Source organism: Clostridium algifaecis, from assembly GCF_017874415.1.
In the GTDB taxonomy this organism is placed as follows: Bacteria; Bacillota; Clostridia; order Clostridiales; family Clostridiaceae; genus Clostridium_B; species Clostridium_B algifaecis.
The window spans coordinates 57,672-114,975 of record NZ_JAGGLM010000008.1 but is presented as its reverse complement, the minus strand read 5'-3'; the positions used below and the strand labels follow the sequence as shown (position 1 = coordinate 114,975).

Below are 57,304 nucleotides of genomic sequence, written 5' to 3'. Positions count from 1 at the left end.
ATTTTAGTTTTTGTTTGAAATTCTGGGGGGAATAATCAAAAAGCACCCTTCGGGATTAAGATAAATGGAGGCCTAAGGGTTTCCGAATATACTTTTTTACCAAGAGGAGGGATCTTATGAAATCAAAAAGAATAAATCAAATAGAGGAATATATTTTAGACAACAATACTGTAACTCTTGATAAACTAACTGATGTCTTTAAAGTTTCTAAAAACACTATAAGAAGAGATATACAAGAATTAGTCGAAAGAGGCAATATAAAGAAAGTATATGGAGGAGTATCTACTAGTTCCAATTCGTTAGTACCTTTTAATGAAAGACAAATAAAAAATAGTTATCCTAAAAATTTAATAGCTAAAACTGCTTCCAGTTTTGTTAACGATGGGGATATAATATTTATAGATTCTGGTACAACTACAGTAAATATGGCAGATTTTTTAAAGGATAAAAATAATCTAACTATAATAACCAACAATTTAATTTTTATTACCAATTCCATCAAATATGATAATTTGAATATAATTTCTACTGGTGGTACTTTAGTTAGAAAAACTAATTCTTTTGCGGGGATAGATTCATTAAATTTACTTAAAAATTATAATATAAATAAGTCATTTATGGCCGCTACAGGTATATCACTGACTAATGGAATCACAAATTCCTCTCCACTTGAGGGAGAAATCAAAAAAACAGCTGTTAAAAAAAGTAATGAGGTATTTTTATTAGCTGATTATTCAAAATTTGATATCTGCTCTTTAATAACCTATTGTAATTTAAGCGATGTAGACTATTTAATAACAGATAAAACTCCACCTAATGAATATATTGAATCCATTGAAAAAAATAAAGTAAATTTAATCATATCAAGAAAAGAGGATTAAATGTCAGAACTTTAATTAAAACCTTGCACCAATTTAAATATATAAACTGGCACAAGGTTTTACCCCATTTAACATAAAAACTTATTATTTTCTCTTAATCTACAACAATTACAGGTTTAATTAAGTCTTTTGGCTTGTTTTTCATAAGTAATAAGGATTCTTCAATATGATCAAAGCCATGGTATACGTGCGTAACTAACTTGCTTGGATCTAGTTTATTATATATAACAAGATCTATAAGCCTTTCCATTCTAACTCTTCCGCCTGGACACAAACCACCTTTTATGGTTTTATGAGCCATTCCGCATCCCCATTCCACTCTTGGTATTTCAAGATTTCCACTGCCATGATAGTTTACATTTGAAACTATTCCACCTGGCTTAACCATTCTTATTGCCTGTCCTAATGTGTTTGTTCCTCCACCTGCCATTATTACACGGTCAACGCCTTTTCCTGAAGTAAGTTCCATTACCTGTTCAACTATATCGCCATTTTTATAATTAACAATGTCATTTGCTCCATAAAATTTAGCAGCTTCTACACATACCGGTCTACTTCCAACTCCTATTATTCTTCCTGCACCATGAAGCTTTGCACCAGCAATTGCCATAAGTCCTACAGCACCAATTCCTATAACAACTACGCTGCATCCAGTTTCAATCTCTGCAAGCTCTGCTCCGTGTATTCCTGTAGTTACCATATCAGTAATCATTACTGCTACTTCTGGTGAAATTTCATCCGGCAAAATTGCAAGATTTGCATCCGCTTCATTAACATGAAAATAATCTGCAAAAACTCCATCCTTGAAATTCGAAAATTTCCATCCTGCAAGCATTCCACCAGAATGCTGTGGAAATCCTCTCTGAACATCTAGAGATTCCCAATCAGGCGTTGTACATGGAACTACAACCCTATCTCCTACCTTAAAATCTTTAACTTCACTTCCTACAGCAGCTACTTCACCAACTGCCTCATGTCCTAAAATCATATTTTCTCTTTCACCAAGAGCACCTTCAAAAACTGTATGTATATCTGAAGTACATGGAGATACAGCTAATGGATGAATCAATGCATCATAAGGCCCAAAACTTGGTTTATCCTTTTCAATCCAACCCACTTTATTAATGCCAAGCATTGCAAAACCCTTCATAAATATCACTCCTAATAATTGTTATTTAATTAACATTCCTTACAGTGTTATTTAAATAGCAATATCTATGCCAAATTTAAAAATATTTATGAATGTCGACCAAATCAATACACTTATTTATTTAATACATATCAGCAATATCAATGCTTAATACGCTATAAATAATTACTGCATATTATAATAAATCTGTTAAAAATAAAACATATATAATTATACCATTTAAAATATTTGTTTAAAAAGTCAACACTTTTTCTATAATAGCTGTTGTATTTTTAAACATTGTATATTATTTAAACAATTAATCTTTTTTTAAATTTTTATACCGTATTTATTTATTTTATTATACAATGTAGTTCTATTTATATTTAATATTTTAGCCGCTTTAGATAAATTTTTATCACACTTCTTAATACAATCTAAAATAGCTATTTTCTCCCACTGACTTAAGGAACACATATTATACTCATGTCCAGTAATACTGTTTTTTTCGGAACTATTCAAAATATTTTTATCAAAATTAAAGGATATATCTCCATTCATATTAACTATATTTTCAATACAATTTTCTAATTCTCTTACATTTCCCGGCCAATCATAATTCAACATTTTATTATATAAATCTGATTTTATATCCGGAACAGACTTTTTGAGTTTAGAAGATTTTAATCTCAAAAAATAATCTATTAATAAACTTATATCTTCTTTTCTCTGTCTTAATGGTGGTACATATATTGGAATAACACACAATCTATAGTATAAATCCTCTCTAAAATTGCCTTTCTTAATCTCTTCTTTAAGATCTTTATTGGTAGCAGCAATAATCCTTGAATTTATTTTTATATATTTCCTTCCTCCAATTCTTGTTATGCAGCCCTCCTGAAGTACTCTAAGCAAATTTACCTGCATATAAAGTGGCATTTCACCTATTTCATCCAAAAATATAGTTCCGTTGTTTGCAAGTTCAAATTTTCCTATTTGTCCTCCTTTTTTCGCACCTGTAAAAGTTCCTTCTTCATATCCAAATAATTCGCTCTCAATTAAATTTTTAGGTATAGCACCACAATTTATTGCTACAAATCCATAATTTCTTCTTTCACTGCTATTATGAATAGCCTGTGCAATAAGTTCTTTTCCAGTCCCACTCTCTCCTTGAATTAATACTGTAGATGGACTATCTGCAATACTTTCAGCATATTCTTTAACTTTAACCATACAACTACTTTCACCAATTATATCTGAGAAATTGTATTTTGCCCTCATGCCAGTATACTTGTTTACCATATTAAATACCTTCTGTATGTCTTTGAGTGCTATTACCATTCCACTTATACATTGATGTCTATCTTTTATAGGATAAACATTTAAATTATATCTTTTATTTTTTATGTATATAGTAAAGTCATTTATTTCACTATCTATATCCTTCCATCCATCTATTAAATCTATTATATTTTCATTTATGGCACATTGTTGATCAATTTCAAGCATTTTACAAGCTAGATTATTTATTGATTTTATATTTCCTATAGAATTTATTGTAATAATTCCCATATCCATGGAGTTTATTATAGTATTAAGATATTGATATGCCTGAACAAGTTCATTTTGAGATTTTTGTACTTCTATGTGATTTTCTATAGATTTAACTGCAGCTACCACGAGCCCTAAAGTATGAGGATGTACAAGCTGATATTTTCCAGTCAGATTAAGACAACCAATTATATTCCCTTCTTTATCATGTATTGTATCAGCAGAGCAAGTCCAGATATGATACGCATTTATGTAGTGTTCCTTTCCTGCCATCTGTATTGCCATGTCTTCATAAATAGCTGTACCAATTGCATTAGTACCGGTGCTTTTTTCACTCATGTCAGCACCTTCTATCATTTTCATCTTTCTTGCTTCTTCTACTACATCTTTATCCCCTATAACAACGAGTATAATCCCATCTTTATCTGTAAGGTCCAGAAAAAATCCAGAACCTCTTAAAAAATCATAAAGTATCTTCATGAATGGTTTTGCCACTTCTATAAGCTCCACATTTTCAGAACTCAATTCTCTTAATTGATGTTCATTTAAATTTTTAGTTGGAAATATTCTCTCTTTAGGAATTGAATATTCTTTTCCGCATCTTTCCTGCGATTTTTTTATTATATCTTTGCTATCTAATAAATTTATCATTATATCACCCCTTGTTCAGTTGGAAATTGAGAATTGACAGTACATAATTTAAATTTAATTGCATCAATATAATATCAATTATAGCATTCAAATATATAAAAATAAGGCGTGAGATTAATCTTAACTAAATAACACGCCTTAACACAACTTCTATAATTATATCTTAGTCTAGTTTATTTTCCTTTTTTAATTCATCATCAGTTATAACACAAAAATTTGAAGTTTTTCCTTCATATTCTTCAGTTTCTGCTACAGTTGTTTCATTTTTGCGCCCAGATCCAGCAGCTCCTGGTACTCTAAATTTATTTTTATCAAGTTTTTCTATAGGTTTCTCTATAGGTTTATCAAGTTGAGGTATCCAGTCATATGGTACTCTATATGACCTATAGACCATATTCATTTTAACAGAATCATTGCCATCATATGGGCTTATATACTCCCATACTATTTCATGATCTTTAGTAACCTCTATAATACGTCCATCAGATCCTTCTGTTATAAGAGTATTTCCATTTGGCAGACGTTGGGCATTGCTTATAAATGGACTATAAAATCTTGCAGCATCCAGAGGAATTATAAAACCAGCTTCTTTAGGAGTATACTGCCATACTATTTTTAAAGTTATAGGATCAAATTCAATGACTCTTGAATAATCCCTCAAAGCATTTCTATTTCCACTTGTAGAACCAGGATTTGGAACACCATATCCTCCCCATCCTCCGTTATCAAATACAAGTATGTTTCCTTCTCCTGGAAGTCCCCTAGGTATCATATGTACATTATGTTGTCCTATTATCCAACCTAAATTAATAAGTTCTTCACTTGTATCATAATGTGGTCCTATTTTCCATACGATTTTTCCTGTCTTTTTGTCTATAATAGCCAGAATATTAGCTTCCCTACTGTCCAAAATAATATTATCCGGATTAAATCTTTCATCTCCATCATCAAACCACCTGTTAGGTCCTATCAATGATATAGAATTTATATGGAGCCAATCTCCTACACCACCGCCTGCTGTCCTAATATTTGGATTGCGATATAATATATTCTTGGCTGCCTCGTCAAAACCAAATTCATCAAAATGGTCACTGGCATTCCATTTCCATATAATCTCTCCATCCCAGTTAACTTCAATAATTTTGTCGTCCAATAACATTCTATCGGATATTCTATTGTTTTCCACATTTTCGTGACATAAAATGAGAGTATTTCCACTATCAACTTTTGGTTCCATGCCAGGAACATAATATCCTACTGGATTTCCTTCTCTTTGATAATCATGATGTTGTCTTGCCATCCACTTTGGTTTTTGTCCTGGATCTTCTATATATTCATGTCTATTAAACTTCCAAACTATATTTCCATCCCAATCTACCTGTACAAGATCAGTCATATCTTGAAATCCGTATCTTGAATCCCTTTCTCCTGTACTTCCTATAACATACCCACCTGGTAGTATTTTATTAGGAAATCCATGGAGATTCTTCCACAGCTGAACCTCCTGGCCATTCATATCAATTAATAATGCTCCTGTATCTTTTGCTTGAAAAATAGTATAACCACTCCAACATTTTTTAGGATTGTATATTGTAACCCCCGTTGGATAAACGCTTGGGTACCCCATAATTATCCTCTCCATTCATAATTTATAATTATTTTAAAGCCTTCTCATAATATGATTTATCTACCCAACTAGAAGTGCTAAACTTATTTGTTATCAAATTGTTATCTAACAAGAACTTTTGCGTTGCATCCAGTCTCTTTATTGTATCCTGATTTATTTCTGTTTTTAACACATCAAAATTAGGTGCTTCACCACTATACTCCTGTTTTACAGCCTCTAGACTTAATCCAGCTTTAGTTAACAATTTATAACTATCTTCTGGGTTTGATTTAAAATAATTTCTAGCTTCAATTAATGCCTTATCTATAGCAACAGGTACTTTCGGATTTTGCTTAGCATAACTATCTAAAGCAACTACAATACTTTGAGCACTCATTTCTGGATACTGTCTTGAACTTACAATATTTCTTGCTACTTTTTTAACAGAAGTCAATTGAAGTGCTTGATCATCTGTAAGTACAAGTGCATCTAAGTTACCTGAAACAAGTGAAGATTCTGCATCTGTAGTAACATTTACAAGTTGAACATCTTTATCTGAAAGGCCATTTTTACTTAATATTTCAAGCAAAAACTTCTGCATATACGTTCCCTTGGTAAATCCTATTTTTTTGCCCTTAAGATCTTTTACTGTCTTTATTTTAGAATTGTTTTGTACAACCACAGTAGAATAAATTTTATTTTGGCTTATTCCAATCAAGTCTGTTTGTACACCTTTTGACTTTAATACAACTCCAGGAAAATCTGCATATACTGCAATATCTATTTTATTACTAGTAAGTGCTTCATTTACTGCCGGACCTTGTCCTGAAAAAGGATCATATTCCACAGTATATCCTATCTTTTTTAATTGTTCTTCAAAAAACTTTTTTTGCTGAGCTATAGCAGCTGCTCCACTTAGGGAATACTGGCTTCCAGGATATCCTATCCTAACAACTTTCTTTCCACTATTAGTAGATGAATTACTCGAATTTCCACCGCTTTGAGAGCATGCTGTAAGTGAAAAGGTAAAAAAAACTGCAAAAATTACTGATAATAACTTTTTTTTCATTTGTTTATCCTCCATTTTTTATATAAATTTTAACTATGCTAAATTACATAATCTGGTTCAATATTATTTTCTACAAAGAATTCATTGAATATCTGTTTTCTAAGCACAGAAAAATTATGACTATTTCTATCTCTAGGTCTGTCAATTTCAACAGGTAAAATGTTCTTTATTTTTCCAGGTCTTGAAGACATTATTACAACTCTATCTCCTAAATATATGGCTTCATCAATATCATGGGTAACCAATATCATAGTGGTTTTCTCTTTTTCCCAAATTTTTAAGATTTCTCTTTGCATCTGTATTCTTGTAAGTGCATCTAATGCACCGAAGGGTTCATCTAAAAGCAAAACTTCCGGTTTATGAACCAATGCTCTTGCAATAGCAGCTCTCTGCGCCATTCCTCCAGATAATTGATGTGGATATGCATTTTCAAATCCCTTTAATCCAACTAGTTCAATATGATCTAATACAAGCTTTTCCTTTTCATCATTAGAAATATCATATAGTCCAAATGATATATTGTCTTTAATTGTAAGCCATGGCAAAAGTCTATGGTCTTGAAATACCATTCCAATTTTTGTACCAGGTTCACTTATCTCTTTGCCTCCTAAAGTTACAGATCCAGAATTATGTTTCTCAAGCCCTGCTATAATTTTAAGCAATGTACTCTTTCCACATCCACTATGTCCAACAATACTTATAAATTCTCCTTTTTTAATATGTATATTGATATTTCTAAGAATTTCTATTTCTTTATAGTTCACCATATAACTTTTATCTAAATTTTTTATAACTAAATCTTCGATATTCTTTTCCAAAATGTATACCTCCCATTATTAAAATCTTTCCCATCTGGATGCAAAATGTGCAATTCTTCTAAGAAGAGTATCCATCAAAATTCCAACTGTACCTATTACTATAATTCCAACTATTACAACATCAGGCTGCATTAAACTTCTTGCATCATTTATTCTATATCCTATACCTGAACTTGAAGCTATCATTTCAGCTGCTACTACTGACATCCATGAAGACCCTGCTCCAAGCCTAAGTCCAACAAATATAGATGGAACAGCAGAAGGAAGATACACCTTTTTAAATAAATCTATTTTCTTTATCTTATATAATTTTGCCACTTCAAGATATTGCTTTGGGGTATTCTTAATACCATTTATAGTATTAAGCAAAATAGAGAAAAAAGCACCTATTGCTATCATAATAACTTTTGAAGTTTCTCCTATTCCAAACCAAAGTATAAAAAGTGGTATCCATGCTAGTGGTGGTATTTGTCTTATTCCATTAAAAACTATAGTGAAAAATTTATTTGTTTTCTCTGAAATTCCCATAATTATTCCCATAGTTATGCCTAATATAACGGCAATAAAGTATCCTTTAAATACCCTTATCAAACTTGTAGTCAAATCGTTTATTAATTGCCCACTTTTTATCTGAGAAATAAATGATTTTATTACGTCTCCAATAGATGGAAGTAATATAGATGGAACTATTTTTAATTTACTAATTAATTCCCATGTAATTAAAATTAAAATAGGAAATAATACATAATTGACAATTTCTTTTGTTAATTTAAAATATCTATTTTTTTTGTATTTGATCACTTTATTATTGTCTATATTATTATCAGTTTCCATATTCAAATCCTCCTTATTTATTATTACAGTTTTGCACTTCTTACTACATTGGTAAAAAGTATAATTTATATTTTACATACACTCCTTTTTAGTTAGTTTTTTTATAAATAATATTTAATTATTGAAAATACATAAAAAATTAATACGGCCATTTTCTTATAACAAGAAAAACGGCCGTATCTAAAGTGACTTTATTCACATATAACCATTTTATCTTATCTTTCAGAAAACTTATTCCGTAGGAATTAACACCGATACATTCAAATGAGAATGCCGGTTGTCGGGTTTCACAGGGCCAGTCCCTCCACCGCTCTTGATAAGAATTAGATTTTTTAACCATAAAAAAAGCACATTCACCTCTCTACAGAGGCAGAAGTACTCTTCCACGGTTCCACTCTGTTTATTGCAATATAAATTAATTTACAATAACTCATCTATTTAACGTTTTAACGGACGCTACCGCATAAACCTACTTAATTTCAATTTAAGAACTCATAAGTGCATTTCTACTACTCTATCTTAAAATTTCTCACAGCAAACAAAATTTCTCTCTTAAAGACTCTGTAGTATACTTCTCTTACTCATAGTATTTATAATTTTTATGTTGAGCTTATTATACTTTCTTAATCAGATTTTGTCAATAAAAATTTCATCAATGTTTGTGTCATTATGAACGAAAGATGATAATGTCTTAGTCTTAGTATACCAAAGTTGATTATGTCCCAAAAAAAAAACAAAATTTATATTAATAAAAAAGAAAACCTAATTGAAATATGTCCAAATGTTAGATATAAAACTAACATTTGAATAGGATCAATTAGATTTCTGCTTTTACATAAAGTTAGCCTCTAGTTTATCTAGTTGGTTATCTCTAGTTTGTCTAGTTAATGGGTGTATTATATATTTTATATTTAATTTTTTGGCCTCTAGTTTATCCAGTCGGCCTTATATGTTATTTATTTTACACAATTTATAATACAAAAAAACTGCAACAACATTCATATAAAAACATAAACGTTACTGCAGTACATTCAATTCATCATCATACAACATAAATCATCACTTTCAATTTTATCCATACACATAGTTAAAGAAGGTATCATATCTTTATCCATAAATCCATTTACACTTAAACTGCACATGAATAATACCTCCCTCAATAAAATAATAATTTTCATTCCTTAATATGATTTTATTATATCAAAATAAATATTGATGTCAAGTGCACAATATCTCAATGAAAATTTCATTAAAGTTATTTTTCTTTATTGTATACTTGTATATAGCATCCCTCTTCTGATATTATTAATATATCTTGTAATCCACCACACATATCCCTGCTCCAACTTTTTATATTAGAAATCTTTATAGTAAACATATTTAACTTTTCTATATCTTCTTTAGAATATATTACAATTTCATCATTATTTATATAAATTATTGATTTGTTATAGAATAGTAGGTTATTATTTGTTCCTTCTATACTTATTCCTATATCCTTTTCTTTAAAATATGCAAAATATCTGCTTAATTTTTCAATATCTATATTTTTAGATGTTGACATTTTAACCCTCCCATTCAATTTTTAACTTCTATCGTGAAGCATTTACACTCCCTATTAATATAATACTGCATCTTTCTATTATAACAAATACGGTTAAAATGCCAAATTGTATTTTTATTTTAAATATGATTACACAACCAATGCTGTAAATCTTCTATCACTTCATATCTATTTACTTCTCTTAACATTTCATGTCTTCCACTTTCATATATTTTATACGTTGTATCTTTAATTCCGAGTTTTTTGTACATTTTAAATAGTGTCTTTATACTTTCTCCATAATTTCCAAAAGGATCATCACTCCCTGATATCGAAAATACAGGTAGTTCTTTAGGTATTTTTTTAATAAATCTTTCCCTATGTAAATTCTTCAAGGCATTAATAAAATCTTCATAATAGCCAACTTTATAATCTATTGCTGCATATGGAGAGCTTAATGTATCCTCAAGCATATTAGAATCACTAGTTAACCAATCACAATCTGTTTTTGCCGGTTGAAATTTGTCATTATAATGTTTAAAAAAATAATTTGCAGTTTCTATACTCGGAGCTTTTCTTCCAGATTCAATGACTTCTTTTTCCACTACTTTAACTAATTTTTTTATTATTTTTCTATCAATTGGTCCAGTAGTGCCAGAATATATAATTCCATTTATTTCACTACCATATTTATATGCATATATCTGAGCTAAAACAGAACCTAAACTATGTCCTAAAAGAAAATTTGGCACTCCTGGATTCTCAATTTTTATAATATCGGTTAATAATTTAATGTCTTCAACCATCCATGTTATACCATCATCGCCCATATATCCTGCATTTTCTGCATAAGATGAGTCACTTATGTCTCCTGCCGTTCTACCATGTCCACGAGCTTCATTAATATATACTGCAAATCCTGCTTTAACCATATTCTCACTAAACTCTCTATAATAATTAGTGGTCTCTCCCATTCCATGTGCTATCTGTATAACTCCTTTTATCTTAGATTTATCACATGGAAACCATTTTTGTGTAAAAAGTTTCACTCCCTGTTGATCCTTATAAAAAAATGTTTCAGATTTATATTCTATATCACCCATGCACACACATATACCCCCAAAAATATATTTTCTAATTTACATATAATATCAAATTTTGTCCAGTGCCTGCTCAAAATCCGCTATTATATCTTCAATATCCTCAATCCCAACAGATACTCTGATCAATTCAGGTGTTACACCAGCTGCTCTTTGCTGCTCTTCAGTAAGTGCAATATGTGTTGTACTTGCTGGATGAATCACATATGTCCTTACATCGCCCAAATTAACAACTATAGAAGCTACTTTTAGACTCTTCCCTACTTTTTTTGCTGCTTCAATACCTCCCTTTACACCAAAGGTTAAAATTCCACTAGCACCGCCCTTTAAATATTTTTTAGCTCTATCATATTCCTTATCTAACTCTAAATATGGATATCTTACCCACTCAACTTTAGGGTGTTTTGAAAGATATTTAGCTAAACTTAATGCATTAGAACAATGCCTCTCCATTCTTAAATGCAAAGTTTCCAATCCAAGATTTGTCAAAAATGCATTAAATGGAGCTGGTGCTGCACCAAATTCTTCAACTAAATTTACTCTTAACTTGCCAGAAAAAGCTTTTTCTTTAAATTCATCTACAAATATTAAGCCTGTTGGACCTGTAGGAGTTGTATAATCAGGAAATTTTCCATTTGACCAATTAAAATTACCACCATCAATAATTATTCCTCCTAAAGACACTGCATGTCCATCTGAATATTTAGTTGTTGAATGCACCACAATATTGACACCATATTCAAATGGATTAGTTAGATAAGGTGTAGCAATAGTATTATCAACAATAAATGGTATATTTAATTTTTTTGCTATATACGAGAATTTATCAAAATCAAGTACATCAAGACCAGGATTTCCTATGGTTTCTCCATATATAAGCTTTGTATTTTCTTTAGCAGCAGATAATATCTCCTCTTTAGAAGCTCCTGGATCTACAAAATATACTTTAATGCCTAATTTAGGCAAAATTGTATTAAAGAGATTATAAGTTCCTCCATATAATTTAGAACTTGCAATAATACTGTCACCTGAATTAGCTATATTTATTATAGAATACACTACAGCAGATTGTCCGGAGGCAGTTGCTATCGCTTCAACTCCACCCTCCAATTCCACATATTTTTTTTCTAAAGCTGCAACTGTAGGATTTCCTATTCTTGTATACAAATATCCTGGAGTTTTTGCAGCAGCAACATCTCCTACCTCTTCAAATGTATCATATTTATAAGATGTACTCTGTACTATTGGTACTACCCTTGGATCTCCTGATTCAGGATAATATCCAGATTGCACTGATCTTGTCCCTATTCCAAATTTCTTATTCATAAAATTATCCTCCGATCGAAATATTCTTCACAAATTTAAACTTATGTTTATTTTATAAAAAGTACACTTATTTTAGTTCTCCTGTATAATATGGATTTAAACTATTTGTATATAAGTCTGAAGCCTTTACTTTGCCAGGTACTTCAAAATTAGTTAACTTATTTTTTTCTGCTGTTTTAATCCAAAAATTAATTTGCTCCGGTTTAATCCATTTTTGATCTGGATATATATTACCAGACATATCTTTAATATTCATTTTTAAGTAATCAGCAGCAATTTTTAATGATTCTTGATAATTTTTATCTATATACTGCTGTGCTTTAAGATCTGCTACTATGTAAGCTTTTACCACATCAGGATACTTTTTTATAAAATTTTCACTAAATGCACGAACTGCAAGTCCACTAGCTTGACCATCTCCAGCTTTCTGACCAATTTTATAACTTGTAGTAAGAATTCTTGCACCACCATCATTTTTAATTTTCATATTATATGGTGAATGTAGAATAGCTACGTCTATATTACCTTGTTTAAGTGCCTGTTCCTGCTGTTGATCCTTCATAACAACAATTTTGGTTTTTTTAACATCGACTCCATTTTGTCGTAAAAACTCTGCATTCCAAAGTTCCGCACAGCTGCCCCTACCACTCATAGCAATTGTTTTACCAACTAAATCCTTTGCAGATTTGATATTTGAATTACTTCTTACAAACCAGGTCATATGTGTTTTATCAAAATCAGGACTATCAACCATACTGGTAAGCACAATTTTAAGTTTAGCTCCTGCATCTCTGGCTGAAGCAATTGTTACAACATGTCCTGAATCAAATAAATCATTGTCGCCTTTAGTTACTGACTGTGCTAAGCTCACATTAGGCGATAAAACTCCAGTATACTCAGGAATTATTCCAACCTGTTTAAAAAATCCTTTTTTGTCAGCTATAATAGCTTCATTAAAACCAGTTTGGGTTTCAATTTTAAGATGAAATGGCTTAGTTAATTTACCATTTACAAATTTACCTGTATAAGGTTTAGTACTATCATTTACATTAGATTCGCTTGATTTTTTACTTCCACAGCCTGTAAACGTTGATACCACAACTACTACGCTGAGTACTAACATTAAAAATTTTTTTGTTGACCTATTCATAATAAATACACTCTCTTTTCCACATTATTTTTTACTTTAGTTCACCTTTATAATAAGGGTTTAGGTCATTAGTATATAAATCTGAAGCTTTTACTTTACCAGGTACCTCAAATCCACTCAACTTGTTTTCCTCAGCTACCTTAATCCAAAAATTAATTTGTTCTGGCTTAACCCATTTTTGATCTGGATATGTTAAACCTCCCATATTTTTTGTATCCATTTTTAAAAACTCACCAGCAGTTTTTAAAGCCTCATCATAATGGTTGTTTATATATTGTTGTGATTTAATAGTTGCTACTATATATGCTTTTACCACATCAGGATATTTTTTTATAAAATCTTCAGTAAATGCACGAGCACCAACTCCACTAAGACGCCCATCACCATCTTTAGCTGCAATATTATAACTGGTAGTTAAAACTTTTAATCCTCCATCATTCCTGGCTTTTATATTATATGGGGCATGTAGTATAGCTACATCTATATTTCCCTGTTTAAGTGCTTGCTCTTGTTGTTGATCCGGCATAACAACGATTTTAGTTTTTTTAACATCGACTCCATTTTGTCGTAAAAATTCTGAATTCCAAAGTTCTGCACAACTACCTTTACCACTCATTGCAATTGTTTTCCCAACTAAATCCTTTGCAGATTTAATATTACTGTTACTTTTTACAAACCATACCATGTGATTTTTACGTGGATCAGTGCTATCACTACTTCCTGTAAGCACAACCTTGAGGTTTGCACCAGCTTGTTGTGCCTGAGCAATAGTTGTTATATGACCTGAAGTAAAGACATCATTTTGGCCTTTAACTATAGATTGCACTAAACTTACATTAGGAGGCAAGACACCAGTAAATTCAGGAATTATTCCTACTTCTTTATAAAATCCTTTTTTATCTGCTATAATAGATTCTTCAGTAAATCCTGTAGGAGTTTGCATTTTTAAATGAAATGGTTTTGTAAGTTTGCCATTTACAAATTTTCCTGTGTACGGCTTGGTACTATCATAAATTTCAGATGAATTAGATGAGCTTGACTGATTCAAGTTTGATTTTGTATTTCCACATCCTGAAAGTATTGACATCGATGTTGCTGTACAAAATGCTATCAACAAAAAATTTTTTATAGATTTTCTCATATTTAATCCACTCCCTATTCCACTATTTCCATCTCGTAATTCTCTTTTCAAACGCTACTATTATATAATTTACAATAATTCCTATTAATGACATTGTAATAATTGCAGCATACATTTTAGGTATTTGATACTTTATTTGAGTATCATATAGTAAATAACCTAATCCAGAACTTGCTCCCATCATTTCAGCAGCAATTAATACTAATATTGCCGAAGTTGCACTAAGTCTTATGCCTGTTATAATTGAAGGAAATGCAGAAGGCAATATAACCTTTCTAAATATTGTAAATTGAGAAGCACCCATGGATTTTGCAGATTTAATTAAAATAGGTTCTACACCCTTTACTCCATTAATAGTATTTAAAAGTATAGCAGACCAAACACCCCAAAAAACTATGGCAACTTTAGAAATCTCACCTATACCAAAAAACAACATAAAAACTGGTAATAACGCAAGAGTAGAAGTTTGTCTGAATAATTGAAGCAATGGATCTATATAAAATTCAATCTTCCTAAAGGAACCTATAATAAGACCTAATGGAATAGCTATTGCCAATCCCAGCCCAAATCCTGCTAAAGAACGTTTTAAACTAACTACAATATTAGTTATAAGCTCCCCAGAAATAAGCATCTGAAAAAAGGTCTTTATTACTACAGAAAATGGAGGTAAAAAATTACTATCAATTATTCCTGCACGCGATACAACTTCCCATATCAAAAGAAATATTACTATTCCCAGCAGCTGTTTTAAATTAAATATAATTTTTTTGATTCTTGTAAATATGACATGATTTTTTGATTCTTCTACTTGCTTTATAGAATCGTTTAACAACTCACTCATTTTTTATATCTCCTTATATATAAATAATTTATTTTTTCAAAACAATAAAAGCCAAAGATTCTGAACAGGAATTTTATTCAAAACCTCTGGTTTTCCAGTCGGGTATTTTTCATGTGATTTATTTAATTTACTGCACTTTCAGGTATATCATATAATCCTTCATTATAGTCTGCTTCCTCACCTGATATTTTTTTCTTACTTTTAGTATTTTTAAGTAATTCCCATATTCTATGTCTCAATACTGTAAATTCCTCAGATGATTTTATATCTCCGTTTTCTCTTGGTCTCGGTATATTTATATCAATTATTTCCTTGATAGTACCAGGATTTTTGCTCATAACAACTACTCTATCTGATAAAAATACTGCTTCTTCAATACTATGTGTAACAAATAATATAGTTTTATGTGTTTTTTCCCATATATGAAGCAGCTGTATATGAAGTTCTTCTTTTGTTTGTTCGTCTATTGCAGCAAAAGGCTCATCCATTAGTAATACTTCAGGATTATAAGCTAACGCTCTAGCAATAGCCACTCTCTGTTTCATACCACCTGACAATTCATGCGGATACCTATTTTCAAAACCTTTTAATCCAACTAGATCCAGATATTTTTCACTTATTTTTTTTCTTTCACTTTTGTTAACTTTTTTAATTTCTAATCCAAACTCTATATTCTTTTCTATAGTCCTCCATGGGAAAAGTGCATATCCCTGCATAACTATACCTCTATCCAGTGCAGGTCCATGTATTTCTTTATTATCAATAAATATCTTTCCTGTATTACCTTTTATAAGACCTCCTACAATATCCAAAAATGTTGATTTTCCGCACCCACTTGGACCAACTATAGATACAAATTCACCACTTTTTACTTTCAAGTTAATACCCCTTATAGCTTCAAAATCCTTTTTATCTCCTTTATCCTGATTTTTAGCATGATACTTATATCCAACATTTTCAGCCACTATTTTATAGTCTGACACAACATTAACTTTTCTATCTATACTTTCAACACTCATAAATAAAACTGCCTCCTTAATTTTTTATCATATTATATTATGTCATCTTCTAAATGTTAAAAAGGCTAAAGTAACATATGGAGTTACCTTAGCCTTCAGTTCTCTGATCAACTAAATTTCTATTAACAACTATAACTATTTTCTATTTTCAATCACATCCAATCTATACTAAATTTATTCTTTAGATACTTTCCTGAAATATTTATAAACTAAAAAACTTCCTACAGAGAAACTGTAAGAAGTCATATCCTTAGGGTTTCTCATCTTTCAGGTTTTACCTGCTGGAATTAGCACCGTTGGAAATATTAATCCAGGTTGCCGGGCGTCATAGGGCCAGTCCCTCTGCCTCTCTTGATAAGAATTTATATATTTAATTTTAATTTATATTTACTATACAATGTTTTAATTTACTTGTCAATACAAATTTAAAATTTTTATCTATTTATGGGTTAATATAGTATTACAAAATATTGATCTATACCAATCTAACTTTTTCACTTTTATCTATCTGTACTACTCTTCCATCCTGAATAACCAAAGTTATTGAACCATATCTTATTACTTTCAGCATATCAAGTAATTTATTTAAATCCTGCTGTGAAATACTATTAGCATATAGTCCTTTTTTATTCACCTTTATCCCTCCCTATAAACAAATAAAATTTTAAATATAAAAAACCCAGGATTATTGTTTATTTATAAGTTTCTAGTATATTTCCATATATATCTTCAATCAATCTTAAGCCACCATTATATCCCAAGTATTCTCCATTTAATACAAGTCTGTGCATAACAGGAAGAGTTATATTTATTCCAAATGCATTTAATTCTTTAATTATGTCTCTATCCCATGAGCTTCCTAAAATCAATGGAATATGTGTTCCATGATTGTATTTTCTAAGTCTGTCATGTATCTTTCCGCCATCTTCCTCAAAAAACACTTCAAATTTTCTAGTAGGTGAAAGCCTATCGAATTCATCTTTTATATCCTTTTGATATTTTTCCGGTGCATCATCTGTTATATACTGCTCACCCGGAATAATTCCCAATTCATTTAACAAAAATTGACTTATACCAAGTGCATAAAAAGAATCTGCTATATTAAAAAATCTACCTGGTATACTGTACCTAAATTCAAGGAAAAAATCTGCTGACCTCTCCAAGTAATAGTAAAAATTATCTTCTTCCTTTCTAATAAAATCTTCAACCTTACTTGAATCAAGTTTTGCGAATTCTGCTACCGTTCTTAAAAATTTGCTGGTTTCTTTAGCTCCTATAGGAGGCACAGCATAATGTAAATAAGGTGTACCATATTTTTTCTTCAACAATTCTGCTGTTTCAATTCCAACCCATGGAGAAACTACAAGATTAAATTCAGCGTCCGGTATTGTATTCAATTCTTCTACTCCTCCAGACTCAGGTCCAAATAGTATATTAGCTTTAAGTCCTATACTTTCTAAAAGATATTTTATCTGACTTAAGTTTCCCGCCCAAAAACTATCCTGATACGGAACTGACGCCCAAACATTTACAAGACCCTTTTTTACATTCGGACTTCTTTCTCCTATAAATTGATCAATTATAGCTTTAATTACAAGTTCATGTCCTTTAAAATTTGTACCTTTAAAACCACCTGTTTCAGCATATACTATCGGTACTCCCTGATCTTTGTAGTCTCGTACTATCTGTCCCACATCATCACCTACTATATCTGATGTACATCCAGTAAGAACTACAAAAAGTTCACCTTTTAAAACCTTAAGGGTTCCATCAATTACCTCTCTTAACCTCTTTTCTCCACCAAATACAACTTCTCTTTCAGTAGAATTAGTGCATGGAATAGTTCCACCTCCAGAATATCCTGTGCCTTGATACCCGGAATCATTACTAAGTCCCCTAAAAAGTTTTACGCCGCATCCCGGTCCTGAATGAAGTATTGGTATTGCTCCCTTTATTGCAATTACAGATTGCTGCGCTCCAAGAGTACAATAATGTCTAGGTTGTTCTACTACTTTAGTCATGATTATTTACCTCCCAAAAAAGTATCAGGTCTTTGATTAAGCCACCAGTCCGTATACACAAGTTTAGAATGAGCAGCAATATTTTTTACAAACTCTGGAGTTTCAAGCACATCCAAAACTTTATTTCCATAATTCAATAATCCCTGATATCCTAATCCAAATTGTTCATCACCCATCAAAAACGTTGGTATTCCAAGCTTAGCTCCCCATATAGACATACCGCCATGACGTGCCACAAATATATCTGGTTTTAATTTATTTAAAGAATTTACAAGTTCATAAGCTTGCTTGTTACATATACTAAAGTGATTTATATCTCCATAAGTTTCAACTGCATGATCCAGACTTTTCCCTTCCTGTGATCTATTATCATAGCAAGGATCATGGTGAAATATAGATGCACCTACAACTTCCATTCCCAAATCTCTTAAAAGTGAAATTAAACTGTGGCCATGAGCGGCACCAGCTGTAATATAAGCTCTTTTTCCTTTTAATTTTTCTCTTAATTTTTCAAGCTCTGGATATATCCTTTCTTTTTCTGATTTAATTAACTCTTCTACTTCTTTTTCTTTGCCGGTTATTTTTCCAAGCTCTCTAAACCACTTATCTGTTCCCTGTATTCCATAAGCAGGTGGTGCTTTAACTTCCGGTACTCCATATTCCTGTTCAAGAGATGCAGCCAGGTAAGTCCCAAGTGTAGGACAAATTTGTACAGTAGCTGCTGCTTCAGACATCTTTTGTAATTGAGCAATTGTGGAAAATGGAATTATATAATTTGGCTTCAAACCTATTCTTCCAAATAAATCAGTAAAAATATCACTGCCCCAAAAATTAATTACATTTATCATATCTTTTCTCTTTTTAGTTGGCGCCTTTACTATCTTTCTAACTATTCCATGATATGCTGCATCAAAACCTGTTGTCCAAATTTTAGATTTGAATCCCTCACAAGGAATATACACAACAGGAATTTTTAACTGTTCTTCTGCTTCTTCAGCTATGGTATCTACATCGTCACCTATAATTCCCGATGCACATGATGTAGTTATGAAAATTGCATTTGGTTTAAATCTATCATAAGCTTCCTTTATGGTGTTTTTTAATTTTTCTCCTCCACCATATATAGTGTCCTTTTCAGTTAAATTTGTACTTAATAATCTGGCATTTCTAAATGGAATGTTCCTTTTGCCTTGTCCTACTCTATTGGTAAAATTAAAATCTGAAAAGTCGGCTGAACATCCAAGCGGTGCATGATTTATAACAACTGCATCCTGTATCATAACTAACTGACACAATGCATTACCTGAACTGCACCCTAAACACTGGCTAAAAGAATGTTTCCTGTCGCAAAGTCTTCCTTCTTTTGATTTATTGCAAAGCTCAGATGCGTTTCCATAAAATCCTGTAATTGAACCAAGTCTTGCTTCCCTAATTTCAACTTCTGGTGACTTTATATTAATACTCAAAATTATTACCTCCCTCTAAAACTTAAATAAAAAAAAGACTATGCATAAGTACAATAAATGAACTTGCATAGTCTCCAGTATATCTGGTCAACTAAACCTATTATTAAAAACTGTATTTGAAAATTAAAATACAAAAACTTCTTACAGAGAAACTATAAGAAGCTTGTTTACTTTCCATTTCTCATCTTTCAGGTTTTACCTGCTGGAATTAGCACCAATAAAATATTTTAGGTTGCCGGGCATCATAGGGCCAGTCCCTTAGCCACTCTTGATAAGAACAATATTTAATTTAACAATATGATAACTAATAAAACTTAATATGTCAATACCTTTATCTATTTAGTATTTTAAAAATTATCAAATAAAAATAAATTTTGTATTGACAAAAAGATAAAAAAATTATATATTGTATTTAATTTATTTTTATTCTTATAAAATTAAATATGAAATTCTTATCAAGAGCGGTGGAGGGAATGGCCCAGTGAAACCCGACAACCAGCATTTTTATTTAAATGTATGGTGTTAATTCCAACAGAATGTTTCTGAAAGATGAGAAAAATAATCTTGAATTTTAAGTTGTTTTTCTTATGAAAAACAACTTTTTTATTCTAATATTTAAATAATACTAATTAACTGACCAGTAAACTGGAGGTTGCATCTTAATTAAGGTGCAACCTCTTATTTTTTATAAAAAATAATTTAAATGAAGGGAGTTTTTATAATGTCAAATAAACCTTTAAAATTCGATACAATAAAAATAAGAGGAGGTTATAATTCTGAAGATCACAATCATTCTGTATCAGTTCCAATATATGAAACTGCTGCTTTTGATATAGGTGGTACAAAACGAGCAAAGAAATTATTTTCATTTTCAGAGCCTGGTTTTATATACTCCAGGTTAAGCAATCCAACGGTTGAAATACTTGAAAAAAGAGTTTCAGCTTTAGATGGTGCAGCTGGCGCAATTGCTTTAAGTTCTGGTATGGCAGCAATAACTTACACACTTCTTAATATAGCCGAAGATGGTGGTAGAATACTTACTACTCCATACCTTTACGGCGGAACATTAGACGGATTCAAAAAAATATATCCCAAATTTGGCATCAAAATAGATAAATTTGGTGATATAAATAACCCTGAAGCACTTGCCAAACAGATAAAACCAGATACTAAGGCTATATTTGTAGAAACTATAAGTAATCCAAATGCTGTAGTAGCCGATATAGAAAATATTGCAAAAGTAGCTCATGAGCACGACATACCACTTATTGTAGATAACACACTTGCTACTCCATATCTTCTTAATCCAATAAAATATGGTGCAGATATTGTAGTTTATTCAGCTACAAAGGCACTTAATGGACATGGAAATGTAATTGCAGGTCTAATTCTAGAAAGTGGTAAATTTAACTGGGCAAATGGTAAATTTCCTCAATTTTTAGAACCCTATTACACTTTAAGAGATAGTAATGATAAACCAAGAAACTTTCTTGAAACATTTCCTGAATTTCCATTTACAACAAGAATAAGAATGAATTATTTGAATTATTTTGGTGCAGCTTTAAGCCCTTTTGATGCATATCTTGTGCTTTTAGGTCTTGAAACTCTATCTGAAAGAATTGAAAAACAGTTATCAAATACTAAAAAAGTAATAAGTTATCTTCAAGAAAATGATAATGTACAATGGATAAAATATCCTTCTTTAAGTACTAGCCCTTATAAAAAACTTTCAGAAAAATATTTGCCAAAAGGTTCTGGATCAGTATTTTCATTTGGTATTAATGGAACAGACTCAGAAATAGATGAATTTCTGGATTCAATAAAACTTTTTAGCTATCATACCAATATAGGTGACTCCAGATCTTTAATTGTAAATTCACCTAAAACCACGCACGGCGAGCTTACCCCTGAAGAAAAGGAGCTTTCCGATATACCTTATAATACAATAAGACTTTCAATAGGTCTTGAAGATCCAGAGGACTTGATAGATGATTTGGATCAAGCCTTTGAAAAAACTTTCTCAAAAAAATTAGAAAAGGCAATAAAGTAATTAATTTATAAATATAGAAAGATGAGGGGACTACTATGAAAAAATTTAAAAGTATAGCTGCAATTTTTTTAATCGCAGCCTCAATTCCAGTGCTTGCAGCATGTGGACAAAGTACTGCTACTTCAAATCAAGCATCAGGAAAATATAAATATGGCAAACTTCAAATTCAAGCTCTAGGCGGTGGTGTCTGTGGCGCTCCTGCTTATATAGCTAAAGAGAAAGGATTTTTCGCTAAAGAAGGATTAGATGTAACTCTAGTAAGCGGAAATTTTGAAGAAGCAAAAGCTGGACTCGCAAGTGGTAAATTTACAGTAGCAAATGGTGATTTTCAGTACTTTCCATCAGTTCAGCAGGGACTTGACCTTAAAGTTGTAGGAGGACTTCATAAAGGTTGTATAAAATTAGTAGTCCCTCCTAATTCAAAAATAAAATCAGTAAAAGATTTGAAAGGTAAAAAAATTGGTGTAGATGAAATTGGTGGAACTCCTATGGCTATAACAAGTGTTGCTTTAGCTAATAATAATATCGATCCTACTAATGGCGTTAAATGGCTTGCATATCCACTTGATCAACTTGAACAGGCCATAGACAAAGGTGAAGTTGATGCTTTTGCAGCATGGGATCCATATGGGACACAAGCTCAAATTAATAAAAACTTTAGAGTTTTAACAGATATTGCAACAGATCCTCTATTTAAAGGAAAAACTTGCTGCTTCCTGTATGCCTCTGAAAAACAAATTAAAGAAAATCCACAAAGAATTGCTGCAATCGTAAGGGCATATAAAGAAGCCGATGACTGGATATCAAAACATCCAGAAGAAACTGCAAAAATTGAAGTTGAAAAAAAATATGTACCAGCTGCTGATGTAAAATTAGTTACCCAACTAATAAAAGCTTATGACTTCAAATATACTACTGATGGTGCTAAAGATGATGTAAATTATTTTGTAGGCCAATTAAATAAAACTGGATTTTTAAAGAAGGATACAGATCCTAGTACATTTACTAAAAATGTCTATTATGATGCATTAAGTAAAAGCTAAGGCAAAAATTTGTAATTTATATATTTAAAAAGTTATCCTTTTTTAAATATTTATGAAAGGATAACTTTTATAATATCTCGTTATTTAAAAGGAGCGTGATTAAAAAATGAATATTTCAAGTCAATCTGCAAAATCCGAAGATGTTATAGATTTAAAGGATGATGAAAATTTTAGAAATACCAAAATAGATGTTAAAGTACATGATAGTGTTAACTGGAAGCCTCAGTCAAAAATATGGCCGATTTTACAAATTGCAGCTTTCATTGCAGCGTTAATTATAAATATTGCTTTACCAACAGTTCAAATAGTTAATGTTACCCCCTATAGAGTAGTATTAATATTTTCTATAGCATTTTTAGTAATACAATATATTATTTCTTTTTTTAACGAAAAAATAAAAGCAAAGGTAAATCATAGATCTCAATTTTATTTTGTTAGCGGCGTTGTACTTTCAGTGTGGGATATTTTGTCTACAAAAACTAATATATTACCACTGCCTTTCTTCCCAGGTCCAGGACAAATATTACAAGCAATGTTTGATGATTGGCAAACTTTGCTCATAAGTACAGCATACTCCCTAAGACTATTATTTATAGGTTTTGCTGTCGGTACTATATTAGGATTGACATCAGGTGTTTTAATAGGCTGGTATAGACAATGGTATTATTGGTTTTTCCCTGTGCTTAAAATTATAGGCGTAGTTCCAGCAGTAGCCTGGATACCAATAGCAATGATGATATTTCCATCAGCCCTAATTTCTGAGGTATTTTTAATTGTTCTTTGCGTATGGTTTCCTGTTGCATTTATGGCATGTGGTGGTATTGAAAACATTCATAAGTCATACTTTGAAGCTGCTAGAACTTTAGGAGCAGATGAAAAATTCTTGATATTTAAAATAGCTATACCAGGTGCTATGCCTTCCATATTTACTGGTATTTATACAGCAACTGGTCTTTCCTTTACCACACTAGTTGTATCTGAGATGATAGGTGCAAAAGCTGGACTTGGCTGGTATATAAATTGGGCAAAAGGCTGGTCAAATTATGCTAAAGTATATGCAGCAATAATAATAATGGCAATAGTATTTTCTATTGTACTTGCTATTATATTTAAAATTAGAGACAGAGTTCTCATTTGGCAAAGGGGGCTATTAAAATGACAAAAAGTGTGATTTCCACCAATGGTTCCATCAAAGTAAAAAATGTAAATAGAATTTATGTAGATGCAAACGGAAACTTAGTTGAAGCCCTCCATAATATAAATCTCAGTATTAGACCTGGAGAATTTATTTCATTTATAGGTCCTTCAGGCTGTGGTAAAACTACACTAATGAGACTAATTGCAGGTCTCGATAAACCTCAAAGTGGAGAATTATTTTTGGATAATGAAAAAATTAAAAGTACAAATTTTGAGAGAGGATATGTTTTTCAACAAGCTAATCTATTTCCCTGGGAAACTATTGAAAATAATATTGCAGCAGGTCTTAAAGCCAGGAAGATTTATAAAGAGCATAAAGCAGACGTGGCAGAATATATAAAACTTACTGGTCTTGAAGGTTTTGAGAAATCTTATCCCCACCAAATATCAGGTGGTATGGCACAAAGAGCTTCACTTGCCCGTGCACTTATAAATAATCCAAAAGTTCTCCTGCTTGATGAACCCCTAGGTGCATTAGATGCCTTTACTAGAATGGACTTGCAAGATAAATTAATTGAACTCTGGGAAAGAAGAGGAACTACAATGGTTCTAGTTACCCATGATGTAGATGAGGCAATTTATCTCAGTGATAGAATAGTAGTTATGACACCACGTCCTGGTAAAATAGAAAACATTGTAGATGTAAAACTTGATAGACCTAGAAATAGAAATAGCTCTGCTTTTATTGAGCTAAGAAAGAAAATATTAGATAATCTCCATATAGCTACAGCACACTAAAGAAATGTCAGTAGATTTGTGTAAAAAACAAATCTACTGACATTTCTTTTAAAACTTCAAAATCATATCATACCACGTAACGCCACCATGCACTGATTTAGATATACCTTTGTTTACATATCCAAACTTTGAATAATAGTGAATGAGTTTTTTCTTACAAGTAAGAATGACGCCTTTTCTACCTGATGCTTTTGATATTTTTATCATATAATTCATTAATTGTGCCGCAATTCCATGATTGCGATAGTCCGGTAAAACATCAAGTCCAAAAATTGTCTGGTAGTCTCCATCTGGAACATGAAGTGATGAATCCTCATATAGTTCATCATATATAGAACTTTCATTAGTAATACATCCATTAATTAATCCAATAATTTTTTTATCTTCTTCTGCAACAAAAAAATTGTGTGGAAATGTTTTTATACGCTGATCTAAGGATTCTCTTGTAGCTGCTTCCGCTTCTGGAAAGCATATTTTTTCAATTTTTGCCACTGCATCCAAATCATATATTGATATTTGTCTAATTTTAATATCCATTATTATCCTCCTTTCATAAAAACATAGGTATATTTTTATTAATTGCATTTAGCTGTGTCTGGACAATATTTTACTATAAATATCCTCTATTAAATTCAGTCCTCCTGAATATCCCGCATAATTATGATGAAGTATAACTCTATCTGTTATAGGCAGTCCCACACTTAAATTTATTCCATCAATTTGTGATGCTGCATCTGCATCCCATGAACTTCCCAACACTAATGGTGTTGTATATTCATTAAATTTATTTATTTTTTGATTGATTATTCCTCCATCCTTACAAAAAGTTATATCAGAAGATATTCCCGGTGCAATATCTTTAAAATATGTCTTTATAATATTTTTAAATCTTTCAGGAACACCTTCAGTTATAAACTGATGTCCGGGTAAAAGTCCTAAATCATTCACTAAAAATTTGCTTATAGCAAGCGTATACGCTGAATCATTTATGTTAAAAAATCTTTTTGGCAAGTCATATCTGGACTCTATAAGGAAATCTGCTAATCTAGTTAAATAATGATAGTATTCATTTTCTTCTCTTTTTATTACTTCATCAACTAATTTTTTATCTATATTCGCAAAAGCTGCAACCTTTCGTATAAATTTCGAAGTTTCGACTCCGCCAATTGGAAGTACAGGATAATGTAAATATGGTGTATTAAACTTTTTCTTTAAAAGTTCTGCTGTACTTACTCCTACCCAGGGTGAAATTACAATATTAAATTCAGCATCAGGTATAGCATTAATCGCATTTATGCCGCCACTATTATATCCAAATAATATATTTGCATTGAGACCTATACTTTTAAGCAGCCTCTTTATTTCTTTCAAGTCTCCTTCCCAAAAAGGATCATGAATTGGAACTGAAGAAAAAATATTTACAAGTTTAGGTACCTTTTTCACTGAATTTACCTTAGGATTTAAATATTGATTAATTATAGCTTCTAGTACTAATTCATGTCCTTTATATGCATCTCCTTTAAATCCTCCTGTTTCTGCATATACTATGGGTACCCCTTGTTTCTGAAAATCGCTGACTATACTTCCAACATCGTCACCTATTATATCAGAAGTACATCCTGTAAGAACTACAAAAAAATCACCATCAATTATTTTAAGAGTACTCTCTATAAGATTTCTTAGCCTTTTTTCTCCCCCAAAAACTACATCCCTCTCTGTCATATTACTGCATGGGATAGCATCTCCTCCTGCATACCCAGTTCCTTGATATCCCCCACAACCGGCCATGCCAGCAGACAATTTAGAACTACATCCTGGACCTGCATGTAAAATTGGAATAGCTCTTTCTATTGCTATAACTGTCTGTTGAGCCCCAAGCGCACAAAAATGTCTTGGTTCTTGAAGCAATTCACTCACTTTTTTTACCCCCTAAAAATTTAAATGTATACTGATTTAACCACCAATCAGTATATGGTAGTTTGTTATGGGCAGCTATTCCCTTAACAAAAGAGGGATTTGTTATTGTATCTAAAATTAATTCTCCGTAATTTATTAATCCCTGATATCCAATTCCAAAATGTTCATCTCCCATAAGAAATGATGGTATTCCTAGTTTTGTTGCCCATATAGTTCCCGTATGTCTGGCTATATATATGTCAGGTCTATATTTATATAACATACTTACCAATTCAAAAGATTGTTTATTACAAATTGCAAACTTAAAATCTCCATAACTTTTTACATCATTTCTTAAAGTATCTGATTTCTTATTGCCATTATCAAATAGAGGATCATGGTGCCATGTACAACTTCCTACAAGATCCATTCCAAGCTCTTTAACTATAGCTATAAGTCCATGTCCATGTGCTGCACCTGCACCTATAAATACTTTCTTACCAGATAACTTTTCTCTAAGTTCGGCTATTTTAGGAGCTGTTTTTTCTCTTTCTTCTTCTATAAGTTTTTCAACTTCTTTTTCTTTATGAACTATCCTTCCAAGTTCTCTAAGCCATGCATTTGTTCCAGATATTCCATATGGAGCTGGCGCCTTTACCTCTGGTACTCCAAAATATTTTTCTAGCCCTGCTCCTAAATAAGTGCCAAGCGTAGAACATATTTGAAGCGTAGCAGCTGCTTCTGAAATATGGCTGAGTTCTTCTATAGTTGTAAATGGTACAATATAATTTACTTTAAGTCCAATTCTTCCTAACAGCTCAGTGAAAATATCTTTTCCTTGAAAATTAATAATATTTACTTCATCTAACTTTTTCATTCTAGGCGGCTTAACAATTTTTCTCAATATTCCATGGTAAGCAGCATCAAATCCTGTTGCCCATATTGCAGAACGAAATCCCTCACAGTAGATATCTACTACCGGTATTCCTATTTCTTTCTCAACTTTATTTGTTATACTTTCAATATCATCCCCTATTATTGCAGAAGCACAGGTAGTAGTTACAAATATAGCTTTTGGTTTAAATCTCTTATTTGCCTCTCTTATAGCATCTTCAAGTTTTCTCTCTCCACCATAAACCATATCTTTTTCTGTTAAATTTGTATTTATATACTTCAAATTACATATAGGTAAATTTCTCTTTTTTCTTCCTGATCTATTAACTAAATTACGTCCTGGAATATCCCCGCTGCAACCCGCTGGTCCATGTTCTACAATAGCAGCATCTTGAATGCAACATATCTGATTCATAACCTGATTGGCACTACAGGATGTACACTGTGTAAATGATCTTTCACAATTATGAAGATCTTTTTTATCATATCTATCACACAAATCCCTAGCAGTTCCATTATATCCAGTAATAGAACTAAGCCTCTGTTCTCTAATTTGTACTGAAGCCCTTTCTATATCAACACTCATAGGTATCCTCCTTTTTCTATAGCTTGTCTTAAATTATTTCTTTTATCTCCTTAGGGTTTCTGGTATAATCAGCTAATTTTACAAACTTTGCCTTAACCCTATATATTGAAGAATCTTTAAACTCTCCCTTTGATATTTGATCTTTTATAATTGGGTATCTTTTACTTATTCCTTCCACTGCATTATCAAATTCTACTCCATCTAATACTTCTGAAGCTTCTCCTGTTACAGCAACACTTTTAAATGTGTTATATGCTTGTCCTTCATTTTGAAAATAAAATGTAACTACTGGATTTTGCTTTATATGTCTAACCTTATTACTTTCTCTCTTAGTTTCAAAATATATATTTGCACCATCATTTGAAAAAGCACCTATACTTCTTATATAAGGTGAACTATCCTCACCTACTGTAATTAATAATCCCACTTTTGATTGTTCTATATATTCTATTGATTCACTTAATATTTCACTCATTTTATAATCCTCCCTTGTCTTTTAATATCTATAATATATTCAATCAGAAAAATCTATCATTGGAAAGTCTTTCTATTTTTTTAGGAATTTTGATCATTTAATCATCTCCAAAACTTTCTATACATTTTCTAAACTTGCCCTTCCAAGCTCATCTACCTTTATAATAGCTTCCCTGATAGAGTCTTTATCAATTTTAAAATTAAGACCATCTATTTTTTCACTGTCAAATTTTACACCATTTACAATACTTGATATTTTGCTATCTACATTTTCTTTTATCCCAAGTTGTCCTAATGTAATAGGAAGGTTTAATAATTTCAAATAGTTTATAATTTTTTTTACTTCTTCTTTATTCCGTTTTTCTAAAATAAATTGAACCAGCAAACCAAAAATAACTTTTTCTCCGTGTAGTGTTTCTCTAGTATCTTTTATATGAGTCAAACTATTATGTATGGTATGACCTATTGCAACCCTAGATTTTTCACTACTTATGCTTCCAACTAAACCGGCCAGCATAAATATAGAATCAATAACATCTTTATACCTTAATTCTTTAATATCTGGTGTATTTAAATTTTCAATATAGTCTTCTAATATGTTAAGTGCCAACTTTGAAATCTGAAGTCCTATATTCAAAGTTATATCATTATAGTTTTTAGATAAATATGGAATATATTCATACCATTTTACAATTGTATCACCTATTCCTGCGTTCAAATATCTCTTAGGTGCTTCCAAAATTATTCTGGTATCTGCTAAAACAATAATTGGTGAATTCTTTAATATATAAAAATCTTTATGTTTTCCATCATCATCATATATTACAGATAAAGCCGACCATGATGCACAAGTTGCAGCAATGGTAGGGACAGTAATTACAGGTATATTAATTTTTTCACCAACAGCCTTTACTATATCCATTACTGTTCCTCCACCTACACCTATTATTCCATTTACCTTTAGTTGTTTTGCAATTTCAGCAAATTTATCAATATTTTCAAATGAGCAATATCCATGAAAATACTCAACATGATATTTTATTTTTTCAGACTTTAAACTTTCTAAGAGTGCACCTTTTGTAGCTGATAATGATGTTTTGCCTCCAACAATAAGGACATTATTAGCAAACTTTAAGATGTATTTTCCACTATCTTGTAAAATATCATATTCATTTATATAATATTTAGGAGTCTTTATTTTTATCAATTTTTTCACCTTCTTTAATCAGATAAAACATATCTTAAACTTTTTATTAATAATTTATTTTCTTCTTCTTTTCCAATCGTAATTCTAATCCATGTTGGCATATTAAATTCTGCACCAGATCTTACAGATATACCTTTTTTTAAAAGCTCATTGCTTATTTCATCACTATTTTTTCTTATATTAACCATAATAAAATTGGTTTCTGTAGGGATGTACTGAAGTTTTAATTCATTAAATATTTTATAAAAATACTTTTTACCTTTGATATTGTTTTCTACACATTTTTCTTTAAATTTCTGATCTTTAAAAGCTGCTGCAGCTGCAATTTGAGCTAACCCATTTACATTGATTGGTACTCTTATCTTATTTAGAGAATTAATTATATACTCATCTGCTATCCCATATCCAATTCTAAGCCCTGCCAATCCATAAGCTTTTGAAAATGTTCGTAATATAATAATGTTTTTATAATCATTTAATAAATTTATAGTTTCAGGATATTCAAGATCAGTAACAAATTCATAATACGCTTCATCAAATACTACAATAATATCTTTAGGTATTGATTCTAAAAAATTTATTACTTCTTTCTTTTTCACTATAGTTCCTGTAGGATTATTAGGATTACAAATCCAGATTATTTTTGTCTTATCAGTTATTTTATTTTTAATTTCCTGTAAATCTACCTTATGGTCTCTTAAAGGAATATTTATATCTATACCATCCATTTTTAAAGTTACAACTTTATACCATCCAAAAGATGGTTCAGAAATAATTGATTCATCTCCTGGATTAATAAATGCCTGTCCAATTAAATCAATAATTTCAAAAGATCCATTTCCAAAAACAAATTGTTCTAATTTTAATTTGTATTTATCAGCCAATAGTTCCCTAATTTTAGAACACCTAAAGTCAGGATATACATATACTTCATCAAGTGCTTTTATCAATTCATTTTTTACCAGGATTGAACATCCATTTGTATTTTCATTTGCTGATAATTTTAAAATTTTATCTATTCCAAACTCTCTTTTTATATTTTCTATTGGTTTAGCTGGTTTGAAAGATTCTATATTATCCACTGCTTTTCTTGGCTTTAACTCATTCATCGCAATATTCATTCCTTTCATAATTATAAACTTATTACTAATTATTTTATTGATTCTTTAAATGCCTGCTCTAAATCTGTAATTAAATCATCTACATTTTCCAAACCAATAGATACTCTTAAAGCATTATCAAAAGCTCCAGCTTTAATTCTATCCTCCTCTCTTAAAGAAGAATGTGTTGTTTGAGAAGGTTGTGTAATAAGAGATTTAGAATCTCCTACATTTACAAGAAAACTAAATACCTTTAAGTTATTCAAAAATTTATTAATATGTTCTTGATCTCCCTTGTATCCAAAAGAAAATATAGACCCTGATCCCTTTGGAAAATATTTTTCTGCAAGTTGTCTATTATTATGATTTCTTTCATCTGGAACATCAGGATAACTAACCCAGCAAACCTGTGGATGTTTTAATAGATAATTTACAACAATCTTTGTATTTTCAACCTCTCTTTCAAGTCTAACAGATAAAGTTTCAAATCCTTCAAGTATTAAAAATGCATCAAAAGGACTCAGAACAGCTCCAAATTCAGATAAATAATGCAATCTTACCCTAGTTGTAAACGGAGTATCTGGAAATACCTCAAGTAAATTTTTATTTTCAACTTTATAATCAGGTTCTGTAAAATGTGAAAACTTGCCATTATCCCAATTAAATTTACCATTTTCAACAATTAATCCACCAAGTGTAGAGCCATGTCCACCTAATGCTTTAGTAGATGAATATACAACTACATCAGCACCAAAATCAAATGGTTTTAAAAGATATGAAGTTGCAAACGTATTATCCACAATAAGTGGAACATTATTTTCATGTGCTATTTTTGCTATAGTTTCTATATCCAATACATTAATTAATGGATTCCCTATTGTTTCTATAAATATACCCTTTGCGTTTTTTGTTATAGCTTTTCTAAATAACTCAGTATCATATGGATCGTCTATCCATTTTACCTTAATTCCAAATTTAGGCAGTGTATGTTCTAAAAGATTGTATGATCCTGCATAAATGGAATGTATTGCAATTATTTCACCTCCACCTTCAGCTACATTTAATAAAGAGTAAGCTACAGCTGCCATTCCTGATGCGACTGCTAAAGCACCGGTTCCGCCCTCAAGTGCTGTTATCCTTTTTTCAAGTATATCAAGTGTTGGGTTGCCACTTCTTGTATAAAAAAAACCATGTTCTTCTTTAGATTTCAATCTTTTTAATCTATCTGTATCTCCAATATTAAAAGATGCTGTCTGGTAAATTGGAACTGTAGATGCATAATTATGTTTTTTAGGATCATATCCAGCTCTAATTTGAAGTGTTTCAAATCCATAAGTTTGTTCTTCCGACAATCTTAATCATCCCTTTTATATTCATCTTTTTATTTACAATATTTATTAACTTTGTTTACTCTAAAATAATACTTAATCAATTTTTTTATAGCATCATCTACAGGTTCTTCTACATCAAATACTTGTATCCCATTTTTATTTAGAAATCTTTCAGCCCCTCTTCCTATTTGACTAACAAGAACAATTTTGCAGTCCGAAAGATATTTGATTATAGATGAAAATTTATCATAATCTTCTTTAAAATTTTCAGATGTATTTTCCAGCTTTCTAATTTCTATAAATTTATAGTCATTATCATTAACTTCATATATAAAAAAATGATTAGCTTGTCCAAAATGTTGATCTACAAATTTACCATTATTACTTGCAACAGCAATTCTATACATATCCCACTACCCCTTTCTAATTAAATCTTGTAAGTACTACAGAATATATATCCTCTAAAAGTTTAAGTCCTCCCTGGTATCCAACATATGAACTATTTATTATAAGTCTTTCAAAAACAGGCCATGATATGGAAATATAATGTGCCTTAGTTTCCTTTGCTATTTTCTTTTCCCAGGAACTACCTAAGATAAGTGGATATCCAAAAAAGTCAGTATTTTTAATTTCTTTATCTATTTTATATCCATCTGTACAAAATTCTACTTCAGCCTCTATACCATCATTTAATTCTCTAAAATAACCTTTTATATTATCCTGATATTTAACAGGTGTATTATCTGTTATATACTGTTTTGAAGGAAACAGTCCGAAATCATTTACTAAAAATTTAGTTAATGCAAGAGTATATTGTGCATCTGAAACTACTACAAAACGTTTTGACATAACACGTGTTTCGAGAAAGACGTCAGCAAACCTTTCTATGTAATAATAGTATTCTTCCTCATGACTCTTGATAATAGCTTCAACCTTTTCGCTATCTATTTTTGCAAATTCACCTACTGCTCGAAGAAATTTACTAGTTTCAAATGCTCCTATAGGCAATACTGGATAATGCAAATATGGTGTATTGAACTTATCTTTTAAAAGTTCCATATTTTCAATTCCTACCCATGGAGATACCAAAAGGTTAAATTCTGCTTCTGGTATTTTATCTATATTCTTAATTCCCCTTCCATATCCAAATATCGTATTTGGAATCAATCCAAGTTCTGAAACAAGTTTTTCAAGCTCTCTCAAATTTCCAAGCCAGAATGGATCATGCAGTGGAATTCCTGCCCATATATTTACAAGCCCCTTTGTTTTTTTATTTGAAGGTTTTAGATATTGTTCTATAATTGCCTTAATGACCCATTCATGTCCAAGATAATTATTACCTTTAAATCCTGGTGTAGATGCATATATAACAGGTTTTTTTGAATTTTTAAATGATCTTACTATCTCTTCCGAATCATCACCAACTATTTCAGAACTACAGCTAGTTAAAACTACATACATATCTGCATCAACAACCTTAAGAGCATTTTCTATGGTTTCTTTAAGTTTCTTTTCTCCTCCAAATATTATTTCCTTTTCACTTATATTCGTACATGGGAATATGTGAGATGAAAAATATCCAGAAGTTCCAAAATCTCTTTCCAACTTTTCAGCACATCCTGGACCTGAGTGTAAAATTGGAATTGCTCTGGTTATACCATGTACAGTTTGCATAGCTGCCATAGCACATTTATATCTAGGTTGATCAAGTATTTTTGCCATATTATTTCACCTTTCCTTTCAAAAATGCAGCACTATTTTGTTTGTACCACCAATCTGTATATGGAAGCTTTACTTTTGAAGCAAGATTCTTTTCAAAACTTCTATTTTTTATAGTATCAAGTACACTATAAGCAAAATTCAATGTTCCCCTATATCCAAAAATCATATATTCGTCATTTACACAAAGTGCAGGAACACCTTGCTTTATAGCCCACACAGTAGTTCCTGGATGTCTTGAGAAGTATATGTCCGGTTTATATTCATTCAATATATTAAGTATTTCATAATTCTGCTGTTCAGTTACACTAACCTTTATATTTTCAGGAGAATTCTCTAATAAATATTTTGCTGCAGGTGGATTATTATCACCATCATGTTTTCTATCATAATGCCATGCAGCTGCCCAAACTACTTCAATTCCAAGTTCCTGAAGCACTCTTGATACTTCAAAAGTATAGCCAGGTCCCATTCCAAGTACTGCACGCAGTCCCTTAAGCTGTTTTTTTACTTCTTCTATTTTAGGTATATATTTTTGTCTTTCCTGATCTATATATTTTTCCACTTCTTCTTCTTTTCCTATAGTTTTCCCTATTTGTCTGAGCCAGGTTTCAAATCCTGTGACACCTAATGGATTTATGGTTTTGATATATGGAACTCCATATTTTTGTTCAAGCCCATTACCCAAATACGTTCCAAGTGTTCCACATATACAAACTGTAGCAAGGGATTCTGATAAATGTTCCAATTCCTCTACTGTCGAATTTTGATAAAAAAATATAGGTTTTACCCCGAAATTTGAGAATATATCTGTTATTTCCTGTCTGGCACTTTCATAAAAATTTTTAAAATTAATTACATTATTTTTCTTGGCAGGTGGTTTTACAATACTTGTAAGTACTGCATGATCCGAAGCGTCAAATCCCGATGCCCATACTCTAGATCTAAATCCTTCACAATGAACGGCTGCTATAGGTACAGGTATTTCTTCTTTTAATTCTTCAACAACGCTGTCCACATCTTCTCCTATAATTCCTGTTGCACACGAAGTTCCTATAAAAATTGCTTTTGGTTTATACCTATCATAAATTTTTTTTGCTATTTCTTTTAAACTTACTGTAGCTCCAAATACTGTATCTTCTTCATTCATGTCAGTTCCAACAAATACAGTATTGTTAATAATTCCTCTTTTTTCTGCCATTTGACTATTATTAACACTTTTATTTGCTGCCATAGCTGTACAACCTGACGGTGCATGATTTATTATAGCTACATCCCTTATTCCTGCAAGTTGGTTTAATGCACACCCAGCATTGCATGAACTAGATTGACTAAATGCTCTTTCCTTATTGCTCAAATTTCTACAGCCTGATCCACAAAGTTCGTACAAATCTCCACTATAACCTGTAATAGCACCAAGGCGGCTTTCTCTTGTTGATGTAACTGCAGTATTTAAATTAATTGCCATTTCTACATCCCCTTTTATTTATAAAATTAAAAGAGGCATTAAGCAATATATATTGTCATATTGCTTAATGCCTCCAGTTTTCCAGTTAGCAAAAATTTTAAATTTTATATAATTTTACTACTTATAATATTTTTTGTCAATATGTCGTTAAATATATAATTGTGTAGATTTACTATACATTTAAATTATTTACATAAAAATAAGTCAATTAGTCAGTTTTACAGGGTTTAATTTCATTTTTTTAAGACTTAGTGAATTTAATAATACAGATATAGAGCTAAATGACATACATGCAGCTGCAACTACTGGATTTAGATAACCTGCAGCAGCTATTGGTATTGCAATTAAATTATATACAAATGCCCAAAATAAATTTTGCTTTATTTTTCTCATAGTCATTTTAGATAGCTTTATTGATTTTGGCAAGGCACTTAAATCATCTCTTAAAAGTACTATATCACCAGTTTCAATTGCTACATCAGTACCTGTACCTATAGCAAATCCTATATCTGCTGTAGCAATAGCAGGTGCATCATTTATTCCATCTCCTACCATAGCAACTACATTACCTTCATCTTTTAATTTAGTAATTTCATCGGCTTTATTTTCAGGTTGAACTTCTGAAATTACATTTTCTATACCAATTTTATTTGCTACAGAAATAGCAGTTGTTTTATTATCTCCCGTAAGCATATAAACTTTTATATTCATTTTTTCTAGATACTTAATAACTTCTTTTGAATTATCTCTTATTTTATCTGAAAGTGCAATAACTCCAGCTAACTGTCCATTGATAGCCACCAGTACAGCTGTTTTACCCTGCTTTTGAAATTTAGTTAAAGTATCATTTAAACCTATTAAGTCTATTGAATGTTCATCTAAGAATTTCTTAGTTCCTATAAGAATATAGTCATTTTCAATTGTCGCAGATATACCTTTTCCCGGAATAGCTTCGAATTTATCTGCTTCTTTTAATTCATTTTGAAATTTTTCTTTTGCATATTTATATATAGATTGTCCAAGAGGATGTTCAGAGTGTTTTTCAGCAGCAGCTGCTATAATTAATAAGTCTTTATCCTTATTGCTATTAAATGTGATAACATTTGTAACTTCCAGTTTTCCTGTAGTTAATGTACCAGTTTTATCAAACACTATTGTATTTATTTTACAAGCTTGTTCAAGTTTTGTTCCATTTTTAATTAATATTCCATTTTCTGCACCTCTTCCCATCCCTACCATTAGTGCTGCTGGGGTAGCTATCCCTAAAGCACATGGACATGATACTACTAATACTGAAACCGCATAGATCATAGGTAAATTTATTAAAAATATCTGATGATCAAATATAAAGAAAAACCATACTACAAAAGTTAACGTCGCTACAATTAGTACAGTCGGTATAAAAATTCCCGAAGCTTTATCTGCAATTTTTTGTATAGGGGCTTTGCTTTCCTGTGCATCTTCTACTAAACTTATAATATTTGAAAGGACAGTTTCATTTCCAACTTTAGTAGCTTTAAAATTGAAAGTTCCATTTTTATTAATTGATGCACCTGTTACAAAATCATCTTTCTTCTTTTCTACAGGTAGACTTTCACCTGTAAGCATAGATTCATCTACAGTAGAATTCCCGCTAATTATAACTCCATCTACAGGTATTTTTTCACCAGGTCGAACCACTATAATATCACCTACAGATACTTTTTCAATAGGTATATCTGATTCAATATTATTTCTAAGTACTCTAGCAGTTTTTGGTTTTAATTTAATTAAAGATTCTATAGCTTTTGAAGTTTTATTTTTAGCAATAGATTCTAAATATTTTCCAAGAAGCACAAGGGTTATTATAGTAACCGAAGACTCAAAATATAAATTTACCATTCCAAGCGTGTAAGTTAATGTTTTAAATAATGCTATATAAACGCTGTAAAAATATGCTGCAGATGTTCCTATTACCACTAATAAATCCATAGTAAATACTTTAGCTTTAAGTGCATAGAATGAACTTTTATAGAATCTAAAACCTATTATAAATTGTACTATAGTAGCTATCGTAAGTTGAAACTTCCAATTATGAAGATTCCATGCCTTCCATCTTAAAGTTTCAACAAAAGTTCCCCATTTACCAGCAGATGAAGGGTCATAATTGCTGTGACAAAATCCAACACCGCCTAATATCATAGCTAATATTAGTGGAAAACTCAATATAGTTGAAATTATAAGTAGATTTCTCAGTTTATTTCGTTCAATCTGTTCACGACTCAGGTTGTTATTCTTACTTATTTCTTCATTTAAATCTTCTGCTGAAAAGCCAAGTAATTTTATTTCTTCTTTTATATTATCTAAATTTACTTCCTTATCATCATATTGTAATTTAGCCTTTTCAGTAGAATAACTTACATTTATTTTTTTTATTCCTTGAATTTCACTAACGGCAGATTCTATTATAATTGAACACAAAGTACAGGTCATACCATATACTTTCAATGAAGTATTTTTAATCATTATTTAAAACCTCCCATATGATTTAGTTTGCATTTATAGATTCTACTGTTATTACAGGGAAGCTTTTTCCGTCAGTATCTGGTCCGGGATTAACCTCAGCATTCCCTTTTAAAACTCCTTTCACAGTAGCAGGCACAGGGCTTTTTCCTTTTCCAGCTTTAACTTGTGCTCCAACTATATTCCATGCATTTAACTGTGAACCTGTACCATCAAAAACCCATTTTCCATCTGAACCACTTGTATTTTTTGTAGCAATTGTACCATCAAAATAATAAAAAACCCACTTGCCATTCTGCTGAAATGTTATACCCAAACCAGCCTCTGCCATTAATTTCATGTATACCATATCTGCAGTATCCTCATGAAGTCCAGCTGCAAAATCATCCTCTGTAGTTATATACCCTGTAAAAGTCTGTGATTGAGAACTTGCAGCATTTGGTGAAGCTGTTTTAGATTGAGATTGAGCCTGAACTGCTGGTGCTGCTGAGGATTTTGATTTATTGTCAGATCCCATTTTACATTTATCCATAGATCCACCTTTAGGCTGATTGGATTTCTCACTATTTGATTTTTTTAATGTAGTATTATGTTTTGTTTTAGTACTTGAAACTTTATTATCTATATTAGAAGCCACTCCTGATGATTTATTTTTTATATTCCATGACACAATACCAATTATAGATATAAATATTACTATAATAACACCTATTATAATTAATCTTTTTTTCTTCATTAATGAACACCTTCGCTCTTAAAAATATTATTTTTAAACTAATTATTATTTTTACTCATACTTTTAGAATTCTTAATTTGATCTTCTTTTAACTGACTAAAATTATCAACTACTATTATTTTGCTTTTTATCATTCCCATCCAGCAAGTATACATGAACTCACCCGATTCATTAGGGGTAAACTGAATTATATTGTCTCCTACTTTAAAACTCTTTTTGACTTTATATTTTGGCAGTTGAATAGCTTTATTACACTCATTAAAATTCTTTTCATCCATATGAATATTCCAATTAACAGGTACTCCCTTTACAACCTCAATTGCTGGAAAACTATCAGATCCTGCTTCTATTTTTACATTTTGTACATTTCCTTGTAATGTTGAAAATCCTTCACCTGAGTTACTCACCATATTGTTCATGCCCATAGATACACCATACAAAGATAATCCTCTTCCAATCATAACTACTCCAAGTGTAAGCACTAATACAGCACTAACTTTTAATATCACTGTTGAAAATTTTCTATTGATAATTGTATTTATAGCACCAAACACAAAAACTATAGGAACTGTGCCAATAGAAAAAAAGAACATAGATGCCGCACCTATTAATACACTTTTTGTTCCCAGTGCATAAAGCTGAACTATTTGAAGTGGTCCACATGGCATCAATCCATTTAGAAGGCCTACGATAACGGGTCCATAATTATTTTTCTTATAAATTTTTTTAGCAATGAAACTAGGTACTGTTATATTTAATTTTCTAAATATGCGAAAAATTCCAAGCAAATTTATTGCCATAATAACCATAAATATGCCGCCAATAATAGGTACAATTCCTCTAAGTGCACTTGAAAAACTAATTATGCGTCCTAGTCCACCCACAATGCCGCCAACAATGGTATATGATATAACTCTCCCTGTATTGTAAAGTAATGAAGGTATAAATGCTATATAAGGTTTTCCGTTTTTTAACTTCATTTCATTTTTTTTAATAGACTGAGATATTGCTATACCACCGCACATTCCTATACAATGAAAAGAAGTTAATACACCAAATGCAAATAGCAGCACATAGCTGGAATTATTTCCAAGCTTAGGTAGATATTTAAGCAAAAACAAATTTTTAAAGAACTCTAAAATATTAACACCTCCTGTTATATTTTAAAATTGCATTATTTTTCATAAAAGTCTCAGTGAAAATTCTATTTCACTGAAACTTTTATGCCATTTTTTATTTATTTACTGTTATCGAGTTTACTGTTATTACTGGATAATCTATATCATCAGCATCTGGCCCTGGATTAGTCTGTGTATTTCCTTTTAATGTTCCTGTTACAGTAACTGGAACAGGACTTTGAGGATTCCCAGCTTCAACTTGTGCCTTAACTAAATTCCATGCATTTAACTGAGATCCTGTACCATCAAAAGTCCATTTTCCATCTGCTCCACTTTTATTATTTGTAGCAATATTTCCATCAAAATAGTAGAAAACCCACTTTCCATCCTTCTGAAATGTTATTCCCAAACCAGATTGTGCCATAAGTTTCATATATATCATATATGCGGTATCTTCACCAAGGTCAGCTGCAACATCGTCTTCAGTTGTAATATATCCCGTAAAAGTCTGTTCTTGCGGTTCAGCTGCTTTTATTGTAATCGGATATGTAACTGTTTTTCCTCCAACTGTAACTGTTAATATTTGTCCATCTACTGCCTTTGAACTGTCAAATCCTGTTACATTTGCTGATGTGATTGCCTCATCTTTTGTTGTACCATCACTATAAGTTCCTGTTACCTTTAAACCTGTTATATCAAGTTTATCTCCTACCGTATAGTTTAGCTTAGTTGCTGGTGAACTTATTGCTATACTGCTTAGCTGAACTTCAAATTTTGGGTCTTGTATATTTATTTTATAAGTTGTTGTTGTTCCTCCAGCTGTTATTGTTAACACCTCTCCAGTTGCTGGTGTCCAACGAGTAAATCCAGTTACATTTGCTGTTGTAATTGGTAACACAGCTGTACTGCCATCAATATATGTTGCTGTAACTTGTAAACCAGTAAGATCTAATTTATCCCCTACTGTGTAAGTTAATTTAGTTGCTGGTGATGTTATTGCTATACTGCTAGGTGCTGGCTTTACATCTATTGTATAGGTTGTAGTTTTTCCTCCTGCTGTTATTGTTAGCACTTGTCCAGTTGCTGGTTTTGAACTATCAAAACCAGTTACATTTGCTGCTGTAATATTTTGCAATACTGTACTGCCATCCGCATAATTTCCTGTTACTTGTAAACCTGTAAAGTCTAATGCATCTCCTACCGAATAAGTAAGTTTAGTTGCAGGCTTTGTTATTGCTATGCTATTTAATGCTGTAGTATTTTCTGATAAAGAGGCTACTTTTATTACTGGATAAACTTTACCATCAGCATCTGGACCAGGATTAGTTTCTGTAGTTCCATCCAATATTCCTGTTACAGTAATAGCAATATGATTATACTTAGTAGTATTTTGAACCAGATTCCATGCATTAAGTTGTGAACCAGTTCCATCAAATTTCCATTTACCATTTGAATCAGTACTATTACCTGTAGAAATACCACCATCAAAATAACAGAATTTCCAAGTTCCATCACTTTGTTTTACTGTTATACCTAGTCCTGCCTCTGCCATAACTTTCATAAGTATCATAGGTTTTGTATCTGTACTAGGATCTATTCCTCCTATACTTGGGTTTACAAAATCATCTTCAGTTGTAATATATCCAGTAAATGTTTGTACAGTAGGTAACGATGAAATTACTATAGAATTGCTATCATCTGCCGTCTTTCCTCCTACTGTAGCTGTGACTCCTTTTAATACAGATACATTTTTTGGAGTTGAATCTATAGTACTGCCACTGACTCCTAAATTCGCATTTTCGATTATACCATTTCCTGTTATATTTACAGGTGCATTAATATTTAAATAAGTTATTGATGTATTATCTGATGTAGCTATCTTTGCATCTTTTGCCAACTTATCAATTACTAAAGTTGCTGTTTTAGCTGATTGTAAATCCACACTTATTCCTGGATTTGAGACTGTCAAGTTAGTAAAAGTTCCTGTAAGAACAGCATTTGAGCTGGTAACAGTATTGTTTATACTTGCATTTCCTTCTACAACTATATGAGGTACATTATTAGTATCATTTATTGTAAGAGAATCTATAGATGTCGTCCCTGAAGCATCGAATGAATTTGATCCAACATTTGTAATATTTACACCATTTACTTTTACATTATTTAATGTCACAGTGCCCACTCCAAAATCAACTGAAAGTGTTCCATTAATATTTAAATTCTGCAATGTTATAGAGTCAGTTGCTTTAGCATTATAGTTTATACTTATATTTCCATTTATTGCTGTAGGTTTATTTTGATCGGCTGAACCAAATGTAGTTGTACCTAAATTAGAAATTATATAATTTCCAGTATGTGTATTACCATCATTTAAATCTGCATTACTTGAACTTTGTGAATTTCCTGAGCTTCCACCTGAACTGCTTGAACCTCCTGAACTACCAGTTGAAGTATTACTAGACTGAATAGAGCTATTTATTTTGCTAATAATACTTTCCGGAACTACACCTGAGCCGCCTAAAACTTCAATATCCGATGAAGTTGTTAAATTGGATTTTAAATAATTAATAGCATTTACTGTAGCATCAGAATTTTCGCTGTCCACCAATACTAATGGTGAATTATTCTTCCCTGCCAAAGCAGACGCAACTAGTGCATCTGCATAGTCATTTCCACTAGCATTTGCTACATAAACTTTATTTCCTTTTATATCACTTTTAAATGATTCCAGTACTTTAAGATTTGTGTCAAATCTGTCTTTACCTCCAGCTACTCTATTAGCTCCATTAACAGCCTTATAAGTATTATCATTAATTACTAAATCCGTACCTATTACTGTAACCTTTGATTTATGACTATTCACAAAATTCTCAATTGACTTTATACTACTTAAATCATTACTTCCAAGTAATAGTATTTCTCCCTTTGATGAGGCGATGGATGCTGCAGTTAATGCGTCTGAAAATCCCTGTCCTCCAACTAATATTGCATTAGTTGCGTCTACTCCAAGGTCTACAAGTTTACCTGCCACAGCTGCATTTGTTTCATACCTGTTTGCACCTCCAAGTTCAGTAATTGAATATGAACTTTTAAGAGAATCTCTAACATCTTTTGAAATAGAAGCTTCACCTCCTATGACATATATATTCTTAGCTTTTAGTGTTGAAAGTGCAGATTTTGCATAAGGATCTAATGTTTTTGAATTAGTTAGAAGTATTGGTGCATCTAGTTTTTTAGCCAATACTGAAGCACTTATGGCATCTGCATAACCCTCACCGGATACTAGTACTACATTATCTGAAGTACTCCAGTTAGATGTAGCTACTTTAGCTGCTGTTTCATATCTGTCCTGTCCACTTATTCTGGTTGCCTGTTTTTCACTTGTTGTCTGAGCAGTTGCAGCTCTAACAACAGGTAATCCTATAGTTGATGCAATACCAGAAGTTGTCAAAGTTACTGTTAAAATTAGAGTTAATAACTTATTTCTCTTCATAGTCTTTCCTCCTATACTTTACATTTGTATATTAATTATCAGATATATTTTAATTTGCTGTTATGGATTTTACGGCTATTACTTGATACTTTTGACCATCAGCATCAGGTCCAGGATTAGTTTGTATATTTTCAGTTAAAGTTCCTGTTACAGTCACTGGAACCGGACCTTGAGGATTTCCATTTTCAACTTGTGCCTTAACTAAATTCCATGCATTTAACTGAGATCCTGTACCATCAAAAGTCCATTTTCCATCTGCTCCACTTTTATTATTTGTAGCGATATTCCCATCAAAATAATAGAAAACCCATTTTCCATCCTTTTGAAATGTTATCCCCAAACCAGATTGTGCCATAAGTTTCATATATATCATATATGCAGTATCTTCACCAAGTGAAGCTGCAACATCATCTTCAGTTGTAATATATCCTGTAAAAGTCTGTTCCGTTTGTACTGGCTGTGGTTGTTGGCTTGCTGAATCTTTCACAGTTATTGTATATGTTGTCGTTTTGCCATCTACAGTAATTGTAAGTGCTTGTTCATCTACTGCTTTTGAGCTATCAAAACCTGATATATTTGCTTCTGTAATTAATTCATACTTTGTAGTATTATCACTATAAGTTCCTGTCACTTTTAAGCCTGTTATATCAAGCTTATCTCCTACCGTATAATCGAGCTTAGTTGCTGGTGATGTTATTTTTATACTATTCAGTTGTGCTTGAGGCTCTGGATTATTATTAGATGGAATAGAATTATTTATCTTTGTAATAATAACCTCTGGAACAACTCCCGTTCCTCCTAAAACTTCAATATCCGATGAAGATGTTAAACTGGATTTTAAATAATTAATAGCATTTGTTGTGGCATCGGAACCTTCTCTGTCCACTAATATTAATGGTGAATTATTTTTTCCTGCCAAAGCAGACGCAACTAGTGCATCTGCATAGTCATTTCCACTAGCATTTGCTACATAAACTTTATTTCCTTTTATATCACTTTTAAATGATTCCAGTACTTTAAGATTTGTGTCAAATCTGTCTTTACCTCCAGCTACTCTATTAGCTCCATTAACAGCCTTATAAGTATTATCATTAATTACTAAATCCGTACCTATTACTGTAACCTTTGATTTATGACTATTCACAAAATTCTCAATTGACTTTATACTACTTAAATCATTACTTCCAAGTAATAGTATTTCTCCCTTTGATGAGGCGATGGATGCTGCAGTTAATGCGTCTGAAAATCCCTGTCCTCCAACTAATATTGCATTAGTTGCGTCTACTCCAAGGTCTACAAGTTTACCTGCCACAGCTGCATTTGTTTCATACCTGTTTGCACCTCCAAGTTCAGTAATTGAATATGTACTTTTAAGAGCATCTCTGACATCTTTTGAAATAGAAGCTTCACCTCCTATAACATATACATTCTTGGCTTTTAATGTCGAAAGTGCAGCTTTTGCATAAGAATTTAATGTCTTTGAATTAGTTAAAAGTACAGGTGCATCTAGCTTTTTAGCAAGTACTGAAGCACTTATGGCATCTGCATAACCCTCGCCGGATACTAATACTACATTATCTGAAGTACTCCAGTTAGATGCAGCTACTTTAGCTGCTGTTTCATACCTGTCCTGTCCGCTTATTCTTATTGCTTGTTTTGCAGATGTCACCTGAGTTGACGCAGCTCTTACGACAGATACTTCAGAAGTTGACGCAATACCTGAGGTTGCTAAAGTTGCTGTTAAAATTAAAGTTAATAACTTATTTTTATTCATTATTTTTCCCCCTATTATTTTTATTAAAAAGGGCCAAGATCTTCTTGAAAAAGAAAATCTCAGCCTCTAGTTTTCTAGTTAGCTATAAAATCATTTTTTCTATTTTTTGAGAAACAACTTATACATAATTAAAAGAGCTATTATCCATACAGGTACAACATATAAGGATATTCTTGTACTAGGCAAAAATGACAATGAAATAACAATCAACAGTAAATATATAATAGCAATATATGAAAAAAACGGATAAAATGGCATCTTAAAATCGACTTTTTCGCCTAGAGAATTTTTATATTTTCTAAACTTCAATTGCACTAAAAGTATAGTTATCCATGCAGTTATAATGGCTATAACTGTTACTGATGACACATAGTCAAAAACTTTAGCTGGGAGAAAATAGTTTAAAATTACTGCAATCATTGCTATAAATGTACTAAACAGAATTCCTACATATGGTATTCCAGATTTGCTGACTTTGCTGAACATTTTTGGAGCATTATTATTTAAAGCCAGACTATAAAGCATTCTTCCATCCACATACAGTGCACTGTTCATACCTGACAAAGCAGCCGTTAAAACTACAAAATTAATAATGGATGCCGCTGCGGGAATTCCAACTTTATCAAAAACTAGCACAAAAGGACTCCCTTTAAGTCCAATTTTATTCCACGAATAAAGGCTAAGCATGACACCTATAGAACCGACATAAAAAATAAGTATACGCCAAAATACATTATTTATTGCCTTAGGTATGGATTTTTTAGGTTCTTCTGCCTCACCAGCAGTTATACCAATAAGTTCTACTCCGCCAAATGCAAAAGTAACAAAAATAAATGATAATAAAAATCCTCTAATTCCATTGGCAAAAAATCCTCCATTTTTCCACAAATTTGAGAAACCAATAGCATGTCCTCCATTGCCAAAACCAAATATTATAATTAAAAGTCCAAAAATAATCATACATATAATAGCCGCAACTTTGATAAATGCAAACCAGAATTCAAATTCACCATAGGCTCCAACTCCAATTAAGTTAATCACAATTAATGCTGATAAAAATATTAGAGCAGAAATCCACTTTGGAAAACCTGGCATCCAGAATTGAACATATACGCCAACTGCCGTAAGCTCTGCCATTACAGTTGTAGTACACTGAAACCAATAAGTCCATCCTGAAAAAAATCCAGCAAAATTTCCTAAATATTTAGTTGCATACGCACTGAATGAACCTGAATTTGGATCATCTACAGCCAGTTCACCTAAAGCTCTCATAATCATGAAAACAAATAATCCTCCAATCAAATATGCCAAAATAATAGATGGTCCGCCTATACTGATAGCATTTGCTGAACCATAAAATAGTCCTACTCCTATAGCTCCTCCAATAGCAATCATTTGAATATGACGATTTTTTAAGTTTCTTTTTAATTCGTATTCCTCCAGATTTTTTTTCATGTTAACATCCCAATCTATAATTATTAAAAATTCATATACTTCAAAATATTATGTGGCATATTGAAAATACATGTTTTCCATGTTTATATCAATATGCCTTATTTAATTTAAAGGAGAACTAATTTAATTAGATTGTTAAAAAAATGAAAGATCAAATTTGCATAACTACAGAATTTCACTGCATCAAGCAAAATTGATCTCTAGTTTTTCTAGTCAACCAATAAAAAAACTTCCTACAGAGAAACTGCAAGAAGTTATATTCTTAAGGTTTCTCATCTTTCAGGTTTTTTACCTGCTGGAATTAGCACCGTTGAATATACAATATATTCAGGTTGCCGGGCATCATAGGGCCAGTCCCTCTGCCTCTCTTGATAAGAAGTTTTTTATTAAATTATATATGATTATATAATACTATTAACCATTTGTCAACATTATTAAACTTTTTTATTTTCAAAATTTTTATGCACTTGCACTAACTATAGTAGTATATACCTTTTCAAGTAAAGTTAGCGCTCCCCTATATCCAACATAAGATTTTGATATAACCACCTCATAAGATGCAGGGAAACCTATTTCAACTATAGCTCCCTTAAGCTCTTTAGCCAAATCTCTTTCCCATGTAGTACCAAATATAATAGGCGGTTTATGCCCAAAATCAGTTTTTCTTATTTTCTCATGAATAATGTAGCTGTCTTCTTCAAATTCTACATCTAAAGAAACATCCTCTGCTATATGCTTATATTCTTTGCGAATACTATCTCTATATTTTTCTGGCGGATTTTCTGTAACAATAGCTTTAGCTGGTATAAGTCCAAGTTGATTTACTAAAAATTTTGTTAGCGCTAAATTATAGGCACTATCACCTATAATAGCAAATTTGGCTGGAAGCCCCCACCAATATTCAGCATAAAAATCGGAAAAATCCTCCAAGTACTCATAATACTTTTTTTCTTCATGCTTGATAAATTCTTCTGACTTATTTTTATCTATACCTGCAAAATCCACTACTTTTCTCAAAAATTTGCTGGTTTCTTTTGCCCCTATTGGAATTGTAGGAATATGTAAATATGGTTGTCCATATTTATTCTTTAAATGTTCTGCAGTTTTAAGTCCAAGCCATGGAGATAGTACCAAATTAAACTGTGCCTTTTTAATATTTTTCCATTCCGAAACTCCAGCACTTTCATGTCCAAATAATATGTTAACCTTAAGCCCTATCCCCTCTAAAATTCTTTTGATTTCCGTAAGATCTCCTCTCCAGAAAGTATTATGATATGGAAGAAGTGACCATACATTTACAAGTCCCTTTTCTTTAGATCCATCATAATCACCTACATACTGGTCTATAATTGCCTCCGTTACAAGCTCATGTCCTATAAAATTATTTCCTTTAAATCCTCCTGTTTCTGCATATACAATAGGACGTCCCTCATCTTGAAATTCACTTACTACAGCTCCAACATCATCTCCTACTGTATCTGGAATACATCCTGTCATAACAACAAATAAATCTGCATCCAGAACTTTAAAAGAAGACTCAATTAACTCTCTTAATCTACTCTCACCGCCAAATACTACTTCCTTTTCATGTATATTGGTACTAGGCACAACAGAAGCTCCTCCATAACCACCACCTTGAAATCCATTATAAAAATCTATATTTGAAGTTTGTTTATCAGCACAACCAGGACCACAGTGAGTAATCGGAATTACCCTTGGAATTGCAAAAGCACTATGCATTGCTCCAATAGCGCAACCATATCTTACCTGTTCAATTGAATTTGATTTTTTCGTATTTGTTTTTATGTTAGGCATTATACTCGCTCCTGTTCTATATATTTTTGTTTTTCAAGTATATATGGATCTTTCTGATCAAGCCACCATTTTGTATAAGGCAATTTAACATGTTCAGACAAATCCTTATGAAATTTTTTATGGGCAAGTATTTCAAGTATAGTCTCTCCTAAATTCAATATTCCCTGATACCCTACAGCATGATGTTCATCACCAAGTGGCGCTGCTGGAATTCCCATTCGTGAAGCAAGTGGTGCAAGTCCATTATGTCTAATAAGTATAAAATCTGGCTTTACATTTTTGAGCAGTCCATAAAATTGATACTGCTGTTTATTACTTACACTAAAATTAGGAACATCATCATAATTATCAACTAAAAACTTTAAAGAATCCTTACTGGGATCATTATTATCGTATACAGGATCATGATGAAATACTAATGAGCCATCGACCTGAACTCCAAGTTCTTTAAGAACTGCAATAAGACCATGAGAATATGCTGAACCTGTAGCTGCATATCCTTTTTTACCCTTTAAAAGTTTTCTAAGTTCTTCTAATCTTGGAGCTATCCTCTTATGCTCTCTTTCTATATAAGCTTCTGCTTTTTCTTCTCTATGAGTTATTCTTGCAAGCTCTCTTATCCATGCATCTGTTCCAGCAATCCCATAAGGTTGTGGAGATTTAACCTCCGGAACACCAAATTCTTCTTCTAAAACTGCAGCCATATAAGATGACAGTGTATGACAAAATGTAACAGTAGCAGCTGCCTCTGATAGCTTCTCTAAATCCTCTACTTTTGCCAGATCAATAACATAATTTACCCTAAGCCCAAGCTCAGCAAGTATTGGTGTAAAAACATCACTGCCCCAGAGATTAATTACATTAATTAAATCTTCCTGCTTTTTAGGATTTTTCTTAACTATTTGTCTTAGAATTCCATGTTGTGTAGCGTCAAAGCCTGTACTCCAGTGTTTTGACATAAATCCTTCACATGGCATTGGAATAACTGGTATCTTTAACTCATCCTGCATCTTGATTGCTACGCTATCTATATCTTCTCCAATAATTCCAGTAGCACATGAAGTTCCAATAAAAATTGCTTTAGGATGATGTCTATTCCAAGCATCCCTTACAGATTGTTCTAATTTATCAAGTGCACCAAATACCATATCAGTTTCTTTTATATTAGTATTAATTATCTTTATATTCTCTACAGGCAAATTTCTCATAGCAAGTCCATTACGATATATAGAATTATATGCAACCTGTCCAGCAGCACATCCTATTGGTGCATGCTGTATTAAAACTGCATCTCTTACATTACCAGCTTGACACTCTACCATCTGCTCACTACAAGTAGAGCCTTGTGTAAATGGTCCTGTAGCTTCACAAAGTCTTTTTCCACCATTACCCTTACATCCTGCACAAGTAAATGCAGAGTCTCTTGAAAGTTCTGAAGCTTTTCCTGTTTTCCATCCAATTATAGTTCCAAGACGCTGTTCACGAGTTTTTACTACAGAAGTATTTAAATTAAATTTCATAAACTATAAAACCTCCTCTAAGATTAAAAAATAATAAAAAGAGACCAATTCTATATAAAGCCACATATTTGTGACATATAAAATTGATCTCTAGTTTTTCCAGTCAACCAATAAAAAACTTCCTACAGAGAAACTGCAAGAAGTTATATTCTCAAGGTTTCTCATCTTTCAGATTTTACCTGCTGGAATTAGCACCGTTGAATATAGAAATATATTCAGGTTGCCGGGCATCATAGGGCCAGTCTCCCTCTGCCTCTCTTGATAAGAAGTTTCGTATTTAATTTTTTAACAATACAGATAAAACTGCATATATATAACATAAATTGTATTTATATTATAACCTTTTGAGTCACTTGTCAATATAAATTCTAAACTTGACTTATATATAAATTTAATCATTCAACAATTTATGTATACATGTATATTATAAATTAAGCTATAATATCTTATTAAAAAATAAAGATTTTTTATTTACACTTGATTAAATTTTATTTATGTAGTATTATAAATTAAAATTTAAATTATATTAATAGCTATAAATTGCAATGATAAGAAGAGTAAATTGTATGTTGTCTATAAGAGAGAATATCCCTTGGATGAAAGGATATTTTAGTCAAAAACAATTGAAGTGCATCTTTGAGCTCTGAATTGAAGTTTAGTAGACTTCAGCGGGTATGCCCGTTAAAGCATTGAGGTATGATTGTACCAAAAAAGAGTTGTTCTGTATTTATATTATTATTTTTAATACAGAATAAACAGAGTGGAACCGCGGAATTAACCTTCTGCCTCTGAATTGAGGCAGAAGGTATTTTTATTTTTGAGCATCCGGAACTCAAAAGTATAAATTTATTTAATTTAATAGGAGGAAAAAGTTATGAATTCTACGAGTTATTTTGATTCTATTGCAGACAAATGGAATGTTATAAGAGAAGAATATTTCGAGGATAAATTAAAATATATAGCACTTTCACAATTTGATACAAAAGATAAAATTTGTGCAGACCTTGGCTGTGGTACAGGTTTTATCTCACTAGCACTATCATTGGAAGCAAAACTCGTATTTTCTATTGATAACTCAAAAAACATGCTCAGACAACTTCACAATGAGGCATCAAATAGAAATATTAAAAATATATATCCAATAAAAGGCTCTATATCAGATCTTCCACTTTTTGATGAATCCATAGATGCTGTTTTTATAAATATGGCACTTCATCATGTAGAGGACGCCAAAGGTGCTTTTAAAGAAATTTATAGAATTCTTAAAAATAATGGAACTTTTGTTATATGTGATGTAGAAAAGCATAATGGAGAATGGGCAAAAGTTGAAATGCACGATAAATGGCTTGGATTTTCTCATGAGCAAATAAATGAATGGGCGAAAGAAGCTGGATTTACAGATGTTAAAGTTGAAAGTACTGAATTAAAATGCAAAGGATATTCAAGTAAAGGAGAATATACAGAAACAGGAATATTTATGGCGAGAGGCATACGAAAGGAGAAATAAACATGAACATTGAATCATTATTAATACACGGAGGAATAGATGGAGACAAACAAACTGGAGCAGTTAGCGTACCTATATACCAAACTTCCACCTATAGACAAAATGGACTAGGAGAAAACAACGGTTATGAGTATTCAAGAACCGGTAATCCAACCAGGGAAGCACTTGAAAAACTAATATCAGATCTTGAACATGGTTACAGTGGACTTGCTTTTGCATCAGGTATGGCTGCTATAACAGCAGTTCTTACTTTATTTAAAACCGGAGATAAGATAATTCTATCTGACAATGTCTATGGAGGAACGTATAGAGTACTCGCTAAAGTATTTCAAAATTTTGATTTAAACTTTGAACTAGTGGATACAAGCAATATAGAAAGTTTAAAAAATAGTATTACAGATGATGTAAAAGCCATATATATAGAAACGCCAACTAATCCGCTTATGACTATAACCGACATTAAAAAAATATCAGAACTGGCTAAGTCCAAAAAACTTTTAACAATTGTTGATAATACTTTTATGACTCCTTATCTTCAAAGGCCACTTGAACTTGGAGCAGATATAGTACTTCATAGTGCCACTAAATATTTAGGCGGTCACAGTGATTTAGTTGCAGGTCTTGTAGTTGTAAATAACAAGGATCTATCTGATAGGCTTCACTTTATTCAAAATTCTACAGGCGGAATATTAAATCCTTTTGATAGTTGGCTTTTAATAAGAGGAATAAAAACTTTATCTGTAAGAATGGATAGACATCAGGAGAATGCTAAATATATATCAGAATTTTTAGATAAAAGTCCTTTGGTAGAAAAAGTTTATTATCCTGGACTTAAAAATCATGTCGGACATGAAATTCAGGAAAAACAAGCTACAGGATATGGTGCTGTAATTTCCTTTGTATTAAAAGATACTATAGATATAAATAAATTTTTCAAGAACTTAAAGCTTATAACTTTTGGAGAAAGCCTTGGAGGGGTAGAATCACTAATGTGCCATCCAGCCACCATGACTCATGCAGCTATACCATACGAAATAAGACAAAAAGTTGGAATAGTAGACAATTTGGCCAGACTTTCTGTTGGAATTGAAAATAAAGAAGATTTAATAAAGGATTTAAAATCAGCTGCCGAACTAGCAAAATAAATTCAACAATATTTAATGGAGGGTTCTAATATGAAAGTTTTTAATGATATAAAAGAAATGATAGGAAATACACCTATATTAAAAATAAACAGATTTAAACTAAAAAATGGGGTTAATATATTTGCAAAACTTGAAAACTTTAATCCAGGTGGAAGTGTGAAAGATAGAATTGGAGCTTATATGATAAATCAAGCTGAAAAAGCAGGTAAATTAAAAAGTGGGTATACTATAGTTGAAGCTACTGCAGGTAATACTGGACTTGGGATTGCTCTAGGTGCATTAAATAAAGGATATAAAGTAATATTTGCAGTTCCTGAAAAATTTTCTATAGAAAAGCAGGTTCTTATGAAAGCTTTAGGTGCAGAAATTATTCATACTCCAGAGGAAAAAGGTATGCGTGGTGCTATAGAAAAGTCTCAAGAATTGCTAAAGAAAATACCTAATTCCATATCACTAGGACAATTTCAAAATAAAGACAATCCAGAGGCTCATTATCTTACTACTGCACCTGAGATATACAATCAATTAAATGGTAAAATAGATTATTTTGTAGCTGGAGCCGGGAGTGGTGGTACATTTACAGGTATAGCCAGATATTTCAAAGAGCAGAATAAAAATATAAAAGCAATACTTGCAGATCCACAAGGTTCTACTTTAGGCGGTGGCACTGAAAAAGCATATGCTATTGAAGGTATAGGTAATGATTTTGTACCTGATACCATGGATATGAATTTAGTAGATAAAGTTATAAAAGTAAATGATGATGAAGCTTTTGTAATGGTAAAGGAATTAGCTAAAAGAGAAGGTTTGATAGTTGGTTCTTCTTCTGGTGCAGCTTTGGCAGCAGCACTTAAATTCGCAGATACTATAGATGAAGGTAATATAGTAACTGTATTTCCTGATAGAGGTGATAGGTACTTTAGTAAAAATCTATATTCCTAAAATCCTAAAGGAATAACAATTACTATAAAATAATATGCCAATTTTTTTAAGAATTGGCATATTATTTTATTTATACTGTTTATTCTATAAGTCCATGTTGCAAAAATATTTCTTCAAGTCTTTCTTGCGACATAGGTTTTGGAATTACAAAATTGTCATTTTCCTCTATTGCCTTTGCAAGTGATCTATATTCGTTTGCCTGGTTTGCATCAGGATCAAATTGTATTACTGTCTGCTTGTTGATTTCTGCTTTTTGAACTTCATTATCTCTTGGTACAAAGTATATAAGCTGCGTACCCAATTCTTTTGCAAATGCTTCTAATAAATCTTTTTCATTATCGACTTTTCTGCTGTTGCAGATTATTCCTCCTAGCCTTACCCCTCCTTTATTTGCATATTTTTTTATTCCCTTTGATATATTGTTTGCTGCATAAAGTGCCATCATTTCTCCACTAGCTACTATATATATTTCCTTTGCCTTTCCTTCACGTATTGGCATAGCAAATCCTCCACACACAACATCGCCAAGTACATCATAGAAAACATAATCCAGATCATCTGTATATGCTCCAAGTCTCTCAAGCATATTTATGGAAGTTATTATTCCCCTTCCGGCACAACCTACTCCAGGTTCAGGTCCTCCTGACTCAACACATTTTATTCCTTTAAATCCTTCCTTCATTATATAATTTAAATCTACATCCTCACCTTCTTCTCTCAGTGTATCCAAAACTGTCCTCTGTGCAAGACCTCCTAAAAGTAACCTTGTTGAATCAGCTTTAGGGTCGCAGCCAACTACCATGACTTTTTTCCCAAGTTCAGCCAATCCAGCTGTTAAATTTTGTGTAGTTGTAGATTTTCCTATTCCGCCTTTACCATAAATTGCTATTTGTCTCATTTCTTTTCCTCCCAATTCAAAATATAATCTATCATTATTTTTTAATTATTAAACAACTTCTCAATTTTTCTCCAATAATTCTATTGCCCTTTCTATACCTTTATCTATTTTGTTGTACATCTGAAATAGTTTTATCCCTTTTTCATTCAGTATGCTTATAGGTTCAAGGCCCGCCCTTAGTGCCAGCACTGCATTACAATCACTTACCGCACTTATAATTTTTGATATCCTGTCATCATGACCACTGCATTCATTTATTCCAATACAGTATTTATCCACACTCCTCTTTTCCAAAAACTTAGGCTCACCATTTATTACATCATATATATATAATTGAGTTGCATGTCCAAAATGTTCATCTATATTTAATCCTGATTTGGTAGCAACTGCAAATCTATAATTTATTTTTTTGCTTCCTATTTTATTTTCATCTATTTCTTTCAAATCAAATTTTCTAAATTTACCTGAAATATCATTCTCTAAAGTTCCTATTGCATCTGCCCTGCACTGCTTGCAATGATACATTTGCTTTAAATCAAGGCCACATTTTTTCCTCATATTATTTAATTCTAAATCATCAACAGTAGGTCTATTTTCAAACACACTGCCAGCAACAGGTATAAGAGGCATGATATTAGTCATATATGCTCCACATTCTTTTACTTTTTTAACTATGTCAGGTATGTGATTATCATTAAGACCTTTTATCATGACAATATTTATCTTTGATATTATTCCTTTTTTAGTAATATATTTTAGACCAGAAATTTGATTATGAAGTAATACTTTACCTGCTTCTTCTCCCTCAAGCTTCTCTCCTAAATAATCTACAAATTTATAAATCTGTCCACTTATTTTTGGATCTACTGAATTTATAGTTATAGTTATATGACTAACTCCAAGTTTTATTAATTCATCTGCATAAAAAGGCAACATTAATCCATTAGTCGAAAGACAAAATGTAATATCTGGTGCTTCCTTTTTTATTAATTCTATTGATTTCTTAGTTTCTTCAAAATTTGCCAGTGGATCTCCAGGTCCTGCAATACCAACTACAGTCAAATTTTTCACTTTATCCTTTACTAATTTAAACTTGTCCCTTGCAAGTTCGGGAGTTAAAACTTCGCTTGTTACTCCAGGTCTTGTCTCATTTACACAATCATATTTTCTGTTGCAAAAATTACAACTAACATTACATTTTGGAGCCACCGGTATATGCATTCTTGCATATTTATGTGCAATACAGTTATAGCAAGGGTGTTTAAGTGTTTTTTCATCAAGAGTTTCTACTGCTTCTGTACTCATACTCTACTATCTCCTTTTTAAATAACTAAAAAAGGCTAAAGTAACTTATTAAGTTACTTTAGCCTTCAGTTTTCTGATCAACTAAATATTTTTATTAAGAGCAAATGACAATACTGCTTAGTTCATTTTTAATTTCATCTACCCTATTAAGTTTTTCCCATGGAAGATCTATATCTGTTCTTCCAAAATGCCCATAAGCAGCTGTTTTCTCATATATTGGTTTCTTTAAATCGAGTTCCTTTATAATTGCGGACGGTCTCAAATCAAATAACTTGTTTATAATTTCTACTATTTCATCATCATTTACTTTTCCTGTGCCAAATGTCTCTACACTTATTGATACTGGCCTTGCTACACCTATTGCATAAGCTATTTGAACTTCTAATTTATCTGCTGCCCCTCCTGCAACTAAGTTTTTAGCTATCCATCTTGCTGCATATGCCCCTGATCTATCAACTTTAGTTGGATCTTTTCCTGAAAATGCTCCACCGCCGTGTCTTCCATATCCTCCATAGGTGTCAACTATTATCTTTCTTCCAGTAAGTCCCGAGTCAGCCTCAGGGCCTCCTTTTACAAATCTTCCCGTTGGATTTACAAGATATTTTGTATTTGAATCAATCAAGTTTTCAGGTACAACTTCTTTAATAACATTTTCTATTATATCATTTTCAATTTCATCATGACTTATACCATCTTCATGCTGTGATGAAATTAAAACAGTGTCTATCCTTACAGGTTTATCGCCTTCATATTCCACTGTTACCTGTGTCTTTCCATCAGGTCCCAAATATGGGATTATGGAATCTTTTCTTACTTTTGCAAGCCTCCTAGCAAGTTTGTGTGCTAAATCTATTGGAAGAGGTAGATACTCAGGTGTTTCATCTGAAGCAAATCCAAATACCATTCCCTGATCTCCTGCACCAATTTCAATACTGTCTTTTTCATTCTCTTTAGACTCTAAAGATTTATTTACACCAAGTGCAATATCAGAAGACTGCTCATCTATGGATGTTATTATGGCACAATTCGAAGCATCAAATCCAAATCTTGAATGGTTATATCCTATTTTTTCAATAGTTTTTCTTGCAATTTTAGGTATATCTACATAAGCTTTAGTTGATATTTCTCCTACCACAAGCACAAGTCCTGTATTTACTATGGTTTCACAAGCTACCCTTCCATTTTCATCTTGTTTTAAAATAGCATCTAAAATAGCATCTGATATTTGATCGCAGATTTTATCTG

The 57,304-nt window shown here is 31.6% G+C and carries 45 protein-coding genes, 6 riboswitches and 2 other annotated features (1 of these 53 running past the window's edge); of the genes, 8 read left to right on the top strand and 37 right to left on the bottom strand.

The window, feature by feature from the left end; genetic code table 11:
* Window positions 1-116 precede the first annotated feature (116 nt).
* Entirely contained in the window at window positions 117-881 is a 765-nt protein-coding gene (locus tag J2Z42_RS07945) for a DeoR/GlpR family DNA-binding transcription regulator (RefSeq protein ID WP_209702113.1), read from the top strand.
* Window positions 882-975: 94 nt separating this feature from the next.
* On the opposite strand, the gene J2Z42_RS07940 is transcribed toward J2Z42_RS07945, so the two are convergent.
* The 16 genes from J2Z42_RS07940 to J2Z42_RS07865 form a co-directional block, all read right to left on the bottom strand.
* Window positions 976-2,031, bottom strand: coding sequence for an NAD(P)-dependent alcohol dehydrogenase (locus J2Z42_RS07940; RefSeq protein WP_209702112.1), 1,056 nt, complete (start codon window positions 2,029-2,031; stop codon window positions 976-978).
* A 309-nt stretch (window positions 2,032-2,340) separates the two neighbouring features.
* Window positions 2,341-4,212 carry a sigma-54-dependent Fis family transcriptional regulator gene (locus tag J2Z42_RS07935; RefSeq protein ID WP_209702111.1) on the bottom strand — a complete coding sequence of 624 codons (1,872 nt, stop codon included), beginning with the start codon at window positions 4,210-4,212 and terminating at the stop codon, window positions 2,341-2,343.
* Window positions 4,213-4,375: 163 nt separating this feature from the next.
* Window positions 4,376-5,839 carry an aryl-sulfate sulfotransferase gene (locus J2Z42_RS07930; RefSeq protein ID WP_209702110.1) on the bottom strand — a complete coding sequence of 488 codons (1,464 nt, stop codon included), beginning with the start codon at window positions 5,837-5,839 and terminating at the stop codon, window positions 4,376-4,378.
* A gap of 28 nt (window positions 5,840-5,867) precedes the next feature.
* A complete protein-coding gene (locus J2Z42_RS07925) occupies window positions 5,868-6,887 on the bottom strand; it encodes an ABC transporter substrate-binding protein (RefSeq protein ID WP_209702109.1) in 1,020 nt (339 codons plus the stop codon).
* Between the two features lie 38 nt (window positions 6,888-6,925).
* A complete protein-coding gene (locus J2Z42_RS07920; RefSeq protein WP_439897320.1) occupies window positions 6,926-7,654 on the bottom strand; it encodes an ABC transporter ATP-binding protein in 729 nt (242 codons plus the stop codon).
* Between the two features lie 69 nt (window positions 7,655-7,723).
* Window positions 7,724-8,539 (bottom strand): ABC transporter permease, encoded by an 816-nt coding sequence (locus J2Z42_RS07915; protein WP_209702107.1) that lies wholly within the window; start codon window positions 8,537-8,539, stop codon window positions 7,724-7,726.
* A 212-nt stretch (window positions 8,540-8,751) separates the two neighbouring features.
* A riboswitch (SAM riboswitch) is annotated at window positions 8,752-8,862 on the bottom strand.
* A gap of 39 nt (window positions 8,863-8,901) precedes the next feature.
* Window positions 8,902-9,133 (bottom strand) — a binding site (T-box leader).
* Between the two features lie 661 nt (window positions 9,134-9,794).
* The gene (locus J2Z42_RS07910; RefSeq protein WP_209702106.1) at window positions 9,795-10,103 is read right to left on the bottom strand and encodes a hypothetical protein; all 309 of its coding nucleotides are present in this window, start codon (window positions 10,101-10,103) and stop codon (window positions 9,795-9,797) included.
* Between the two features lie 119 nt (window positions 10,104-10,222).
* Window positions 10,223-11,185: an alpha/beta fold hydrolase gene (locus tag J2Z42_RS07905; protein WP_209702105.1), complete on the bottom strand. Its 963-nt coding sequence runs from the start codon at window positions 11,183-11,185 to the stop codon at window positions 10,223-10,225.
* Window positions 11,186-11,233: 48 nt separating this feature from the next.
* Window positions 11,234-12,508, bottom strand: coding sequence for an O-acetylhomoserine aminocarboxypropyltransferase/cysteine synthase family protein (locus J2Z42_RS07900; RefSeq protein ID WP_209702104.1), 1,275 nt, complete (start codon window positions 12,506-12,508; stop codon window positions 11,234-11,236).
* Window positions 12,509-12,575: 67 nt separating this feature from the next.
* Window positions 12,576-13,658, bottom strand: coding sequence for an ABC transporter substrate-binding protein (locus J2Z42_RS07895; RefSeq protein WP_209702103.1), 1,083 nt, complete (start codon window positions 13,656-13,658; stop codon window positions 12,576-12,578).
* Between the two features lie 31 nt (window positions 13,659-13,689).
* Complete coding sequence (locus J2Z42_RS07890; RefSeq protein ID WP_209702102.1) at window positions 13,690-14,799, bottom strand: ABC transporter substrate-binding protein; 1,110 nt, start codon at window positions 14,797-14,799, stop codon at window positions 13,690-13,692.
* Between the two features lie 22 nt (window positions 14,800-14,821).
* Window positions 14,822-15,640: an ABC transporter permease gene (locus tag J2Z42_RS07885; RefSeq protein ID WP_209702101.1), complete on the bottom strand. Its 819-nt coding sequence runs from the start codon at window positions 15,638-15,640 to the stop codon at window positions 14,822-14,824.
* Between the two features lie 122 nt (window positions 15,641-15,762).
* Window positions 15,763-16,659 (bottom strand): ABC transporter ATP-binding protein, encoded by an 897-nt coding sequence (locus tag J2Z42_RS07880; RefSeq protein WP_209702100.1) that lies wholly within the window; start codon window positions 16,657-16,659, stop codon window positions 15,763-15,765.
* Between the two features lie 257 nt (window positions 16,660-16,916).
* Window positions 16,917-17,020: riboswitch (SAM riboswitch) on the bottom strand.
* A 114-nt stretch (window positions 17,021-17,134) separates the two neighbouring features.
* Complete coding sequence (locus J2Z42_RS07875) at window positions 17,135-17,293, bottom strand: DUF2292 domain-containing protein (RefSeq protein WP_209702099.1); 159 nt, start codon at window positions 17,291-17,293, stop codon at window positions 17,135-17,137.
* A 58-nt stretch (window positions 17,294-17,351) separates the two neighbouring features.
* Window positions 17,352-18,680 (bottom strand): nitrogenase component 1, encoded by a 1,329-nt coding sequence (locus tag J2Z42_RS07870; protein WP_209702098.1) that lies wholly within the window; start codon window positions 18,678-18,680, stop codon window positions 17,352-17,354.
* A 2-nt stretch (window positions 18,681-18,682) separates the two neighbouring features.
* Entirely contained in the window at window positions 18,683-20,146 is a 1,464-nt protein-coding gene (locus tag J2Z42_RS07865) for a nitrogenase component 1 (RefSeq protein WP_209702097.1), read from the bottom strand.
* 178 nt (window positions 20,147-20,324) lie between these two features.
* Window positions 20,325-20,424: riboswitch (SAM riboswitch) on the bottom strand.
* A gap of 171 nt (window positions 20,425-20,595) precedes the next feature.
* Window positions 20,596-20,702, top strand: a riboswitch (SAM riboswitch).
* 165 nt (window positions 20,703-20,867) lie between these two features.
* Between J2Z42_RS07865 and J2Z42_RS07860 the strand changes: the two genes are divergently transcribed.
* The 4 genes from J2Z42_RS07860 (at window position 20,868) to J2Z42_RS07845 (ending at window position 25,174) form a co-directional block, all read left to right on the top strand.
* The gene (locus tag J2Z42_RS07860) at window positions 20,868-22,196 is read left to right on the top strand and encodes an O-acetylhomoserine aminocarboxypropyltransferase/cysteine synthase family protein (protein ID WP_209702096.1); all 1,329 of its coding nucleotides are present in this window, start codon (window positions 20,868-20,870) and stop codon (window positions 22,194-22,196) included.
* Between the two features lie 35 nt (window positions 22,197-22,231).
* Window positions 22,232-23,239, top strand: coding sequence for an ABC transporter substrate-binding protein (locus J2Z42_RS07855; protein WP_209702095.1), 1,008 nt, complete (start codon window positions 22,232-22,234; stop codon window positions 23,237-23,239).
* A gap of 106 nt (window positions 23,240-23,345) precedes the next feature.
* Entirely contained in the window at window positions 23,346-24,398 is a 1,053-nt protein-coding gene (locus tag J2Z42_RS07850; RefSeq protein WP_209702094.1) for an ABC transporter permease, read from the top strand.
* Complete coding sequence (locus J2Z42_RS07845) at window positions 24,395-25,174, top strand: ABC transporter ATP-binding protein (protein ID WP_209702093.1); 780 nt, start codon at window positions 24,395-24,397, stop codon at window positions 25,172-25,174. The genes J2Z42_RS07850 and J2Z42_RS07845 overlap by 4 nt, the downstream gene beginning before the upstream one ends.
* Before the next feature lie 48 nt (window positions 25,175-25,222).
* On the opposite strand, the gene J2Z42_RS07840 is transcribed toward J2Z42_RS07845, so the two are convergent.
* The 18 genes from J2Z42_RS07840 to J2Z42_RS07750 all read right to left on the bottom strand — a co-directional run bounded on the left by J2Z42_RS07840 (window position 25,223) and on the right by J2Z42_RS07750 (window position 50,262).
* Window positions 25,223-25,711, bottom strand: coding sequence for a GNAT family N-acetyltransferase (locus J2Z42_RS07840; protein ID WP_209702092.1), 489 nt, complete (start codon window positions 25,709-25,711; stop codon window positions 25,223-25,225).
* Window positions 25,712-25,759: 48 nt separating this feature from the next.
* On the bottom strand, window positions 25,760-27,091 hold the full coding sequence (locus J2Z42_RS07835) for a nitrogenase component 1 (RefSeq protein WP_209702091.1): 1,332 nt from the start codon (window positions 27,089-27,091) through the stop codon (window positions 25,760-25,762).
* On the bottom strand, window positions 27,084-28,550 hold the full coding sequence (locus J2Z42_RS07830) for a nitrogenase component 1 (protein ID WP_209702090.1): 1,467 nt from the start codon (window positions 28,548-28,550) through the stop codon (window positions 27,084-27,086). Before J2Z42_RS07830 ends, J2Z42_RS07835 begins: the two co-directional genes overlap by 8 nt.
* 28 nt (window positions 28,551-28,578) lie before the next feature.
* Complete coding sequence (locus J2Z42_RS07825) at window positions 28,579-29,025, bottom strand: pyridoxamine 5'-phosphate oxidase family protein (RefSeq protein WP_209702089.1); 447 nt, start codon at window positions 29,023-29,025, stop codon at window positions 28,579-28,581.
* Between the two features lie 117 nt (window positions 29,026-29,142).
* Entirely contained in the window at window positions 29,143-30,231 is a 1,089-nt protein-coding gene (locus tag J2Z42_RS07820) for an iron-containing alcohol dehydrogenase family protein (RefSeq protein WP_209702088.1), read from the bottom strand.
* A 14-nt stretch (window positions 30,232-30,245) separates the two neighbouring features.
* Window positions 30,246-31,340 (bottom strand): histidinol-phosphate transaminase, encoded by a 1,095-nt coding sequence (hisC, locus tag J2Z42_RS07815; RefSeq protein WP_209702087.1) that lies wholly within the window; start codon window positions 31,338-31,340, stop codon window positions 30,246-30,248.
* Window positions 31,341-31,381: 41 nt separating this feature from the next.
* Window positions 31,382-32,683, bottom strand: coding sequence for an O-acetylhomoserine aminocarboxypropyltransferase/cysteine synthase family protein (locus J2Z42_RS07810; RefSeq protein WP_209702086.1), 1,302 nt, complete (start codon window positions 32,681-32,683; stop codon window positions 31,382-31,384).
* A 29-nt stretch (window positions 32,684-32,712) separates the two neighbouring features.
* A complete protein-coding gene (locus J2Z42_RS07805) occupies window positions 32,713-33,069 on the bottom strand; it encodes a NifB/NifX family molybdenum-iron cluster-binding protein (protein ID WP_209702085.1) in 357 nt (118 codons plus the stop codon).
* Between the two features lie 16 nt (window positions 33,070-33,085).
* Window positions 33,086-34,384: a nitrogenase component 1 gene (locus tag J2Z42_RS07800; RefSeq protein WP_209702084.1), complete on the bottom strand. Its 1,299-nt coding sequence runs from the start codon at window positions 34,382-34,384 to the stop codon at window positions 33,086-33,088.
* A 1-nt stretch (window position 34,385) separates the two neighbouring features.
* A complete protein-coding gene (locus tag J2Z42_RS07795; RefSeq protein ID WP_209702083.1) occupies window positions 34,386-35,849 on the bottom strand; it encodes a nitrogenase component 1 in 1,464 nt (487 codons plus the stop codon).
* 204 nt (window positions 35,850-36,053) lie between these two features.
* The gene (locus J2Z42_RS07790) at window positions 36,054-38,354 is read right to left on the bottom strand and encodes a heavy metal translocating P-type ATPase (protein WP_209702082.1); all 2,301 of its coding nucleotides are present in this window, start codon (window positions 38,352-38,354) and stop codon (window positions 36,054-36,056) included.
* Between the two features lie 22 nt (window positions 38,355-38,376).
* Window positions 38,377-39,087: a hypothetical protein gene (locus J2Z42_RS07785; protein WP_209702081.1), complete on the bottom strand. Its 711-nt coding sequence runs from the start codon at window positions 39,085-39,087 to the stop codon at window positions 38,377-38,379.
* A 38-nt stretch (window positions 39,088-39,125) separates the two neighbouring features.
* On the bottom strand, window positions 39,126-40,208 hold the full coding sequence (locus J2Z42_RS07780) for a sulfite exporter TauE/SafE family protein (RefSeq protein WP_245331541.1): 1,083 nt from the start codon (window positions 40,206-40,208) through the stop codon (window positions 39,126-39,128).
* Between the two features lie 112 nt (window positions 40,209-40,320).
* The gene (locus tag J2Z42_RS14470) at window positions 40,321-43,698 is read right to left on the bottom strand and encodes a cell wall-binding repeat-containing protein (protein ID WP_245331540.1); all 3,378 of its coding nucleotides are present in this window, start codon (window positions 43,696-43,698) and stop codon (window positions 40,321-40,323) included.
* Between the two features lie 49 nt (window positions 43,699-43,747).
* Entirely contained in the window at window positions 43,748-45,472 is a 1,725-nt protein-coding gene (locus tag J2Z42_RS07765; RefSeq protein ID WP_209702080.1) for a cell wall-binding repeat-containing protein, read from the bottom strand.
* 99 nt (window positions 45,473-45,571) lie between these two features.
* On the bottom strand, window positions 45,572-46,927 hold the full coding sequence (locus tag J2Z42_RS07760; protein WP_209702079.1) for an amino acid permease: 1,356 nt from the start codon (window positions 46,925-46,927) through the stop codon (window positions 45,572-45,574).
* 269 nt (window positions 46,928-47,196) lie between these two features.
* Window positions 47,197-47,305, bottom strand: a riboswitch (SAM riboswitch).
* A gap of 81 nt (window positions 47,306-47,386) precedes the next feature.
* Window positions 47,387-48,742 carry a nitrogenase component 1 gene (locus tag J2Z42_RS07755; protein WP_209702078.1) on the bottom strand — a complete coding sequence of 452 codons (1,356 nt, stop codon included), beginning with the start codon at window positions 48,740-48,742 and terminating at the stop codon, window positions 47,387-47,389.
* Entirely contained in the window at window positions 48,742-50,262 is a 1,521-nt protein-coding gene (locus J2Z42_RS07750; RefSeq protein ID WP_209702077.1) for a nitrogenase component 1, read from the bottom strand. The genes J2Z42_RS07755 and J2Z42_RS07750 overlap by 1 nt, the downstream gene beginning before the upstream one ends.
* 158 nt (window positions 50,263-50,420) lie before the next feature.
* Window positions 50,421-50,530: riboswitch (SAM riboswitch) on the bottom strand.
* Between the two features lie 268 nt (window positions 50,531-50,798).
* Window positions 50,799-51,055 (top strand) — a binding site (T-box leader).
* An 81-nt stretch (window positions 51,056-51,136) separates the two neighbouring features.
* On the opposite strand from J2Z42_RS07750, the gene J2Z42_RS07745 reads away from it, so the two are divergent.
* The 3 genes from J2Z42_RS07745 to J2Z42_RS07735 are packed head-to-tail and all read left to right on the top strand — an operon-like array spanning window position 51,137 to window position 53,856.
* Entirely contained in the window at window positions 51,137-51,769 is a 633-nt protein-coding gene (locus J2Z42_RS07745) for a class I SAM-dependent methyltransferase (RefSeq protein ID WP_209702076.1), read from the top strand.
* Window positions 51,770-51,771: 2 nt separating this feature from the next.
* Complete coding sequence (locus J2Z42_RS07740; protein WP_209702075.1) at window positions 51,772-52,914, top strand: trans-sulfuration enzyme family protein; 1,143 nt, start codon at window positions 51,772-51,774, stop codon at window positions 52,912-52,914.
* A 30-nt stretch (window positions 52,915-52,944) separates the two neighbouring features.
* Window positions 52,945-53,856, top strand: coding sequence for a PLP-dependent cysteine synthase family protein (locus J2Z42_RS07735; RefSeq protein ID WP_209702074.1), 912 nt, complete (start codon window positions 52,945-52,947; stop codon window positions 53,854-53,856).
* 79 nt (window positions 53,857-53,935) lie between these two features.
* Here the strand turns inward: J2Z42_RS07735 and nifH are convergent, their stop codons facing one another.
* The 3 genes from nifH to metK all read right to left on the bottom strand — a co-directional run.
* Complete coding sequence (gene nifH / locus J2Z42_RS07730) at window positions 53,936-54,754, bottom strand: nitrogenase iron protein (RefSeq protein WP_209702073.1); 819 nt, start codon at window positions 54,752-54,754, stop codon at window positions 53,936-53,938.
* 60 nt (window positions 54,755-54,814) lie between these two features.
* The gene (gene nifB, locus J2Z42_RS07725) at window positions 54,815-56,059 is read right to left on the bottom strand and encodes a nitrogenase cofactor biosynthesis protein NifB (protein ID WP_209702072.1); all 1,245 of its coding nucleotides are present in this window, start codon (window positions 56,057-56,059) and stop codon (window positions 54,815-54,817) included.
* A gap of 94 nt (window positions 56,060-56,153) precedes the next feature.
* A protein-coding gene (gene metK / locus J2Z42_RS07720) for a methionine adenosyltransferase (protein ID WP_209702071.1) crosses the window boundary here: on the bottom strand, window positions 56,154-57,304 show its 3' portion. 43 nt of this gene lie beyond the right edge of the window; 1,151 of the gene's 1,194 nt are visible here — the last part of the coding sequence; its start codon lies beyond the right edge, outside the window — the gene reads right to left on this strand; the stop codon is at window positions 56,154-56,156.

Bases quoted from the DNA above. Each gene is read 5' to 3' on its own strand.
- J2Z42_RS07880 (WP_209702100.1), bottom strand. From the start codon at position 16,659: ATGAGTGTTGAAAGTATAGATAGAAAAGTTAATGTTGTGTCAGACTAT.
- J2Z42_RS07920 (WP_439897320.1), bottom strand. From the start codon at position 7,654: ATGGTGAACTATAAAGAAATAGAAATTCTTAGAAATATCAATATACAT.
- J2Z42_RS07790 (WP_209702082.1), bottom strand. From the start codon at position 38,354: ATGATTAAAAATACTTCATTGAAAGTATATGGTATGACCTGTACTTTG.
- J2Z42_RS07885 (WP_209702101.1), bottom strand. From the start codon at position 15,640: ATGAGTGAGTTGTTAAACGATTCTATAAAGCAAGTAGAAGAATCAAAA.
- J2Z42_RS07860 (WP_209702096.1), top strand. From the start codon at position 20,868: ATGTCAAATAAACCTTTAAAATTCGATACAATAAAAATAAGAGGAGGT.
- J2Z42_RS07745 (WP_209702076.1), top strand. From the start codon at position 51,137: ATGAATTCTACGAGTTATTTTGATTCTATTGCAGACAAATGGAATGTT.
- hisC (WP_209702087.1), bottom strand. From the start codon at position 31,340: ATGAATGAGTTAAAGCCAAGAAAAGCAGTGGATAATATAGAATCTTTC.
- nifH (WP_209702073.1), bottom strand. From the start codon at position 54,754: ATGAGACAAATAGCAATTTATGGTAAAGGCGGAATAGGAAAATCTACA.
- J2Z42_RS07830 (WP_209702090.1), bottom strand. From the start codon at position 28,550: ATGAGTGTTGATATAGAAAGGGCTTCAGTACAAATTAGAGAACAGAGG.
- J2Z42_RS07905 (WP_209702105.1), bottom strand. From the start codon at position 11,185: ATGGGTGATATAGAATATAAATCTGAAACATTTTTTTATAAGGATCAA.
- J2Z42_RS07925 (WP_209702109.1), bottom strand. From the start codon at position 6,887: ATGAAAAAAAAGTTATTATCAGTAATTTTTGCAGTTTTTTTTACCTTT.
- J2Z42_RS07890 (WP_209702102.1), bottom strand. From the start codon at position 14,799: ATGAGAAAATCTATAAAAAATTTTTTGTTGATAGCATTTTGTACAGCA.
- J2Z42_RS07930 (WP_209702110.1), bottom strand. From the start codon at position 5,839: ATGGGGTACCCAAGCGTTTATCCAACGGGGGTTACAATATACAATCCT.
- J2Z42_RS07765 (WP_209702080.1), bottom strand. From the start codon at position 45,472: ATGAATAAAAATAAGTTATTAACTTTAATTTTAACAGCAACTTTAGCA.
- J2Z42_RS07795 (WP_209702083.1), bottom strand. From the start codon at position 35,849: ATGGCAATTAATTTAAATACTGCAGTTACATCAACAAGAGAAAGCCGC.
- J2Z42_RS07740 (WP_209702075.1), top strand. From the start codon at position 51,772: ATGAACATTGAATCATTATTAATACACGGAGGAATAGATGGAGACAAA.
- J2Z42_RS07840 (WP_209702092.1), bottom strand. From the start codon at position 25,711: ATGGATATTAAAATTAGACAAATATCAATATATGATTTGGATGCAGTG.
- J2Z42_RS07785 (WP_209702081.1), bottom strand. From the start codon at position 39,087: ATGAAGAAAAAAAGATTAATTATAATAGGTGTTATTATAGTAATATTT.
- J2Z42_RS07945 (WP_209702113.1), top strand. From the start codon at position 117: ATGAAATCAAAAAGAATAAATCAAATAGAGGAATATATTTTAGACAAC.
- J2Z42_RS07940 (WP_209702112.1), bottom strand. From the start codon at position 2,031: ATGAAGGGTTTTGCAATGCTTGGCATTAATAAAGTGGGTTGGATTGAA.
- J2Z42_RS07825 (WP_209702089.1), bottom strand. From the start codon at position 29,025: ATGAGTGAAATATTAAGTGAATCAATAGAATATATAGAACAATCAAAA.
- J2Z42_RS07900 (WP_209702104.1), bottom strand. From the start codon at position 12,508: ATGAATAAGAAATTTGGAATAGGGACAAGATCAGTGCAATCTGGATAT.
- J2Z42_RS07750 (WP_209702077.1), bottom strand. From the start codon at position 50,262: ATGAAATTTAATTTAAATACTTCTGTAGTAAAAACTCGTGAACAGCGT.
- J2Z42_RS07910 (WP_209702106.1), bottom strand. From the start codon at position 10,103: ATGTCAACATCTAAAAATATAGATATTGAAAAATTAAGCAGATATTTT.
- J2Z42_RS07800 (WP_209702084.1), bottom strand. From the start codon at position 34,384: ATGGCAAAAATACTTGATCAACCTAGATATAAATGTGCTATGGCAGCT.
- J2Z42_RS07850 (WP_209702094.1), top strand. From the start codon at position 23,346: ATGAATATTTCAAGTCAATCTGCAAAATCCGAAGATGTTATAGATTTA.
- J2Z42_RS07915 (WP_209702107.1), bottom strand. From the start codon at position 8,539: ATGGAAACTGATAATAATATAGACAATAATAAAGTGATCAAATACAAA.
- J2Z42_RS07755 (WP_209702078.1), bottom strand. From the start codon at position 48,742: ATGCCTAACATAAAAACAAATACGAAAAAATCAAATTCAATTGAACAG.
- nifB (WP_209702072.1), bottom strand. From the start codon at position 56,059: ATGAGTACAGAAGCAGTAGAAACTCTTGATGAAAAAACACTTAAACAC.
- J2Z42_RS07855 (WP_209702095.1), top strand. From the start codon at position 22,232: ATGAAAAAATTTAAAAGTATAGCTGCAATTTTTTTAATCGCAGCCTCA.
- J2Z42_RS07760 (WP_209702079.1), bottom strand. From the start codon at position 46,927: ATGAAAAAAAATCTGGAGGAATACGAATTAAAAAGAAACTTAAAAAAT.
- J2Z42_RS07870 (WP_209702098.1), bottom strand. From the start codon at position 18,680: ATGACTAAAGTAGTAGAACAACCTAGACATTATTGTACTCTTGGAGCG.
- J2Z42_RS07805 (WP_209702085.1), bottom strand. From the start codon at position 33,069: ATGTATAGAATTGCTGTTGCAAGTAATAATGGTAAATTTGTAGATCAA.
- J2Z42_RS07935 (WP_209702111.1), bottom strand. From the start codon at position 4,212: ATGATAAATTTATTAGATAGCAAAGATATAATAAAAAAATCGCAGGAA.
- J2Z42_RS07845 (WP_209702093.1), top strand. From the start codon at position 24,395: ATGACAAAAAGTGTGATTTCCACCAATGGTTCCATCAAAGTAAAAAAT.
- J2Z42_RS07895 (WP_209702103.1), bottom strand. From the start codon at position 13,658: ATGAATAGGTCAACAAAAAAATTTTTAATGTTAGTACTCAGCGTAGTA.
- J2Z42_RS07735 (WP_209702074.1), top strand. From the start codon at position 52,945: ATGAAAGTTTTTAATGATATAAAAGAAATGATAGGAAATACACCTATA.
- J2Z42_RS14470 (WP_245331540.1), bottom strand. From the start codon at position 43,698: ATGAAGAGAAATAAGTTATTAACTCTAATTTTAACAGTAACTTTGACA.